53 protein-coding genes and 1 pseudogene (1 of these 54 running past the window's edge) are annotated in these 55,605 nt (G+C 67.1%); 20 read left to right on the plus strand and 34 right to left on the minus strand.

Annotated elements, in window-relative coordinates; translation table 11 throughout:
- The 7 genes from glnT to N825_RS38815 form a co-directional block, all read right to left on the minus strand.
- A protein-coding gene (gene glnT, locus N825_RS10505) for a type III glutamate--ammonia ligase (protein WP_037450762.1) crosses the window boundary here: on the minus strand, nt 1–115 show its 5' portion. 1,187 nt of this gene lie to the left of the window's left edge; the window shows 115 of its 1,302 coding nt (coding positions 1–115); the start codon lies at nt 113–115; the stop codon falls past the left edge of the window.
- Between the two features lie 109 nt (nt 116–224).
- Nucleotides 225–1,568, minus strand: a complete 1,344-nt coding sequence (locus N825_RS10510; protein WP_037450764.1) for an FMN-binding glutamate synthase family protein — start codon at nt 1,566–1,568, stop codon at nt 225–227.
- 15 nt (nt 1,569–1,583) lie between these two features.
- On the minus strand, nt 1,584–2,078 hold the full coding sequence (locus N825_RS10515) for a protein glxC (protein ID WP_342666020.1): 495 nt from the start codon (nt 2,076–2,078) through the stop codon (nt 1,584–1,586).
- 197 nt (nt 2,079–2,275) lie between these two features.
- Nucleotides 2,276–3,175 carry a class II glutamine amidotransferase gene (locus N825_RS10520; protein ID WP_037450770.1) on the minus strand — a complete coding sequence of 300 codons (900 nt, stop codon included), beginning with the start codon at nt 3,173–3,175 and terminating at the stop codon, nt 2,276–2,278.
- Nucleotides 3,176–3,283: 108 nt separating this feature from the next.
- Entirely contained in the window at nt 3,284–3,937 is a 654-nt protein-coding gene (locus N825_RS10525; RefSeq protein WP_037450774.1) for a helix-turn-helix domain-containing protein, read from the minus strand.
- 6 nt (nt 3,938–3,943) lie between these two features.
- Nucleotides 3,944–4,300 (minus strand): hypothetical protein, encoded by a 357-nt coding sequence (locus N825_RS10530; RefSeq protein ID WP_051511936.1) that lies wholly within the window; start codon nt 4,298–4,300, stop codon nt 3,944–3,946.
- The gene (locus N825_RS38815; RefSeq protein ID WP_157619098.1) at nt 4,297–4,794 is read right to left on the minus strand and encodes a P-loop NTPase family protein; all 498 of its coding nucleotides are present in this window, start codon (nt 4,792–4,794) and stop codon (nt 4,297–4,299) included. Before N825_RS38815 ends, N825_RS10530 begins: the two co-directional genes overlap by 4 nt.
- 192 nt (nt 4,795–4,986) lie before the next feature.
- Between N825_RS38815 and N825_RS10540 the strand changes: the two genes are divergently transcribed.
- From N825_RS10540 to N825_RS41005, 3 genes and pseudogenes are all read left to right on the plus strand, one after another.
- On the plus strand, nt 4,987–6,225 hold the full coding sequence (locus tag N825_RS10540; RefSeq protein WP_051511940.1) for a GNAT family N-acetyltransferase: 1,239 nt from the start codon (nt 4,987–4,989) through the stop codon (nt 6,223–6,225).
- Nucleotides 6,225–6,776: pseudogene (locus N825_RS41000) on the plus strand (transposase); the annotation flags it as partial. The gene N825_RS10540 and the pseudogene N825_RS41000, both read left to right, overlap by 1 nt.
- Before the next feature lie 76 nt (nt 6,777–6,852).
- Nucleotides 6,853–6,993 (plus strand): hypothetical protein, encoded by a 141-nt coding sequence (locus N825_RS41005; RefSeq protein ID WP_425423725.1) that lies wholly within the window; start codon nt 6,853–6,855, stop codon nt 6,991–6,993.
- 278 nt (nt 6,994–7,271) lie between these two features.
- Here N825_RS41005 and N825_RS10550 read toward each other — a convergent pair whose 3' ends face one another.
- Nucleotides 7,272–8,279 (minus strand): saccharopine dehydrogenase, encoded by a 1,008-nt coding sequence (locus tag N825_RS10550; RefSeq protein ID WP_037450777.1) that lies wholly within the window; start codon nt 8,277–8,279, stop codon nt 7,272–7,274.
- 96 nt (nt 8,280–8,375) lie between these two features.
- Between N825_RS10550 and N825_RS10555 the strand changes: the two genes are divergently transcribed.
- The 8 genes from N825_RS10555 (at nt 8,376) to N825_RS10590 (ending at nt 18,461) form a co-directional block, all read left to right on the plus strand.
- Nucleotides 8,376–8,972 (plus strand): TetR/AcrR family transcriptional regulator, encoded by a 597-nt coding sequence (locus tag N825_RS10555; protein ID WP_198038267.1) that lies wholly within the window; start codon nt 8,376–8,378, stop codon nt 8,970–8,972.
- 343 nt (nt 8,973–9,315) lie between these two features.
- Nucleotides 9,316–10,227 carry a helix-turn-helix transcriptional regulator gene (locus tag N825_RS10560; protein WP_037451065.1) on the plus strand — a complete coding sequence of 304 codons (912 nt, stop codon included), beginning with the start codon at nt 9,316–9,318 and terminating at the stop codon, nt 10,225–10,227.
- Nucleotides 10,228–10,309: 82 nt separating this feature from the next.
- A complete protein-coding gene (locus N825_RS10565; RefSeq protein WP_084164622.1) occupies nt 10,310–13,327 on the plus strand; it encodes a xanthine dehydrogenase family protein molybdopterin-binding subunit in 3,018 nt (1,005 codons plus the stop codon).
- Nucleotides 13,324–14,151: an FAD binding domain-containing protein gene (locus N825_RS10570; protein ID WP_037450780.1), complete on the plus strand. Its 828-nt coding sequence runs from the start codon at nt 13,324–13,326 to the stop codon at nt 14,149–14,151. The genes N825_RS10565 and N825_RS10570 overlap by 4 nt, the downstream gene beginning before the upstream one ends.
- Nucleotides 14,139–14,678 carry a (2Fe-2S)-binding protein gene (locus tag N825_RS10575; RefSeq protein ID WP_051511946.1) on the plus strand — a complete coding sequence of 180 codons (540 nt, stop codon included), beginning with the start codon at nt 14,139–14,141 and terminating at the stop codon, nt 14,676–14,678. The genes N825_RS10570 and N825_RS10575 overlap by 13 nt, the downstream gene beginning before the upstream one ends.
- Complete coding sequence (locus N825_RS10580; RefSeq protein WP_037450782.1) at nt 14,671–16,206, plus strand: AMP-binding protein; 1,536 nt, start codon at nt 14,671–14,673, stop codon at nt 16,204–16,206. Before N825_RS10575 ends, N825_RS10580 begins: the two co-directional genes overlap by 8 nt.
- A 55-nt stretch (nt 16,207–16,261) precedes the next feature.
- Nucleotides 16,262–17,065 (plus strand): enoyl-CoA hydratase/isomerase family protein, encoded by an 804-nt coding sequence (locus N825_RS10585; protein WP_037450785.1) that lies wholly within the window; start codon nt 16,262–16,264, stop codon nt 17,063–17,065.
- 106 nt (nt 17,066–17,171) lie between these two features.
- Nucleotides 17,172–18,461: a benzoate/H(+) symporter BenE family transporter gene (locus N825_RS10590; protein ID WP_051511948.1), complete on the plus strand. Its 1,290-nt coding sequence runs from the start codon at nt 17,172–17,174 to the stop codon at nt 18,459–18,461.
- Nucleotides 18,462–18,481: 20 nt separating this feature from the next.
- Here N825_RS10590 and N825_RS10595 read toward each other — a convergent pair whose 3' ends face one another.
- Genes N825_RS10595 through N825_RS10660 form a run of 14 tightly spaced genes read right to left on the minus strand, consistent with a single transcriptional unit; the run spans nt 18,482 to nt 32,510 of the window.
- Nucleotides 18,482–20,020, minus strand: a complete 1,539-nt coding sequence (locus N825_RS10595) for an amidohydrolase family protein (protein ID WP_037450788.1) — start codon at nt 20,018–20,020, stop codon at nt 18,482–18,484.
- Nucleotides 20,017–20,706 carry an aspartate/glutamate racemase family protein gene (locus N825_RS10600; RefSeq protein WP_037450791.1) on the minus strand — a complete coding sequence of 230 codons (690 nt, stop codon included), beginning with the start codon at nt 20,704–20,706 and terminating at the stop codon, nt 20,017–20,019. Before N825_RS10600 ends, N825_RS10595 begins: the two co-directional genes overlap by 4 nt.
- Entirely contained in the window at nt 20,706–21,608 is a 903-nt protein-coding gene (locus N825_RS10605; RefSeq protein ID WP_037451074.1) for a polysaccharide deacetylase family protein, read from the minus strand. The genes N825_RS10600 and N825_RS10605 overlap by 1 nt, the downstream gene beginning before the upstream one ends.
- Nucleotides 21,605–22,543: a polysaccharide deacetylase family protein gene (locus N825_RS10610; RefSeq protein ID WP_037450793.1), complete on the minus strand. Its 939-nt coding sequence runs from the start codon at nt 22,541–22,543 to the stop codon at nt 21,605–21,607. Before N825_RS10610 ends, N825_RS10605 begins: the two co-directional genes overlap by 4 nt.
- Nucleotides 22,540–23,331 carry a BtpA/SgcQ family protein gene (locus tag N825_RS10615; protein ID WP_198038268.1) on the minus strand — a complete coding sequence of 264 codons (792 nt, stop codon included), beginning with the start codon at nt 23,329–23,331 and terminating at the stop codon, nt 22,540–22,542. Before N825_RS10615 ends, N825_RS10610 begins: the two co-directional genes overlap by 4 nt.
- A complete protein-coding gene (locus N825_RS10620) occupies nt 23,328–24,389 on the minus strand; it encodes a carbohydrate kinase family protein (protein WP_051511949.1) in 1,062 nt (353 codons plus the stop codon). The genes N825_RS10615 and N825_RS10620 overlap by 4 nt, the downstream gene beginning before the upstream one ends.
- Before the next feature lie 5 nt (nt 24,390–24,394).
- Nucleotides 24,395–25,522: an SIS domain-containing protein gene (locus N825_RS10625; protein WP_037450795.1), complete on the minus strand. Its 1,128-nt coding sequence runs from the start codon at nt 25,520–25,522 to the stop codon at nt 24,395–24,397.
- A gap of 34 nt (nt 25,523–25,556) precedes the next feature.
- Nucleotides 25,557–26,390, minus strand: a complete 834-nt coding sequence (locus tag N825_RS10630; protein WP_037450797.1) for an ABC transporter permease — start codon at nt 26,388–26,390, stop codon at nt 25,557–25,559.
- Nucleotides 26,387–27,298 carry an ABC transporter permease gene (locus tag N825_RS10635; RefSeq protein WP_051511953.1) on the minus strand — a complete coding sequence of 304 codons (912 nt, stop codon included), beginning with the start codon at nt 27,296–27,298 and terminating at the stop codon, nt 26,387–26,389. The genes N825_RS10630 and N825_RS10635 overlap by 4 nt, the downstream gene beginning before the upstream one ends.
- Nucleotides 27,295–28,338: an ABC transporter ATP-binding protein gene (locus N825_RS10640; RefSeq protein WP_037450799.1), complete on the minus strand. Its 1,044-nt coding sequence runs from the start codon at nt 28,336–28,338 to the stop codon at nt 27,295–27,297. Before N825_RS10640 ends, N825_RS10635 begins: the two co-directional genes overlap by 4 nt.
- Nucleotides 28,339–28,340: 2 nt before the next feature.
- The gene (locus N825_RS36395; RefSeq protein ID WP_051511955.1) at nt 28,341–29,252 is read right to left on the minus strand and encodes a carbohydrate kinase family protein; all 912 of its coding nucleotides are present in this window, start codon (nt 29,250–29,252) and stop codon (nt 28,341–28,343) included.
- Between the two features lie 4 nt (nt 29,253–29,256).
- Nucleotides 29,257–30,342, minus strand: a complete 1,086-nt coding sequence (locus N825_RS10650; protein WP_157619099.1) for an SIS domain-containing protein — start codon at nt 30,340–30,342, stop codon at nt 29,257–29,259.
- A gap of 14 nt (nt 30,343–30,356) precedes the next feature.
- Nucleotides 30,357–31,406, minus strand: a complete 1,050-nt coding sequence (locus N825_RS10655; protein ID WP_037450805.1) for an ABC transporter substrate-binding protein — start codon at nt 31,404–31,406, stop codon at nt 30,357–30,359.
- Nucleotides 31,407–31,463: 57 nt separating this feature from the next.
- Entirely contained in the window at nt 31,464–32,510 is a 1,047-nt protein-coding gene (locus N825_RS10660; RefSeq protein ID WP_084164623.1) for an extracellular solute-binding protein, read from the minus strand.
- A gap of 362 nt (nt 32,511–32,872) precedes the next feature.
- Between N825_RS10660 and N825_RS38820 the strand changes: the two genes are divergently transcribed.
- Nucleotides 32,873–33,064 (plus strand): hypothetical protein, encoded by a 192-nt coding sequence (locus tag N825_RS38820; RefSeq protein WP_157619100.1) that lies wholly within the window; start codon nt 32,873–32,875, stop codon nt 33,062–33,064.
- On the opposite strand, the gene N825_RS10665 is transcribed toward N825_RS38820, so the two are convergent.
- Nucleotides 33,058–33,504, minus strand: a complete 447-nt coding sequence (locus N825_RS10665) for a DUF4112 domain-containing protein (RefSeq protein WP_063833723.1) — start codon at nt 33,502–33,504, stop codon at nt 33,058–33,060. The two genes, N825_RS38820 and N825_RS10665, sit on opposite strands and share 7 nt — an antisense overlap.
- 188 nt (nt 33,505–33,692) lie before the next feature.
- Here N825_RS10665 and N825_RS10670 point away from each other — a divergent pair, with 188 nt between their 5' ends.
- The 4 genes from N825_RS10670 to N825_RS10680 all read left to right on the plus strand — a co-directional run bounded on the left by N825_RS10670 (nt 33,693) and on the right by N825_RS10680 (nt 36,302).
- Nucleotides 33,693–33,941: a hypothetical protein gene (locus N825_RS10670; protein ID WP_037450810.1), complete on the plus strand. Its 249-nt coding sequence runs from the start codon at nt 33,693–33,695 to the stop codon at nt 33,939–33,941.
- Between the two features lie 254 nt (nt 33,942–34,195).
- On the plus strand, nt 34,196–34,363 hold the full coding sequence (locus N825_RS38825; RefSeq protein ID WP_157619101.1) for a hypothetical protein: 168 nt from the start codon (nt 34,196–34,198) through the stop codon (nt 34,361–34,363).
- 93 nt (nt 34,364–34,456) lie between these two features.
- A complete protein-coding gene (locus N825_RS10675; protein ID WP_037450813.1) occupies nt 34,457–35,539 on the plus strand; it encodes an enolase C-terminal domain-like protein in 1,083 nt (360 codons plus the stop codon).
- A gap of 109 nt (nt 35,540–35,648) precedes the next feature.
- On the plus strand, nt 35,649–36,302 hold the full coding sequence (locus N825_RS10680) for an RraA family protein (protein ID WP_051511957.1): 654 nt from the start codon (nt 35,649–35,651) through the stop codon (nt 36,300–36,302).
- A gap of 124 nt (nt 36,303–36,426) precedes the next feature.
- Here N825_RS10680 and bchJ read toward each other — a convergent pair whose 3' ends face one another.
- The 5 genes from bchJ to N825_RS10705 all read right to left on the minus strand — a co-directional run bounded on the left by bchJ (nt 36,427) and on the right by N825_RS10705 (nt 43,107).
- Nucleotides 36,427–37,017 carry a bacteriochlorophyll 4-vinyl reductase gene (gene bchJ / locus N825_RS10685; RefSeq protein ID WP_037450815.1) on the minus strand — a complete coding sequence of 197 codons (591 nt, stop codon included), beginning with the start codon at nt 37,015–37,017 and terminating at the stop codon, nt 36,427–36,429.
- Nucleotides 36,989–38,635 carry a magnesium-protoporphyrin IX monomethyl ester anaerobic oxidative cyclase gene (gene bchE, locus N825_RS10690; protein WP_037450818.1) on the minus strand — a complete coding sequence of 549 codons (1,647 nt, stop codon included), beginning with the start codon at nt 38,633–38,635 and terminating at the stop codon, nt 36,989–36,991. Before bchE ends, bchJ begins: the two co-directional genes overlap by 29 nt.
- Before the next feature lie 134 nt (nt 38,636–38,769).
- Nucleotides 38,770–39,438 carry a class I SAM-dependent methyltransferase gene (locus N825_RS10695; protein WP_084164624.1) on the minus strand — a complete coding sequence of 223 codons (669 nt, stop codon included), beginning with the start codon at nt 39,436–39,438 and terminating at the stop codon, nt 38,770–38,772.
- On the minus strand, nt 39,435–41,750 hold the full coding sequence (locus tag N825_RS10700; protein ID WP_051511959.1) for a xanthine dehydrogenase family protein molybdopterin-binding subunit: 2,316 nt from the start codon (nt 41,748–41,750) through the stop codon (nt 39,435–39,437). The genes N825_RS10695 and N825_RS10700 overlap by 4 nt, the downstream gene beginning before the upstream one ends.
- A gap of 409 nt (nt 41,751–42,159) precedes the next feature.
- Entirely contained in the window at nt 42,160–43,107 is a 948-nt protein-coding gene (locus N825_RS10705) for an AraC family transcriptional regulator (RefSeq protein WP_037450820.1), read from the minus strand.
- Nucleotides 43,108–43,326: 219 nt separating this feature from the next.
- Here N825_RS10705 and N825_RS10710 point away from each other — a divergent pair, with 219 nt between their 5' ends.
- Both N825_RS10710 and N825_RS10715 read left to right on the plus strand, forming a co-directional pair.
- Nucleotides 43,327–43,779 carry a (2Fe-2S)-binding protein gene (locus N825_RS10710; RefSeq protein WP_037451091.1) on the plus strand — a complete coding sequence of 151 codons (453 nt, stop codon included), beginning with the start codon at nt 43,327–43,329 and terminating at the stop codon, nt 43,777–43,779.
- 3 nt (nt 43,780–43,782) lie between these two features.
- Nucleotides 43,783–46,017 carry a xanthine dehydrogenase family protein molybdopterin-binding subunit gene (locus tag N825_RS10715; protein ID WP_037450823.1) on the plus strand — a complete coding sequence of 745 codons (2,235 nt, stop codon included), beginning with the start codon at nt 43,783–43,785 and terminating at the stop codon, nt 46,015–46,017.
- Nucleotides 46,018–46,149: 132 nt separating this feature from the next.
- Here N825_RS10715 and N825_RS10720 read toward each other — a convergent pair whose 3' ends face one another.
- Both N825_RS10720 and N825_RS10725 read right to left on the minus strand, forming a co-directional pair.
- Complete coding sequence (locus N825_RS10720) at nt 46,150–47,580, minus strand: ATP-binding protein (RefSeq protein WP_037450826.1); 1,431 nt, start codon at nt 47,578–47,580, stop codon at nt 46,150–46,152.
- The gene (locus N825_RS10725; RefSeq protein WP_037450829.1) at nt 47,577–48,302 is read right to left on the minus strand and encodes a response regulator; all 726 of its coding nucleotides are present in this window, start codon (nt 48,300–48,302) and stop codon (nt 47,577–47,579) included. The genes N825_RS10720 and N825_RS10725 overlap by 4 nt, the downstream gene beginning before the upstream one ends.
- A 475-nt stretch (nt 48,303–48,777) precedes the next feature.
- On the opposite strand from N825_RS10725, the gene N825_RS10730 reads away from it, so the two are divergent.
- Together N825_RS10730 and N825_RS10735 are read left to right on the plus strand one after the other, a co-directional pair.
- Complete coding sequence (locus N825_RS10730) at nt 48,778–49,551, plus strand: adenylate/guanylate cyclase domain-containing protein (protein WP_051511960.1); 774 nt, start codon at nt 48,778–48,780, stop codon at nt 49,549–49,551.
- Between the two features lie 100 nt (nt 49,552–49,651).
- A complete protein-coding gene (locus N825_RS10735; RefSeq protein WP_037450831.1) occupies nt 49,652–50,152 on the plus strand; it encodes a hypothetical protein in 501 nt (166 codons plus the stop codon).
- Between the two features lie 25 nt (nt 50,153–50,177).
- Here the strand turns inward: N825_RS10735 and N825_RS10740 are convergent, their stop codons facing one another.
- Genes N825_RS10740 through N825_RS36400 form a run of 4 tightly spaced genes read right to left on the minus strand, consistent with a single transcriptional unit; the run spans nt 50,178 to nt 55,472 of the window.
- Nucleotides 50,178–50,939 (minus strand): substrate-binding periplasmic protein, encoded by a 762-nt coding sequence (locus N825_RS10740; RefSeq protein WP_037450834.1) that lies wholly within the window; start codon nt 50,937–50,939, stop codon nt 50,178–50,180.
- 29 nt (nt 50,940–50,968) lie between these two features.
- The gene (locus N825_RS10745) at nt 50,969–52,516 is read right to left on the minus strand and encodes an ATP-binding cassette domain-containing protein (protein WP_037450837.1); all 1,548 of its coding nucleotides are present in this window, start codon (nt 52,514–52,516) and stop codon (nt 50,969–50,971) included.
- A 12-nt stretch (nt 52,517–52,528) separates the two neighbouring features.
- Nucleotides 52,529–54,181, minus strand: a complete 1,653-nt coding sequence (locus tag N825_RS10750) for a cyclic peptide export ABC transporter (RefSeq protein ID WP_037450841.1) — start codon at nt 54,179–54,181, stop codon at nt 52,529–52,531.
- 34 nt (nt 54,182–54,215) lie between these two features.
- The gene (locus tag N825_RS36400) at nt 54,216–55,472 is read right to left on the minus strand and encodes an SPFH domain-containing protein (protein WP_051511962.1); all 1,257 of its coding nucleotides are present in this window, start codon (nt 55,470–55,472) and stop codon (nt 54,216–54,218) included.
- Nucleotides 55,473–55,605 lie beyond the last annotated feature (133 nt).

Genomic DNA, 55,605 nt, shown 5'->3' on the forward strand with positions numbered 1-55,605 from the left:
CGATGGCGGCCGCTGGCACCAGCTTGGCCCGCTGCGCCCCGAACAGGTCCGTGTAGGACACCAGGAAGAACTTGATACCGCGCTCCTTGGCGGCCTCCGTGAGATCGATCGACATGAGGTTCCCCGTATCTGATGACGCCTGAACATTCGGCTTTCGGTGGCCCGCTCTGGTGGCGCTTTTCTTATCGTTGTCGTCTCGTCGTCCCCCGGTGCCGGGTCCCGTCTCAGAAGGGACCGCGTCCCGGTATCCAGTCCGTGCCGGCCAGCGGCACGCCCGCCATGGCGGCGGCCTCGATGCTCAAGGCCACCAGATCCTCCGGCTCCAAATTGTGGACGTGGCTCTTGCCGCAGGCCCGCGCGATGGTCTGGGCCTCCAGCGCCATCACCGACAGGTAGTTGGCCAGCCGGCGCCCTGCCCTCTCCGGGTCCAGGCGGGCAGCCAGTTCCGGCCGCTGCGTCGTGATGCCGGCGGGATCGTTGCCCTCGTGCCAGTCGTCGTAGGCGCCGGGGACGGTGCCCAACTCCGCGTAATCATCGGCGTAGGCCGGATCGTTGTCGCCCAACGCCACCAGCGCCGCCGTGCCGATCGCGACGGCGTCGGCGCCCAGGGCCAGGCATTTGGCGACGTCGGCGCCGTTGCGGATGCCGCCGGAGATGATCAGCTGGACCTTGCGGTGCATGCCGAGGTCCTGGAGCGCCTTGACCGCCGGGCGGATCGCCGCCAGCGTCGGGATGCCGACATTCTCGATGAAGACTTCCTGGGTCGCCGCCGTGCCACCCTGCATGCCGTCGAGCACCACCACGTCGGCACCCGCCTTGACCGCCAGGGCGATGTCGTAATACGGGCGGGCGGCGCCGACCTTGACGTAGATCGGCTTTTCCCAGTCGGTGATCTCGCGCAGCTCCAGGATCTTGATCTCCAGGTCGTCCGGTCCCGTCCAGTCCGGATGGCGGCAGGCGGAACGCTGGTCGATGCCTTCCGGCAGCGTCCGCATGGCGGCGACCCGGGGCGAGATCTTCTGGCCGAGCAGCATGCCGCCGCCGCCCGGCTTGGCCCCCTGCCCTATCACGATCTCGATCGCGTCGGCTTTGCGTAGATCGTCGGGGTTCATGCCGTAGCGCGACGGCAGGTACTGGTAGACCAGCTTGGTCGAGTGGCCGCGCTCCTCCGCCGTCATGCCGCCGTCGCCGGTGGTGGTCGACGTGCCCATGGCGGAGGCGCCGCGCCCCAGGGCCTCCTTGGCCTGCGCCGACAGCGACCCGAAGCTCATCCCCGCGATGGTGATCGGGATCTTGAGGTCGATCGGCTTGCTGGCGAAGCGCGAACCCAGCACGACATCGGTGCCGCACCGCTCGCGATAGCCTTCCAGCGGGTAGCGGCTGACCGAGGCGCCCAGAAACAGCAGGTCGTCGAAATGTGGCACCTTGCGCTTGGCGCCGCCGCCCCGGATGTCATAGATGCCGGTCGCGGCCGCGCGCCGGATTTCCGACAGGGTGTAATCGTCGAAGGTCGCCGACTTGCGGGGGACCGTATGGGGACTGGGGCGCGGGATCCGATCTTGGGTCATGACTGGCCGATCGCGTCAGTAAACGTTGTCGATGTGGAAGTTGTAGAGCTGGCGGGCGGAGCCGTAGCGGCGGAACTCCGCGACATCGACGGTCCCGGCGAGACCGGCGGCCTCCAGGCGGGCGCCCAGTTCCGCGCGGTGTTCGTCGCGCATCTCCTTCTCGACGCAGTCGGCCCCGAGGCTCGCCACGGAACCGCGCACGAACAGGCGCGCCTCGTAGAGGCTGTCGCCCAGCGCCTCGCCAGCGTCGCCCAGCACGGTCAGCGTCCCCGCCTGCCCCATGAAGGCCGACATGTGGCCGATCGAGCCTTTGACCACGATATCGATGCCCTTCATCGAGATGCCGCATCGGGCGGAGGCGTTGCCGTCGATCACCAGCATGCCGCCATGGGCGGTTGCACCCGCCGCCTGGCTGGCGTCGCCCCGGACATGGACGAGACCCGACATCATGTTCTCCGCGACGCCGACACCGGCGTTGCCGTTGACGATGACGGTCGCGAGCTTGTTCATGCCGGCACAGTAGTATCCTACATGACCATCTATTTCAACTTTAACGGGTGCATCCAGGCCTGCGGCCAAGGCGTGTCCGCCCCTTGGGTTCAGCACGCGCCAGTATCGCTGGTTGGTATCGGGAGCCAGCCGATGCAGCGCCTGATTCAGCTGGCGGAGCGTGGTGGACGCGAGATCTATCGTCAAATCCTGCGCTGTCACGCGGCGCGCTCCCATGAATAGACGGTGGCTGGTTCCGGTTCCCAGACACGGGCACGGGCGATCCCGGGCAGATCGGCCAGGGCGCGGTACTCGGATCCGAACGCGACATAATCGTCGGTTTCAGCCATGACGGCGGGTTTGCACGAGATCGGGTCGCGCAGGACCGCGAAACCGGACTCGGTACCGACCACGAAGGTGTAGAAGCCGTCGAGCGTGTCGAGCGACGATGTCAGGGCCCGCTTCAGGCTGTCGCCCTGCCGCAGCCGCCACGTCAGATAACCGGCGGCGACCTCGCTGTCATTGTCGGTGCCAAACGCGACGCCGTCGCGGCGCAAGGTCCGGCGCAGGCTGTTGTGGTTGGACAGTGACCCGTTATGGACCAGGCATTGGTCGCGTCCGGTCGAGAACGGATGGGCGCCCGCCGTCGTGATGGCGGACTCGGTCGCCATCCGGGTGTGGCCGACGCCGTGGGTGCCAGCCATGCTGGACAAGTCGAAACGGCGGGCGACATCCGCCGGCTGGCCGACCTCCTTGTAGATCTCCATCCGTGCGCCGGTGCCGACGACGGTGACCAGGGGGTAGCCCTGGCCGAGCGCGTCGCGCAGAGCGGTTTCCCGCTCGGCCGGAACCTCGAGGATGGCGTGGCTCGACCGGATCGTGACGCCGACCTTGGTTCCGACCTGCCCTTCCAGGGTGGCCGCGATGGCTTGGAAATCGGCGCCGCCAGGGGCGTGCAGCGACAGCTTGACCCTGTCGGAACGACCGTCGCCGTAAACCGCGAAGCCGGCGCTGTCCGGACCGCGGTCGCTCATGACCTCGAGCATCGTCGCCAGCAGGGCGCCGAGTTCAGGCTCGAGTTTCGGGGATTTGATGAATAGTCCGACGATGCCGCACATGCGGGGCTCCCGGCTCGAATGATTCGTGCGGATCATGTAAACCGGGCTAAAACCACCTGTCAACTAACAAGAACAAGATTTTCGTATCAGGAAAATCTTCGATAAGGCTCAATCGATGTCGCTGGGAAAGATGATAATCGACAGGTAAGTGGCCGGCAGGGAGGTCAGACCTTCCGGTCCATGGGCCGCTCCGCTATCGAACAGCAGCGAATCCCCCGGACTGAGCCTGAAACTGCGGTCGCCATGCCGGTAGACGATCTCACCCGACAGCATGTGGATGAACTCGACGCCGGCGTGGCGGAAAGCCGTGTAAGGTGTCGCATCCTCCTTCAGCGTGATCAGGTAGGGCTCAACCCCGACCTTGCCGCCCAGCGTGTGACCGAGAAGCTCGTACTTGTGGCCCACCTTGGTGCCGCGGCGTTCGATCATGACGCCCTGCCCCGCCCGGACGTAGGAACAGCCGCTCTTTTCCTCGAACGAGGCGAACAGTGCCGAGATCGGCACGTTGAGCGCCGCCGCGATCGATTGGAGAGTGCCAAGCGATGGGGAGATCTGGCCGTTCTCGATCTTGGACAGCATGCCCTTGGAGATCGCGGCGCTGGCCGCGAGTTCCGACGCGGTGAGGTCGAATTGCCGCCTCATCGACCGGATTTGCGAGCCGAGCGCCTGCTCCAGCGTGCGGACGGGAGCGTCCGGAGCGCTGGAGCCGGTCGTCAATCCGTCGGCGGCGTCGCCGCCCTGTTCGGTGGTCTCGTCGGTCATTGAAAGTCACCGCCTTCCCGATCGGGGTCCTTGCTCGTCGTCACCGGCGCCAAGCCTATCGCCATCTCCCTCCAGCAGGCGAATGCTGTTCTCGACCTTGATCAAGGCTTGACGCAGGCGCTCCCGTCGCGCCTCGAGGCGACGGAGATCCAGGTTGTCCTGGCACGGCTTCGATGCTCTGAGCGAACGCTTGAAATCGATGATGTTCTCGCACCCGATATCGGGACGTACGATGCCGGATTGCCGGGCCCGTTTCATCTCCTCGACCGTCAGGGTCGTCAACTGATAGGCCACCGAGTAGGAGGGGGGGATTTCCTCCTCGACCAGCTTGCGTTCCTCGACCGCCTTCGCGATGGCTATCATCGGCGGCCCTCCTTGAGCGACAACTTCTTGGCATCCCGGAACGCCACCGTACCACGCTTGACCCGGTTCATGACGAAGGCGGCCTCCTTGCCATAATGCTTCATGACGCCCATCCAGGGTATGGACGAGCGCCGGGCGTCGAAAGACATGCCGGTGGGCAGGAGCATGAAATCGGCCAAACCGATCGGTTGGATGACGGCGTCCCGGTGGGCCTGGACCGCGTTCGGTGTGTCGATCACCACCAGATCGCACCCGGTGAGCTTTTCGATCTCGTCGGGTGCGTCGTTGATGTCGATGGCGTGATAGTCGAGTTTGGCCAGACCCTCATGATTGGCTCCCTCCCTCAGGGTTACATCAAAAAAGAGGCGTTGAACAGGGATTGGACGGGCAGGAGGGCGACCAGTCTCACGACCCCGTTTACCTGGTAAACGACATCCGACAATGTCACCGCTCCGAACCGATGCTGAAGTGGGATCGTGAAGAGTGACGGTCATCAACGTCACTTTTCATTAATCGCAACCCTGCTTCCAGATATACCTCCAAATAATTTTAGTTGAATTGAATTGACTTTTGCGGATTTATTTCTTTAGCGTACGTGCCGGGTTCTTCCGTAGTCCATGCCTTTCAGAAGCTGGATTAAGCCATGATCGGAGAACCTGACGGATGGCATTTTCCGGGAGGAAACGGTGCGAGACGATATCGGACTTTTCTGCCCGCCATCCCTCGGAACGACCGATATCCGTGTCGAGGTCGTCGATGTGGACGAATTCGCGCAAGCCGGAGACGCGTGGCGCGACTTGGTTTCCCGCACGGCGGTGCCGAACGTCTTCATGGAGCCGGCGGTGGTACTGGCTCTGGATCGCTCCACCGGCATCGATATTCGGGTTCTCATGGCTTGGCATGTCACCGCCGGTGATATGGGCGGTGACAAACCGCCGCGTCTTCTGGGCGTCTGGGTCGTCACGGTGGGGCGTTCCCCATCTGGTCTTCCGATCCGCATCCTCAAATCGCCAATCAGCAAGTATGCCTATTTCGGCGCGCCTGTCGTTGATACCGAGTATGCCAGTGCGGTCTTCACCGCCCTGTTCGACAGGATCGCCCTCGATCCGAAGCTGCCAAAGCTCTTGTTGGCGGGCGACATGATGGATGAGGGACCATTGGCCGACGCGCTGCGGGGCGCGCTAGCCGCCCGTGGTTCCCGGGCGGTGGTCATCGAGCGCCGGAAGAGGGCCAAGCTGCAATCGGATCTCACCGGATCAAGCTACCTCGGTCGGTCACTTTCGGGGAACCGGCGCAGAAGGTACCAGCAATTGCGGAAGCGTCTGGCTTTGATGGGCGCGGTCACGACGACAAGTCATCGCTCCTCCAATGAGGTTCGCTCCGCGTTCGAGGACTTCCTGCTCCTCGAAGCGTCGGGCTGGAAGGGAAAACGTCGCAGCGCGATCCTCAACGATGCGAAATCGACCGCTTTCGCGCGCGCCATGATCGCGGATCTCGCGGAGGCTGATCTGGTCGCCATTCATGCCTTGCGCCTTGACGGACGCGCCATCGCCATGAGCGTGGAGTTGCGATCCGGCGCGGCCTGCTTCGCTTGGCGGATATCCTTCGACGAGAGCTTGCGCCAGTTCGCTCCGGGGATTCTCCTGCTCCACGAAGTTACCGTCGCTCTTCTCGATGATCGCTCGATCGTCGTCACCGACTCCTGTAATCATCGGGATGTCGGTTTTGTGGCGGACTGCTGGGCGGAACGGTTGAGCATAGTCGATCTCCTGATCGACACCAGGCCCGCGAGAGCGGCGATGATCGAGACCGTCGGAGGCGCCGAGCGGCTGCGTCGGCGTGCGAGGGAAAACGCGAAGTCCCTCTATAAGGCGGCCAAGCGATGGGGCGCGTCAGTGTACAAGGGGCACGCGCGAGGGAGTTGATGATCGCGGTGGGCAAGGGCGGCTTGCCTCCCCGGCTTTCCGGAGCCCCGCCGGATGGCGGAGAAGGCGCCGCGGCGGTGATCCGGGAGGCCTACATCCAGGGCGTCTCGACCCGTTCGGTCGATGATCTGGTCAAGGCCATGGGCATGTCCGGCATCTCCAAGAGCCAGGTCAGCCGGCTGTGCGAAGCGCGGCCCCGCGACCAAGGACGAGCGGGTCAACGCCTTCCTGACGCGTCCCATCGAAGGACCGCGCGGCCGTTAAAGCGTTGAGCGACAGCGAAGCTGTCGTAGCCGTGGCCCTATCTCTCGACCGACGCGACCCACATCAAGGTCCGCCAGAACAGGCTCATCGGCTCGGCCGCCGTGACCATCGCGGTGGCAGTGAACACCGATGGCCGGCGCGAGGTGCTGGGCATGGACATCGGCTGTTCCGAGGCGGAGACCTTCTGGCTCGACTTCCCGCGCAAGCTCAAGCGCCGGGGCCTTTCGGGTGTCAATCCCCGGATCAAGTCCAGGGACGTGATCTCCGATGCCCACGAGGGCATCAAGGCCGCCGTGTCGAAGGTCTTCCGGGCCCCATGGCGGAGATGTCGCGTCCAATTGGCTTCGCCGCGCCTATGTCGTCATGCGCGACATCCTCCCCCACGCCGGCAACGGTGGGCGCCGGGTCGTGGCCGCCTTGGTCGGAACCGCCTCCGCCCAGGATGACGAAGCCGCCGCCCTAGCCCAGTGGCGCCAGGTACCGCCCCTTCGGGACATCGCCTAAAGGCCCGCCGACCAGATCCGTCCGAAGCCGCCCAAGCTGGCGGCCCTGCTGGACGAGGCCGAAACGGATGTCCTAGCCTGCATGACATGAAAGAATCGGCCATCACCCGCCTCGTCGGCGCGGTCCTCCTCGAACAAAACGATGAATGGGTCGCCCAAAGAGCGCGTCACATGAAACTGGAAACGATCGCGCCACGGGAGAATCATCCGTTTCGCTCAGAACTCCAGCCATGCTCCGCGATGCTTGAGGTTCTCCCGCTCCGTCGATCGTCTGCCGCATCACCCGACCTCCAACTTCACAATCGACCCGGCGGTTCTTTTCAGCCGGTCGAGATAGGCGGCGGAATCGAGCAATTGGTACGGGAAGTAGAGACCGGGCGGGGTTGGCCGATCGCCGTCGAGCCCAAGGAGCCGTTCGAGTAGCATGGCGACGCCGAGCCCCGTCAGCGGTGCGGCCCCTTCCGAATGGATCACGGCATGACGGGTACGAAGCGGTCGTCCCTCTTGATCTGTCCCCGTAAGCTCGACAATGATCTCCGTCGACATGGGCTCGCCGCGGCGTCTGGTGGAACTGACCCCGCCACCAATATTGAACTGGACGTTCGGCGCGCCGGTCGCCGTCGCCAGACCGACGACATCGATGGACGAGAAACCGGAAGCCTTCACCTCGGTACCATCGACGGCGCGGAAGTTTGCTTTGGCATCGTCGCCGGCGCGCCAGATATAGCTTCCGTCGCGTCGAGTGAGCGCGGCGGGCATCATCCTGGCCAGATGCTCGAAGTCGGCGGCGACCGTGGGACCGCCGGTGTCCCGCTCGTCGACCAGCGCGCCGATGACGATGTCATCGATCCGGCCAAATGCCTTGGCGAACTCGAGCGTTGGGACCGTCGTGGCACCCACGAGCCATTCGTAGCCGAGGACGACCGGCGCGGCGTCCGGCTTGTGCATGTAGGCCGCGACTTCGGGGGCGATCTCAAAGACGCCCGACGAGATGCTCAGGTGCGGCACGCCACGCTTTTGAGCGAAACGAAGCCCGGCGACCGCATGGTCCATGTAGAAGACGGCAACGGCGCTGACCGGGCGCTCACCGAGACCAAGGTCGTCGGCGGTGGGGTCGAGCTCCACTCCCTCCGCCCCGCCTATCTCGGCCGCGGCTTTCCGGGCCTTGGCGAGATCGCGACCGCCGATCAGAAGCGGCGCGTCAGGGTGGGCGGCGCGCAACGACCGTGCGGTCTGACGCCCAATCGCGCCGGAGCCGCCCATGAGCAGTATGGAATCTGGTTGCATTGCCAAGTCTCCTCGAAGAACTTACTATCAGTAGCCAAGGTAGACTTGTTACCTTTGGTAGGTTTTTGCAAGGGGTGAGATGGAGTGGCTAGAAGCGTGCAAGACACGGGGCGGCCGACCCCGCGCAGGCTTTCCGCGGCGGAGCGGCGGCGTCAGCTGCTGGATACCGCCCTTTTGATCGTCCGCGAGGAGGGTGCGGATCGGCTGACCTTGGGTCATCTCGCCGCGCGCGCGGGTGTTTCGAAGCCGGTGGCCTACGATCACTTCGGCACGCGCTCGGGACTGCTTATCGAGCTTTATCGGTGGATTGACATCGAGCGGGTCAATGCTTTTCGCGAAGCAATGGCCACAAGCCAGCTGACCCTTGACGAAACAGCCAAAAGGCTCGCGGCCGCCTATATCGACTGTGCCGCCGACATGACGGACGAGTTTCACGCGGTCGGCGCCGCGATGGCTGGAAGCGAGGAGAAGGCCGCGGTCTTTCAGGAACTGCTCGATAACAGCGTCGCTATGTTCGTATCCGTCTTGAAGCCGCATAGCACCTTGTCGCCGCCCGAACTGTATCGATATTGCGTCGGCCTTGTTGGCGCGGGCGAAGCGCTCTCGGCCACCTTGGTGCGCGGGATGTGCAGCGCGGCGGAGGCTGCCGAGGCCTTCGCCTCACTGATCGAGGGAGCATTGCGCGCGGCTTGACATCTTAAAGATGTATACAGCCCTCTTTAACGTCCCCGCGGGGGTTTCGTGAGGTCTCGCGTGACGTTGATGCGCTGGCTGGCAAGCAGGGGTCCTTAGCTTGAAGCGATTCTCACGTAAAGGTAGATCTTTCCCATGCCAGTCCTCTGTATCCAAGCAATTGGCGAACAACGAAAGCCGCACATGCCGTCGGAAGATCGTAAGTCACCTTCCCAAGTTTCAGGGCTCTTTCCGCTCAAAAAGCATTTCATCCAGCGCGGATCCGCACGACACGACCATATGCGAACAGATACGAATTCGAAGATGGGCCGGCTGAACCGGCCCCAGCATGTGGAAAAGCCGAATGTCCAAGGCTCTCAGGATATTCCAGGGGAAGTTCGGGCGGGTGGCGCTCCTGGACATGGATGCGGTGCTGATCAACCACGCGCACCCGCACTGCCACGTCCTGATCAAGGCGTCCGGAGCCGACACCTTCTTCGCGGTCCGGGATCAACTCTGTCCCCTGCGTGACGATACCGCCGTGCTGATCAACGCCTGGGAACCGCATTCCTACGCGCACCAGCCGGGCGCGCCGCCGAGCATCATCCTGGCGCTCTACATCGAGCCGCGCTGGCTTGCCGACATGCAGAAGGAGTTCACGGCAAGCGCCAGGCCAGGGTTCTTTCCCCATTCGTCCGGCGAGCTGAGTCCCCCTATCCGAAGGCTGGCGGACCGGATGGCCGATGAGTTGCTCTTCAACGACGACGCCGGCCCGTCCCACGAGGAACTTCTGTTCAACCTGATGATCGCGGTGATCGAACGCTTCTCGGAATGGCGCTCGCTGATCGCCACCCAGCGCACCGCCCGCCTTCCAGCCAGCGATTACCGCATCCGCAAGGCGGTCGCCCATATGCGCGGGAGCCTGGGCCGCGAAAGCCTGGACCCCGAGGGTTCGGGCCGGGAGTTCAACGTCGACGAGGTGGCGCGATCCGCGGGCCTGTCGCGGGCGCACCTGTTCCGGCTTTTCCAAAGCACACTGGGCATCACCCCAGCGCTCTACTTCAATGTGCTCAGGATGGAGGCCGCCTTTGGCGACTTGGCCGACGCGGAGCACTCCATAGCCGATATCTCCGGTCGGCTCGGGTTCGCGGCACCCAGCCACTTCACCCGGTTCTTCCGCCACAACCAGGGTGTCACGCCGACGGAATACCGGCGCGTGGTCAACCTGATCGCCGAGGCGGGACCGGTTCCCGGGACCCGGAATGACGCAAAATGAGACCGTAGGGTAATTCCCGAGACTGTCCGATAACAGCCCATCGAGCCTCCCGCTGTAGCTTGCCGGCAACGGGAGGAAAACAATGACGGCTTTGACGAAGGCTCCAAGCGAGCTCGCGCCCGCCGCCGCCGCACCGGTTTCGGCGGCATTGATCGGGCAACCAATCCCACGGCTGGAAGACGCCGCGATCCTGACGGGACAGGCGCGGTACACCGACGACCTTCCGATCAAGCCGGGCACCCTGCACGCGGCCATTCTCCGCTCGCCCCACGCCCACGCGGAAATCCTGGGCATCGATGTCCAGGCGGCTCGCGCCATGAAGGGCGTCGCCGCCGTCGTGACCGGCGAGGACGCGAAGCGCTTCGCGGCACCGTTCCTGGTCGGCGTCCGCGCGCCGATGGAACACTGGTGCCTGGCGGTGGACCGCGTCCGCTATCCCGGCGAGCCCGTGGCCGTCGTGCTGGCCGACGACCGCTATTTGGCCGAAGACGCGCTCGACCGGATCGAGGTTCGCTACCGCCCGCTGCCGGTCGTCATGTCGATCGATCAGGCGCTGTCGGGCGACGGCGAACCGCTCCACCCCGCCGTCGGCTCCAACATCGTCAACACGCGCCCCTTCGGCTACGGCGACGTGAACGCGGCTTTCGAGGCCGCCGAGCACAGGATCTCCACCACCGTCCAGTATCCCCGCAACTCCTGCACCCCGATGGAGTGCTTCGTGGTCATGGCCGACTACGATCAGGCGGATGGGGCTTACGAGGTCCTGTCCAACTTCTCCGGGCCTTTCGCCATCCATCCCGTTATGGCGAAGGCGCTCAAGGTGCCGGGTTCGAAGCTCCGGCTCAAGCTGCCGCCCAACTCGGGCGGAAGCTTCGGCAACAAGCAGGCGGTGTTCCCCTACATCGTCATCATGGGCGTCTGCGCCAGGGTCGCCGGCCGTCCCGTCAAATGGGTCGAGGACCGGCTGGAACACCTGATGGCCGCGACCTCGGCCACCGCCCGCCGGACCGACCTGGAAGCGGCGGTTTCCGGCGATGGCCGGATCCTGGGCCTGCGGATGGAGCAGACCGACGATGTCGGAGCCTATCTGCGGGCGCCCGAGCCAGCATCCCTCTACCGCAACCATGGCAACCTGACGGGAGCCTACCGGATTCCGGCGCTGGACGTCGTCAACCGGCTCGCCGTGACAAACAAGACGCCGACCGGCCTCAACCGCGGCTTCGGCGGCGGGCAGCTCTACTTCGCGATCGAGCGCCTGATGCACCGGATCGCGGTGACGCTGGGCCTGGACCCGCTCGACGTGATCCGGCGCAACCTGGTGCCGGCCGCGGAGATGCCCTACACGACGGCATCGGGCGGCATCCTGGACTCAGGGGACTTCCTGGCGGCGGTCGAAGCGGCGACCACCGATGGTGGCCTCGACGAGTTGAAGGCGCGCCGCGACAAGGCGCGGGCGGAAGGCCGGCTCTACGGCATCGGCTACGCCGCCATCGTCGAGCCGTCGATCTCCAACATGGGCTACATCACCACGGTTCTGACGGCGGATGAGCGCCGTAAGGCTGGTCCGAAGAACGGGGCGCAGGCATCGGCCACCGTTTCCGTCGATCCGACCGGCGGCGTGACGGTGACTGTCGCTTCGGCTCCGCAGGGACAGGGACACCGCACCGTCCTGTCGCAGGTGGTCGCCGAGGTCTTCGGGTTGCGGCTCGGCGACATCGCGGTCAACACCGAGTTCGACACGGCGAAGGATGCCTGGTCGATCGCCGCCGGCAACTATTCCAGCCGGTTCGCCGGCGCCGTCGCGGGTACCGCCCATATCGCGGCCACCCGCCTGCGCGACAAACTGGCGAAGCTGGCGGCATCCCAGCTGAACGTGACGCCGGAGGATATCCGCTTCGCGGGCGGCAGGGTCTTCGCCGCCGGCAACCCGGACAACAGCCTGTCGTTCTCCCGCGTCGCCGCCGCCGGCCACTGGTCGCCCGGCACCCTCGCCGACGGCACGGAAGCGGCACTCCGCGAGACGGCGTTCTGGACCCCGCCGCCGCTCAAGGCGCCGACCGAGGCCGACATCATCAACAGCTCCGCCTGCTACGGCTTCGTCTTCGACATCTGCGCGGTGGAGATCGACCCGGTCACGGCGCAGGTGCGGATCGACAAATACGTGACTATGCACGACGCCGGCCGGATCCTGAACCCCCTGATGGTCGAGGGTCAGATCCTGGGCGCCTTCGCCCATGCCGTGGGAACGGCGCTGTATGAGGAATACGCCTACGGCTCGGACGGCAGGTTCCTGTCCGGCACCTTCGCCGACTATCTGGTCCCGACCGCTTGCGAAGTCCCGGTCCCCGTCATGCTCCACCGGGAATCGCCGTCACCCTTCACGCCCCTGGGCGCCAAAGGGGTCGGCGAGGGCAACTCCATGAGCACGCCGGTCTGCATCGCGAATGCGGTGGCCGATGCCCTGGGAATGGACATATCGACCCTGCCGCTGACCCCGGCGCGCATCGCGGCGCTGATCGAAAAGCCGGAGGTAGCAAGGCCCGCCAGCCTGGACGCGGCACCGCCGAAAGCGCCCGCGATCGCCGGCGGGCGCGGCCTCCAGGGAGAAGGCACCCGCACGGTTCCAGCCTCTCCCGAGCAGGTCTGGGCGATCCTGCTGGACCCGAAGGAGCTGGCGGCGCTGCTGCCCGGTTGCGACGCGCTCGACCTCGCCGGCCCCAACGCCTACCGGGCCGAGGTGGTGGTGGGTATCGGCCCGGTGCGGGCGCGTTACCTCGCGGAGGTCGAACTCACCGATCTCGACCCGCCCAGGGCGCTGACGCTGTCCGGCCGGGGATCGAGCGCGCTCGGTTTCGGCGAAGGCAGTGGGCACGTCACGCTGGAGGCCACCGCCGACGGCACGCGCGTCGTCTACCGCTACGACGCCGCCGTCGGCGGCAAGGTGGCCGCCGTCGGCGGGCGGATGCTGGACAGCGCCACCCGCATGCTGATCGGCCAGTTCTTCGACCGGCTGATCGCCCGGGCCGGCGGCCCGGCGGCGGTCGAGACCTCCCCTTCCCTTCTCACCCGTCTCCTGAGACTTCTGGGGCTCCGGCCATGAAACCCGCACCCTTCGACTACCTGCGCGCCGCCTCGGCGGAGGAGGCGCTGGCCGCCCTCGCCGAACATGGCGACGAGGCCCGCATCCTGGCTGGCGGACAATCGCTGATGCCGATGCTCAACATGCGCCTGCTTCAGCCACGGATCATCGTGGATGTCTCCGCCATCGCCGAGCTGGGGAAGATCGACGCGCGGGATGGTCATCTCGCCGTCGGCGCCTCGGTCACGCAGTCCGGCCTGATGGCGAGCTCCGACTTGGCGACCCGGTCCCCGCTGCTGGCCGGCGCCCTACCCTGGGTCGGACACTTCCAGACGCGCAACCGCGGCACCGTCTGCGGTTCCGTCGCCCATGCCGACCCCAGCGCCGAGATCCCGCTGTGCCTCGTGGCGCTGGAGGGCGAGGTCGTGCTGCGGTCCGCCCGCCGCCGGCGGACCGTGGTGGCCGAAACCTTCTTCATCGGTCCGCTCACCACGCTTCGAAAGCCCGACGAGATGATCGAGGCCGTCCGCTTTCGGTTGCCGAAACCCGGCGCCGGCCACGCGTTCCGCGAAGTCGCCATGCGTCACGGCGATTTCGCGATCACCGCCTGCGCCGCGGTGGTCGACGCCGACCGCATCCGTCTCGCCGTCGGCGGGGTCGGCGACCGGCCGGTCGCGAGGAACTGGCCGATCCTGAAAGGCGACGCGCTGGACGATGCGCTCAACGCCTTCGCCTGGGAACTTGGCGGCGACGACGACCAGCACGCCACCGCCCGTTACCGCCGCGATCTGGTCCGCCGTGTCGGACGCCTGGTCATAGAGGAAGCCCGGTCATGCCAAGCCTGAACGCGCAAACCAAACACCCTGTCACCATCACGCTGAACGACGGGACCCGGACGGGCCATGCCAGCCCCCGAATGCTCCTGAGCGACTTCCTGCGCCATGAACTCGGCGCCCACGGCACCAAGGTCGGCTGCGAGCACGGCGTCTGCGGCGCCTGCACGATCCGCCTGGACGGTGTCGCCGCCCGCGCCTGCCTGACGCTCGCCGTGCAGGCCGATGGACGGAGGGTCGATACCGTCGAGGGTCTTGCTCCCGACGGCAGGATGACGACGCTTCAGGACGCCTTCAACCGTCACCACGCGCTGCAATGCGGCTTCTGCACCGCTGGCATCCTGATGTCGCTTTCCGATTATCTGGAACGCGTGCCGAAACCGACCGAGACGGAACTCCGCGACATGCTCAGCGGCCATCTGTGCCGGTGCACCGGCTATGCCGGTATCGTCCGGGCGGTGATGGACGTGACCGGCCAAGCCTCCGGGAACGCCGACGCCAAAGACGCGTCCGGCCGAAAGGAGCCGGGCCATGTTTGACCTTGGCCGCAGCTTCCTCGCCAGCGCCGAACGCAGTCCCGACGCCGCCGCCCTCGTCGATGGCGATGTCCGCCTGACCTACGCCGGCTGGATGGACAAGGTTCTCCGGATCGTCGGCGCCTTCGACGATCTCGGCCTCAAGCGTGGCGACTGCGTCGCCACGGCGCTCCAGAACACCTGGGAAATGGCGACGATCCACTGGGCCTGCCAGATGGCCGGGATCATGGTGGCACCCTTGAACTGGCGCGTGAAGGCGGAGGAACTGGATTTCATCCTGCCCAACGCGTCCGCCCGCCTGATCGTCTTCCAGGATGTCTCGGCAGACGCGGTCGCCGGATCGGCCGCCGCCTCGGCACTGCCCCAGGTGACTGTCGGCGACGGACGTGCTGGATCCGCGACACATTTCTCCCGGCTGCTGGAGAACCGGCCGGCGGCGGCATCGCCGCGTGCCGGGGCGGACGACCTGTCGCTGCTGCTCTACACATCGGGCACCACGGGCAAGCCGAAGGGCGTGCCGCGCCGGCACCGGGCGGAACGCGCCGCGGCGGTCGCCCACGTCGCCCAGAACCGCTACGCCTTCGCCGAGCGCACGCTTGGGGTGATGCCGCTCTACCATACGATGGGCGTCCGCTCCCTGCTATCCATGGCGCTGATCGACGGCCGCTTCGCCTGCCTGCCCCGGTTCGACGCGGCGGAAGCCCTCCGCCTGATCGAGAGGGAAAAGCTCACCTGCCTCTATCTCGTGCCGACCCTGTATCACGACCTGCTTGCGCATCCCCGCTTCGCCGAGACCGACATCTCGTCGGTGCGGAAGCTGGGGTTCGCCGGCGCCCCGATGACCGACGGCTTGATCCGGCGTGTGGAGCGGGCGTTCCGTCCGGAGTTGTTCGTCAACCACTACGGCTCGTCGGAGGTCTACACCTTCACCATCAACCAGAAGGCCGCGTCGAAGCCCGGCGCCGCCGGCAAGGCGGCGCTCAACCAGCGCATCCGGGTGATCAAGCTCGGGTCCAGCGATCCGGAGGCCTTGGCCGCCCTCGGCGAGGAAGGTCAGATCGTCGCCGATCTGGCGGGCGACGAGGCGTTCGAGGGCTATCTCAACCGCCCGGACGCCGACGCCAAGTCGCTGCATGCCGGCTGGTATTTCACCGGCGACACCGGAAGCTTCGACGCGGACGGCGACCTGTTCGTCACCGGGCGGGTCGACGACATGATCATCACCGGCGGAGAGAACGTGTCGCCGGTCGAGGTCGAGAACGTGCTGTCCCTGTGCGACGGCGTGCTCGAAGTGGCCGTGGCCGGACTGCCGGACGAACGCTGGGGACAGAAGGTCGTGGCCTTCATCAGACGCGGTTCCGGCATTGACGCCGAGGCGCTGGATGCCCACTGCCGTACCTCCGGTCTCGCCAATTTCAAGCGTCCCCGGGAATACGTGTTCCTGGATGAGGTCCCGAAATCGCCGGTCGGCAAGATCCTCCGCCGGAAGCTCCAGGCCGGCGAATACCGGCTGGAGTCGGGATCCTCCTAAAATCCCCAAGACGCCACCCGAAGAAATCAATCCGTAAAGACAAGGGAAACGACAGATGTCCACCTATGCCTTCAAGAACCCGCGGCTCAACGAACTCGATGGTTTCCGCGTCGAGCTGAACGCCGACAAGGAACGCGCCGACATTATCTTCGACCGTCCGCCGATGAACATCGTCTCCATGCTTCAGCGCGACCAGCTCAACGCCGTCTTCGCGGCACTCGACGAGGATCCCCAGGTGCGGGTCATCGTGCTGCGAAGCGCCGGTGAAAACTTCTCCTCCGGCGGCAAGATCACCGGTTTCATGGAGGCGTCGCCGGAACACGTTTCCGAACTGGCGTGGAACATCGCGGCACCCGAGCGCTGCCACAAGCCGGTGATCGCACAGGTCCGGGGATACTGCTTCGGAGTCGGGTTCGAGCTGTCGCTGGCCTGTGACTTCCGCATCGCCTCCGAGACCGCGCAATTCGCCCTGCCGGAAATGCGGATCGGGATGATTCCGGGTTCCGGAGGTTCCGCCCGCCTGCTCCACATGATCGGCATCGCCCGCACCAAGGACATGGTGATGCGCGCCAAGCGGATCCCCGGACGTCAGGCTCTCGACTGGGGTTTCGTGACCGATTGCGTGGCCGATGCCGAACTGGAAGCGGCGGTCGCGGCGCTGGTGGATGAACTGCGCGGCTTCTCGCCGCTTGCCCAGCGCACGATCAAGACCGTCCTCAACAGGGGACAGCACACCTCCGTCCAGGGCGCCATCGAGATCGAAGGGCAGGCCTATGGCCGCCTGCGCGGGTCCGACGATTTCCGCGAGGGTGTCGCCTCCTTCACCGAAAAGCGGAAGCCCGTCTTCACCGGCACCTGACCGGCCGACGCGGGGAGGGAACAAGCAACCAAGAAACTGAAGCCGGACAAGCGGCTTCGGCGGAACCGGGCGGACCTTCGGTCCGCCCGCCCAAGGAGGTGCGACCATGACGACAAACGACGCCAACGCCACCACTCACGCCCGGGGAGGACGCTCCGCCATCATCGAACCCGGAGTTGGCTACCTGAAGGGTCTTCGCGAACTCCCCCGCCACCTAACGCTGAAATCGATCAGCGCCGGCACCGTGGCCGCCATCTTCGGCTGCTCCGGCCCCGCGCTGATCGTCATCGGCGCGGCGGAGGCGGGCGGGCTGACCGGCAGCCAGACCGTCTCCTGGCTGTTCGCCATCTACTTCCTCGGCGGTCTGATCAGTCTGGTCCTGGCCCCCTTCTACATGCAGCCGGTGGTCGGGGCCTACTCGATCCCCGGCGCCGCCATCCTGGTCGGGGCGCTGACGGCATTCGACTTCAACCAGGCGGTCGGAGCCTTCATCATGGCCGGCGTCCTGGTCCTGCTGCTGGGGCTCAGCGGCGTGATCGGCAGGGTCATGCGGTGGCTGCCGATGCCCATCGTCATGGCGATGATCGCGGGCGCCTTGATCCGGTTCGGCACCGGCGTGGTCACGGCGGTCGGCGCCGCTCCCCTGATCGTCGGGGCGGCCGTCATCGCCTTCTTCGTCGTGATGCGGTTCGTGAAGGCGTTCCCACCCGTGTTGGCCGCCCTGATCGTCGGCGTCGCGATGGCGGCCGTGACCGGGTCGATCGAGACGGCAAGCATCGACATCGCCTTCGCGGCACCCACCTTCACCGTTCCGACCTTCACGCTGGACGCTTTCCTCGCCATCAGCGTGCCGCTGGCGATCTTGGTGATCGGAGCGGAGAACGCCCAGGCGACCGGCGTCCTGATGGTCGAAGGCTACCGCCCACCGATCAACGCGATGACCGTCATCAGCGGCGTCGGCGGCATCCTGGCCGGTCTTCTGGGCGGGCACAACGCCAACATCGCCGGGCCGATGACCGCGATCTGCTCATCCGAACAGGCGGGCGAGGACAAGGGCGGACGCTACGCCGCTGCTGTCGTCAACGGCGTGCTGTTCGCCGCGTTCGGCATCGTCGCCGGCTACGCGGTTCCCATCATCCTGGCCTTGCCCCGGCCCCTGATCGGCGCCGTCGCCGGTCTCGCCATGATCGGCGTGCTGCTGACGGCGTTTCAGCAGGCGTTCTCGGCCGAACGCGGCCACCAGTTCGGCGCGTTCGTGGCCCTGATCGTGGCGATGTCGGACATGAAGCTGCTGAGCATCAGCGCACCGTTCTGGGCCCTGCTGCTGGGCGTCCTCGCCTCCTGGCTCGCCGACCGCGTGGAAATCCGCCGCGCGACGACGGTCGCCGGGACCTGACCCGTGACGGCGACCCGTCCTCAGAAGCGGGAGTTCAGCACAGTGTGTGGTTCGCGCGGCATGCCGTCGAGATAGCCGTCGTAGAAGCGCCTGACGAAGGGCATGACGTCGGTCGCCAACTGGCGGCGTGCCTGTTCGGCGGGCGTCAGCGGCTGGGCCATCCGGGCGTGGATCTCGGACAACACGGCGTCGCGGTCGATCCTGGTGAACCGGCCCTTCGCGTAGACGACCTCGCCGCCGATCATCACGGTATCGACCGCCTCTCGGCGGGCACGGCGGACCAGCACGTCGACCAGCGAGATGTCGGGATTCTGGTACGGCCAAGTCGTCTTCTTCCAGTCGATCAGGACGATATCGGCCGCCCGTCCCTCTTCGATCCGGCCGATCCGACCGGCGAAGGGCGTGGTCCCGGCGCCGTTCTCCGTCGCCATGCGCAGCACGCCGGCGGCCGTCGGGAACGGGCTGTCGATGCCGGGCTCGCGGTGGGCGTTCAGGACCAGCCGCATCTCCTGCAACATGTCGCGGTCGTCGTTGATGCCGGCCTCGTCGATCCCGATGGCGACCGAGATGCCCTTGGCCGTGAAACGGTTGACGGGAGCCAGGCCGCTCTTGAGCCGGAAGTTGGACGAGCAGTTATGGCAGATATGGGTGCCGGTCTGGGCGCACAGCTCGATATCCTCCTCGCTCATCCAGACACCGTGTCCGATGGTGAGGCTTGGGCCCGTCAGCCCGAACCGCTCCAGGCAGGCCATCGCGGAGCCGCCGGTGCGCTTCCGCGCGTAGGCCTTCTGGTACGGCGTTTCCAGCAGATGCATGTGGACCGGAGCACCCGTCTCGGCCGCCATCTCGGCGGCGCTGGCAAGGGCGGCGTCCGACAGCCAGTGCAGGTTCGACGGGGCGATCTGTACGGCGGTCGATGGGTCGTCGCGGTAGCGCCGGCGCAGCTCGTGGAAGACGCCGATCTGCTCGGCCAGCGGCATGGCGAAACGCTGGAAGTAGTCGGCCAGGGCCGGCCTGACCTCGGCTGGCACCCGTGCGAGGAACGCTTCGTCCGCCTCGTAGACCAGGCGGTTCTGGTCGCGCAGCGCGAAGGAATAGGATGCCCGCAGGCCGACCTCGCGGTAGGCGCCGATCACGCTTTCCGCCGTCGCCAGGACGGCCTCCGGTCCGCCGGGCGCCCGGCTGTGGAGGTGCTGGACGGTGGTGACGCCCGACGCGATCATCTCGAACGCCGAGTAGAGCGTGTCGAGGCGTGGATCGACGTCGCGCAGCGCCAGCCGGCTTGCGAACCACAGTTCGAGCGGATGGTCGGGCGAGCCGAGCTGGAGCGGTGTCAGGCCGACGTGATGATGGGCGTTGACCAAACCGGGGATTGCGACGAATCCGGCGCCACCAACGGTTTCGGCCTCGGGGTGGGCGGCGGCCAAGGTTTCCGCGTCGCCGATCTCCCGGATCGATCCGTCCTCGACGAGGATGGCGGCATCGTGGCGGAGGTCGGGCGAACCGTCGGGATGGAAGCCGCACAGGATGTTGTCGGCTCTGACGAGTTTCTGGCTCATGGGGACGTCTCCGGCAGATCGGTCGGTGGTTTCCGGTACCGCGCCGCGCGTTTCAGCGCGAGGCGCACCGCGCGGGGCACGGGTTCGATCAGCGGCACGCCGACCGCGTCTTTCAGGGTTCGCGCCGCGACGGCGAGGGGGCCGCCGCCGATGACGATCGCCGCCACATCGGCATCGCGGATGGCTTGCAGGCAGGCGTCGCGAAGTGCTTCGACCAGCCGTGCTGGATCCTTCATCAGGGCTGCGGGTTCGCCGGGGGTCAGCCAGACGCCGGCGAAGCTTTCGGCATGACCGTAGCGCCGCGCCGTGCGCTCGATGGCGTCCTTCAGGTCGGGCGTCGTCGTGACGACGCAGAAGCGCCGCCCGCCCTCCGCCGCTTCGGCCATTCCGGCTTCGGCGATGCCCGTCACGGGCATGGGCAGGACGGTGCGGAGCGCGTCCAGTCCGGGATCGCCGAAGGCGGCGACGATCACGCCATCGGGACCGTCGGCCAGGATCGCCGGACCGAGCGAGGCGACCACGCGGCCCGCCTCCTCCAGCGCCGCTTCGTCGGTGATCAGCGGAGCGCCGGACGGGGCGGTCAGGCCGTCGATGGTGGTGCCGCCCGCAGCCTCCCGCCGCGCGATTTCGACCATGGCCGCCGTCGTGGCAACGGATGTGTTCGGGTTGACCAGAAGGAGGCGCATCAGGGCGGCGCTACCCGCTCGCGGAACGCGCGGGCGATGTCGATACGGCGGGCGATCCACAGGCGGTCGCGGCGGCGCGCGAGTTCGGCGACGATCTCCCGGAACGCCTTGAAGCGGGCCGGGCGGCCGGCGATGCGCAGGTGGAAGCCGATGTTCAGCAGGCGCGCCCCGCCATCCGCCGCTTCGTCCTCCAGCACGTCGAGCGCGTCGGTGACGTAGTCCACCATCTCGCCGGCCCTGACGAAGCCGTTGGGATGGAAGAACTTCATGTCGTTGGTGTCGAGCGCGTAGGGCACGACCAGCAGCGGCGGCTGGCCTCCAGCCGCGTCCCAATACGGAAGATCGTCGTCGAAGCCGTTGGACGTGTAGAGATACCCGCGCTCCCGCAGCAGGTCTCGCGTCCAGGGGCTCTCGGCTCCACGGCAGAAGAAGCCCTGCGGGTGTTCTCCGGTCGCCGAGGCGATGGCGGCCGCCGCCCGGTCGAGGTCCCGCGCCTCCGCTTCGGCGCTTTCATAGTCGGCGTGCGGACGCCAGCGCCAGCCGTGGCAGGCCGCCTCATGGCCATCCTCCACCAGCATCCGCGCCAAGTCGGGCGCCCGTTCGACCGCGCGACCACAGAAGAAGATCGTCGCCGGAACCCGATGCTGCTTCAGGCATCCGGCCATGCGCCAGAGGCCGGCGCGGGTGCCGTAGGCGAAAATCTGCTCCTGTCCCGGATCGGGCCTGCCCGGCTCGACCACGCTGATCACCTCGCCCATCCGTTCCGAGCGGGGGTCGCCGTCGCCGACCTGCTCCTCGGCCCCTTCCTCGAAGTTGACGACCAGCGAGACGGCGAGGCGCTCGCCGTTGGGCCAGACGATGTCCGGCCACTGGCCGCCATAGCCGACGAGATCGCGGCTCATGACGGCGAGAACCCGGCCGGCGTGGGCCTCGGTTGCCATTCCGGCAGGCCGAGCCCGGCGCGCCAGCGATGGGCGATCTCGTCCCGCCGGGCGAACCAGACGCCGGGATGCTTCAGCGCGTGGTCCAGGAACCGCTCCAGCCCGCCGATCCGGGCCGGACGGCCGATGATGCGCAGGTGAAGGCCGACCGACATCATGCGCGGATGACCCCCACCCTCGGCGTAGAGCCGGTCGAAAGCGTCGATGCAGTAGCGCGCGAAGTCGTCGCCGAAGGTGAAGCCGCCCCGGTTGAAGAAGCGCATGTCGTTGGTGTCGAAGGCGTAAGGCAGGACGACATGTTCATGTCCCTCGACCGTTTCCAGGTAGGGCAGATCGTCGTTGTAGGCATTGGAATCGTACAGGAAACCGCCATGCTCGACCAGCAGCCCGCGCGTCCTGACCGAGGTGGCCGAGCGGGTGTGCCAGCCGACCGGAGCCACGCCAGCGGCGCGGGTGATCGCCTCGACCGAGCGCTGGATGGCGCGGCGTTCCGTCGGCTCGTCCATGTGGACGTGGCGTTCCCAGCGCCACCCGTGGGACGCCACCTCATGGCCGTCGGCGACGGCTTCCTCGGCGAGCCAGGGCGATTGCTCCAGCGCGCGGCCATTGGCGTTCAGCGTCGCGCGGACGCCGCGCTCCCGCAGCGACTGGCGGATGCGCGGCCAGCCGGCGCGGGTGCCGTACTCGAAATGGCTTTCCATGCACAGATCGCGCTCGCCCTCGACGGCTTCGACCGCCTCGTAGATCGCCTCGTTCCGCTCGTCGCCCATGCCGATCGAGAGTTCGGCCCCCTCCTCGACGTTGACGACCAGCGAGAGCGCCAGCCGGGCGTTGCCGGGCCAGCGGATGGCGGGCTCCCGGCCGCGATATCCCGCGAAATCGCGCGGCGCCGTCATGCGGCCATCACCCTGTCCATGAAGGCCCTCGACTTGTCGGCATCCCATAGCACGAGGTCGCCGGGAGCGGCATCCTTCCGCATCAGCGAGGTCGAGACGATCGCCCCGTCGCCCGCCGCCAGCGCCTCGGCCACGTTGTCGGCAGTGACGCCGCCGCCCAGGAGGATCGGCCGCTTGACGCCCGCGCGTTTCGCCTTGGCGATCCGGTCCAGGCTGTCGGCGAAGGAGGAGCCGGTCAGCACCAGCGCGTCGGCCCCCAGCTTGACGGCGGCGAGGGCGGCCTCCTCCGGCGGGACGTCGATCAGCGGGACGCTGGTCCGGTCGAACACGTCGGCCAGGATCGCGATGTCGTCGCGGCGGATCTGGTGGCGGTAGGTCCGCGCCTCGACGGCCAGGGCTTCGCGGCTGCCCTCCATCGTCATCGCGGCGCCGACGAACACCTTCAGCCGGACGAAGTCGGCACCCGAGGCGTGGGCGATGGCGATCGGCGCCACGGCGTCGTGCGCCTGCACGATGATGCCGAGCGTCAGATCGGGGAACTGGCGCTTCATGACCCGGCCGAGCGCGCTGGTGATGGCGATGGTCTGGGGCGTCGCGGGTCCCCGCTGGCGCGTCTGGTCCTGCAGCATGATCCTGCGGATGCCGGCCTTGACGAAGACCTCGGTATTGGCCAGCGCGTAGTCCTCAAGGAAGGCCATCGACGTGTCGGCTGCCGTCGAGAGATCGGGGAGATGCAGCGCCGCGATGATCATCGGGCCGCCTGCGTGGTCTGAGAACATCCTGTTCATTTTGGAAGTATCCGGTTCAGGATCGGGAGGAGATGGGAGCGGAGGTCGGGCTCGAGCGTCCCGAGCAACGACGAGAGGCGTTCGGCGGCGGCGTCACGGGTGACGCCGAGAAGATGGAAGGGGCCGAAATCCTCCACGGCGAAGGATGCCGACACCGTACCCAGGCAGACGGCGGCGCGGGGATCGCCGGTCAGCACCAGCCCGGCGAGGAAGCCGCCGCAGAAGGCGTCGCCGGCTCCGGTCGGATCGACGGCCGCCGTCCGGAAGGCGGGCAGCGCCAGGGCGTCGATATCCCGGGTGGAGAGCATCGCGCCGTCCGCCCCCAGTTTCACGACGACCGTCCCGGCGCCCTGCCGCCGCAGGAACGCCAGGCCCGCCGCCGGGTCGAGACCGGGCGCCAGCACCGCCAGCTCCTTCTCGCTCGGCAGGAAGGCGGTGACGGCGGCGAGGAACGACGCGAGACCGCCCTCGACGATCGCCTGGGCGTTCGGGCCGGGATCGGCGGTGACGAAGTACCCGCGCGAGAACAGCGTCTCGGCCATCGCGCGTTGGCTGGCCGGCCGGTTCGCCGCGAGATGGGCGCCCTTGGCGCTGGACCAGTGGCGCGGGATATCATCGATCCGCACGGGGTTGCGCCGCCGGAAGCTGGCGAAATCGGACCAGGTCACCGGCGCGGCCCGCAGGCGCGCCTCCAGGGCGCGGCATTCCTCCGGCGAAAGCCGGTCGCCCGCCGCCGGCAGCCCGGGAGCGTCGAAGGACGCGTGCAGATGGTCGGCTCGGCCACCATCGGCCCGGTAGAGGAACCACTCCGCCTCCCGGACCTCCTCGTCGACCGTGACGACGCCGGAGGTGTCGACGCCGTGGGACGCCAGCCGCCGCAGGAGTTCCGGCGGATATGTGGAGGGGATGCGCCCGACGACGCCGACCTCGTCCAGCCACAGCCGGGCTCCCGCCGCCGAATGGACGGCGTTGCCGCCCATGGCGTCGCGGCCGACGCGGCCATCCGCCGCGACGACGTTGTCGATGATGATCCCGCCCGCGGTGAAGACCTGGACCATGGCGGTCAGGCGCTGGGCGACGACTGGGGCGCGCCAAGCTGGAGCGCGGCACGCGCCTTGGCGAAATGATAGGCGAACAGGTGCAGCGGGACGACCGAGAGCAGCGCCGCCAGGGCCGGCGGCGTGGCGGGGACGCGGACGACCTCCTCGACCCGCGCCTCGATGTCGGGGGCGGCATGCGACAACACCGCGACGATCCGGCCGCCGACCGCCTCGCCGACCAGCGCCGTGTCCAGCGCGCGCTCGGCGCTGGCCGCGTCGGTGGCGATCAGGAACAGGGGATCGCCGGCCTTCTGGGAGCGGTAGTGATGATACTCCTCCAGCGGGATCGCGTAGGCGTGGATGGGGGAAAGCTCCCTCACCTTGGCGGCGCCGATCGCCGCCGCCGCGAGGTTCGGCCCCAGCCCGGCGAACAGCATCAGATTGGCCGCCGCGAACCGCTCCGCCACCGCCTTCATCTGGCCGTCCAGGTCGGCGCACAACTGGTCCATCATCCCGGGCAGGCGCGCCAGTTCGGACTTGATCGTGGCGCGCGCCGTCGCGTCGCCGGCGTCGGTGCGCAGCTCGGCGCCCAGCGCCACGAGCAGCGCCATCGTGGCGCTGGTGGACTGCGTCGGCCAGCCCTTGCGGGTCGCATGGACGATCAGCCCGCCATCGAACTGGTTCAGGATGGGGCTGTCCGGTGTGTTCGAGATTCCGACCGCGAAGGCGCCGCGTGCCGCGGCGGCCTGGAGCGCCCGCATCACGGCCGGCGTGTTGCCGCCCGAGCTGATGCCGATCGCCAGCGTCCGGGCGTTGGCGGCCGACGATCCATAGGCCGCGAAGTCGAGCGCCTGGGCCGCCTCGACCGGCAGCCCGGTCATCGTCTCCAGCGCGTGGCGGACGGCGGCTCCGGCGAACCAGCTATCGCCGCAGCCGGCGATGACGATGCGGTCGACGTGGCACCGGTTCGCCCGTTCGGCGATCTCCTGGATGGCGCCGGACGCCGCCGCCAGGGTGGCCCGGATGGCGGTCCCCTGCCCCGTCATCTCGGTCCCCGTCCGCTCGACGCGGGCGAGACGGTTCGGGTCGGTGGCGGTGTCCCGCGACGGCTCTGACGTGAGCGCCTTCAGGCGGCTCGCGAAGTCGGTCATTTCGGTTCCAATTCCAGAAATGTTGGCGGGGGGATCAGCGCCCGAGGCGCTCGAGCCCGACCGCCTTGGCGATGATCAGCATCACGACGAAGGACAGCCCGATCTCCAGCGACGAGATCGCGGCGATGATCGGCGAACTGTCGAATTGCACGAGGTAGTACAGCTCGACCGGCAGCGGCCTCGCCCGGACATCCGAGGTGAACAGCGATACCGTGACGTTGTCGAACGCCTCGATGAAGGTGAAGGCCGAGGCCGCGCAGAGGGCGGGCGCCAGCTGGGGCAGCGTCACCCGCGCGAAGGTCTCGAGCTTCCCGGCCCCCAGGTTGGCGCTGGCCTCGTCCAGCAGCGGGTCGAGATCGGCCAGCCGGGCCATGACGATCCGGACGACGAACGGCAGGCAGAACACCGACAGGCTGAGGATCAGCATCAGGTCCGAGGCGCGGAAAGCGATGTAGGCGCCGAAGAACAGCGAAGCGATGCCGATCACCATGCCCGGCATCATCTGCGGCGACAGCAGGAAGGCGTTCAGCGCCGCCCTGCCCCGGAATGTTCCCCGGATGCTGGCGAAGGCGGCGGGCACCCCGATCATCAGGCAGATCGCCATCACGGCCAGGGAGATCCGGACCGACACCAGGATGGAATCCAGGAGTTGCTGGTTCGCGAAGACCGCCTGGTACCAGCGGGTCGAGAAGCCCGACGGCGGGAACGCGATATAGGCGCGCGGCTCGAACGAGATCGCGATCACGATCAGGCTGGGACCGATCAGCAGCAGGATGGAGAACGCCGTCACGGCGATCAGCACCCAGCGCGCGATCCTGTCGATCGGCAGCATGACGTGCCCGGCGGACGCTTTGATTGGGCGTGTCATCGGCGCACCTCGCTCCAGCGTGTCAGCCTGCCGCCGACCGACACGATGGCCAGGACGAAGGCGAAGCAGGTGGTCAGCAGCAGGGTGGCCAGCGCCGCGCCGCGCGACCAGTCCAACACCACGATGGTCTGCTCGTAGACCTGCACCGCCAGGGTCGAATAATTGCCGCCGCCCAGCAGCTGGGGAATGATGAAGTTGGTGTAGGACACCGCGAACACCAGCGCGAAACCCGCGACGATGGCCGGCATGGTCATGGGGATCGTGACCCGGAAGAAGGTCTCGACCTGGCTGGCGCCCAGGTTCAGCGAGGCCTCCTCGAAGCGCCGGTCCCGTTCCGACAGCACCGCCAGCAGCGGCAGGATCATGAACGGCAGGTGGATCTGGGTCATGCCCATGACCACGGCGGTCGAGGTGTTGAGGATCTGGAGCGGCTGGTCGATCACGCCCAGCGACAGCAGCGTCTGGTTCAGCAAGCCGCGCCGCCCGCCCAGGATCACGATCCAGGCATATGTGCGGACCAGCGCGCTGGTCAGCAGCGGCGAGATGATCGCGACCAGCAGCAGGGTCCGCCAGACCCCCTTCAGGTGGCCATAGGCGTAGGCGATCGGATAGGCCAGGACCAGCGTCAGGCAGGTCGAGACGACCGCGATCCAGAAGCTCCGCCACATCAGGTTCCAGACCAGCGGATCGCCGAGCACGCCGGCGATATGCGTCAGGGTGAAACCGCCATCCGTGATGGCGCCCCGGTCGATCGTGACGAAGCCGAAGGTCAGCAGCGTGATGATCGGCAGGACCATGAACAGGACAAGGTAGACCAGCGCCGGGACGGCGGGCCACAGGCCGCCGCCGTCGATCACGCGCCGGGCGAATCCCAGCCGCCTTGGTTGGGTAAGCACCGCGTCGGTCATGGCCGGGGGCTCCCGGACAGCAGGATCGCGGCCGCTTCGTCCCGGATGCGGGCGGTGACGCGGGATCCGGGGGTGAGGGGGGCGACACCCGGCTGGCGCGGCAGGATGGCGCGCAGCGGCTCGCCGACGCCTCGGTCGATTTCGTATTCGATCGTGGCGCCAAGCGCGGTGGCGAAACCGACGCTGCCCTCCCACCCAGGCCCAGGACCTTCGGCGATGGTCAGGTTTTCCGGCCGCACGACCAGCGTCCCCGGCCCGTCGGGGACCGCCGCCGCGATCGGCTGGGGGCTGTCGGTCCGGCCGGAGCGGATCGCGACCGGGATCAGGTTCGCCCGGCCGATGAAATCGGCGACGAACGGCGTCTGGGGATGATCGTAGATTTCCAGCGGGGTGCCGAGTTGCTCGATCCGGCCGCCCCGCATGATCGCGATGCGGTCCGACAGCGTCATCGCCTCCTGCTGGTCGTGGGTGACGAAGATCGAGGTGATGCCGACGCGGTCGATCAGCTTCCGCAGCTCGATCTGCATCGACAGCCTGAGCTGGGCGTCGAGCGCGTTGAACGGCTCGTCCAGCAGCAGGACCTCGGGCTCCAGCACCAGCGACCGGGCGATGGCGACTCGCTGCTGCTGACCGCCCGACAGTTGCTTGGGATAGCGGTCGCCGAAATCGGTCAGCGCGATCAGGCCCAGGGCGTCCTCGACCTTCCCGCGGATCAGGGCCTTCGGCTTCCGCCTGATCTTGAGTCCATAGCCGATGTTCTCCCGGATCGTCAGATGCGGGAACAGCGCGTAGTTCTGGAAGACGTAGCCGACGTCGCGCCGGTTGGGCGGCAGGTGGGAGATGTCCTGGCCATTGACCAGGATGCGCCCGGCGTCGGGCACCAGGAAACCCGCGATCGACCGCAGCAACGTCGTCTTGCCGCAGCCGGACGGTCCCAGCAGGGTGACGACCGACCCCTTGTCAACGGCGAGGCCGCAGTCCCGCAGGACCTGCTGGGTGCCGAACGCCTTCGACACGTTTTCGATGACCAACTGGCTCATGGTCACTCCAATTCCAGTGCGGCACCCAGCGGTGCCGCGTTTGAGAACGTGATCCCGGGAAACCTGACCCCCAGCGCCGCCGGCCCCTCGCCGGACAGCGCCACCGCTCCGGTCGCCAGGGCGGCCCGCGCCGCGTCGGCGAGTTCCAGGCCCGCCAGCAAGCCGGATGCTAGCGCCCCCACGGTGGCGTCGCCGGCGCCGGTCGGGTCCACGACATCGGTGGCGACCGACGGCAGGTGGAGAACCCCGCGGCCACCAGGGCCGACGACGCGCAGCCCGTCGGCGCCCAGCTTCTGCACCACCGCCGGTCCCAGGCGGGCCAGGCGGCGGGCCGCCTCCCCATCCGCCAGGCCGGGGCATAGCAGGCGGGTCTCCTCCCGGCTGGGCGCGAAGACGCGCAGCGCCGGGACGAGTTGGAGGATGGCGCCGGGATCGGCGCCGGCGAAGGCCTCGCTGGTGTCGGCGACGACCGGAACCCCCCGCTCCCGCGCGTCCTCGACGAGACAGCCCAAGCTGCCGACCGGCATCGGGCAGGCGACGGCCATGCCGGCGCCAGCCAGGTCGGCGGGCCATTCCGGTGCCAGCTCGGCGCTCGACACCCACCAGTCCGGATCGTCGAAATGGGTCGAGACGCGGCGGCCATCGGCGAGATGCCGGATATCGGCCCGGCGCGACCGGACGCGCTTGCGGTCGAGATTGGACAGGTCCAGCCCGGCCAGCGCCATCGCCTCCAGCCAAGCCGCCGGGTAATCCTCCCCCACGGAGGCGGCGAGCGTCACCTCGGCCCCGGCGTGGCGCGCGCCAAGCCCGGTGTAGAGGCAAGCGCCTCCCGGCATGCGCCGGGATCGCCCGGCGGCATCCGTGATGGTGTCGATCGACAGGTAGCCGACGACCAGCAGTTTCCCCAGGCCCATCACCCTAGAGCCCCGTCCCCAGCAGCGAGCGCCGGGTCAGCAGGCGGCTGACGCGGAAGCGCGTCTCGTCGTCCTTGAGGTGCCGCCGCGTGTTCGGGTTCAGCCCCGAGGCCTCGGCGAGCCGATAGGCCAGCAGTTGCAGCGGCAGGGCCGTCACCAGCGGCGCCAGGGCCGGGTCGATCGGCGGCAGGGTGATCCTGTGGGTCGCGGTTTCCACCGGCGCCGCCGCCGTGTCGATGGCGAGCGTGGTGACGCCGAGGACCGACAGCGCCCGGCAGGATTCCACCGCGTAGCCCGCCAGGACCGGATGCGCCGAGATCACGACGACCAGATCGGTCGCCGGCATCGACCAGTACTGGCTGTGGGCGAACTCCTCCAGATCGGCCGACCAGGACGGCAGCCGCGTCAGCTCCACCAGCTTGGCGGCGCCATAGGCCGCCGTGCCGGCATCGGCACCGGCCGAGAGCAGCCGGACACCGGTGAACGGCGCGCCGGTCATGGCGGGCAGCACGGTGTCGGAAGCCGCCAGCGCCGCCCGCTGGGCCTCCGCCAGTTCGGCGGACACCGCCGGCGTTTCCGCATCGGCGATGCCGTCCACGACGTTCAGCAAAGCCGAAAGCGTGGCGGTGTAGCTGGCCGTTCCACACAGGAAGCCCGCGATGTCGGCGAGGTCGAGCGAGACCTTGGTTCCCGCCAGCTTGCCAAGCTTGCCGCCATCGCCGTTGACCAGCGCCAACAGCGGAATCCCCCTAGCCTGGACCAGGGTCGCCGCTTCCACCGTGCGGTCCACGTTGCCCGACATCGAGATCGCGATGACCCGGTCGGTCTCACGCAACGTGTCGGCGCCGACCAGAAGCTCCATCGGGCCGACGGCGCGCCAGTCCAGGCCGAGGCCGGCGGCGTGGGCCGAGGCCGCCTGGGCCGCGAACAGGCCGTCGCCGCACCCCGTCACCAGGACGCGCCGGAGGGGAAGCGCTCGTTCCGCCGCGAGGGCCCCGCCGGCCCGGCGGAACTCGCCGGAGCGTTCGATCATGCTGGCGAGCACTTCGGGCTGGCGGGCGACATCCTCCAGCATGGGAGCCGGATTCATGACCGAGCCGCCGGTCACGATGCGAACAAGCGGTCGAATTCCTCGACGATGGCGCCACGCTGCGGCGCGATCCTCGACCAGTCGACCGTTTGCAGTTTCGCCACTTCCCCGGCATCGGCCGGCGTGTAGTCCCGCGCCGCCTCGGGAACCTCGACGCCCGCGACGGTCGGGCCGAAGAAGTAGGGCGCGTTGGCCGCCATCGCCTGATACTCGGCGGACAGGATCTCGTTCATCCACTCGTCGACCAGATCGGGATGACGCGTCCCCTTGATCGCCGACATGAAGGATACGACGGCGATCGGACCCGGTTCCGGCTTGACGAAGCGGATCGGCAGGCCCTTGGCCGCGGCACCCGCCGCATCGTTGTTCCAGATCGGCGCCATCGCGATCTCCTCGCGTTCCAGCATCTGAAGCAGCTGCGTCGGGGAGCGCCCGACCCGCGGCTGAAGCTCCTTCAGCTTCGCCCAGCCGGGAGCGAGGTCGGTCTCCGATCCGCCGAAGGTCTTGGCCGCCGCCACCAGGAAGCCGAGGCCGAGGTTGGAGGATGCGCGCGGGATGCCGACCTGTCCCTTGTGCTCGCTGGCCCAGAGGTCCTTCCAGGATGTCGGCGGCGCCTTGACCAGATCCGTGTTGTAGGCGATCCCGATCAGCGAATAGCTGGCCGGCACGCCGTAGCCCTGGCTCTTCTCCATCAGGGAGGGGACGACGTTGGCCGCGTTGGGGACCTTGGCCGGGTCGAGACGCTCGATATACTTGTCGGCGATGGCGATCAGGTGCGGCGGCTCGCCGTTGGGCATCGCGTCGAACGGCGAATAGCCCTGCGCCGCCTTGATCTGCGCCACCACGTCCTGGCTCTCGCTGGGGACCAGCCGGATGGTCAGGCCCGGATGCTTCTGTTCCATCCGGCGGGCGAGCCATTGGTGAGGCTCCTGGAGGGAGCCGGCGAAGCTGACGATGACGAGTTCTCGGGCACCCTGCGCCCGGACGATGCCGGGCGCCGCGAGAAGGGCGCCCGCCGTCGCGGTGCCTTGCAGGAAACGGCGGCGATTGATGATCTGGGACATGGCGGAACTCCGGGAGGGGCTTGGGCTGGGCGCGGGAGCGGCTTGAAAGGCGCCGGTTCAGAAAGCGAAGGTACGGTCGAAGCGTTCGACGAGCTGGCCGCGCACGGGCACGATCCTCGACCAGTCCACGGTCTGGAGCGCCGTGACCTCTTCGGGTGTCGAGGGGGTATAGGCCGCGGCATCGGCCGGGATCGCGACGCCCCGCACCGTCGGCCCGAAGTAGAACGGTGCCGCGGCGGCCCGCGTCTGGTATTCGGGACTGAGGATGCCGTTCATCCACTCCGCGACGAGGTCCGGATGGCGGGATTTGGCGAAGCCCGAGAAGTACGAGATGATCGCCACCGGCCCCGGTGCTGGTTTGACGAAGGCGATCGGCAGGCCCTTCCCGGCGGCGGCCGCCGTGTTGTTGTTCCAAAGCGGCGCCATCGCGATCTCTTCCCGCTCCAGCATCTGGGTCAGTGCCGCTGGCGACCGGGCCGCCTTGGCCTCCAGTTCCTTGAGCTTGGTCCAACCCGGTTCCAGGTCACCCTCCGATCCGCCGAACGTCTTGGCCGCTATCGCCAGCGTCGCGAGGCCGAGATTGGAGGATGTCCGCGCGATCCCCACCTGCCCGCGATATTCGGGCTTCCACAGGTCAGCCCAACTGGCGGGCGGGGTCTTCACCAGATCGGTGTTGTAGGCGATGCCGACCAGGGAATACGTCGCCGGCACGCCGACGCCGCCGCTTTTCGCGACAAGCTCCGGATAGGCGTTGGCGAGGTTTGGGATCGCGGCGTCGTCGCGCTTGGACAGGTAGCCTTCCCCGATGCCGATCAGATGCGGCGGCTCGTCGTTCGGTCCGGCGTCGAAGGGCGAGTAGCCCTGCGCGGCCTTGATCTGCGCCACGATGTCCTGGCTGTCCGAGGGCACGAGCCGGATGGACAGCCCCGGATGCCGGGCTTCCATCTGGTCGGCGAGCCAGCGGTGCGGCGCCGACAGGGCACCAGGGTACGTCACGATAACCAATTCGCGCGCATCCTGTGCCGCCACCGGCCTCAGACCGCCGAAGGTGGCCGCGGCACCGGCACCGAGCAAGTAAAGAGCCTGCCTTCTACCAATATCCATGCGGGATTCTCCAAAAACGAAGTAAGCATGGGCCTTCACGCGCGGCGGCCGAGGCCGGGCGATGTGAGGCGGGGGCGAACCGGATCAACGGTCGGGAGATCGGTGCGCGGATGCCCGGATCGATGGGAAAAGTTGAGGTCCGGCCGGATCGGAAATCCGCCAAACCCTTGATATCAGGCTCTCGACGCCGCTATGGCGGAGAGCAGCACGACGAAAAGCCGGCTCGAACGTGACTGCCATCGGGCGCTGCGCCGCCGTTTGGACGAGCAGCCGGGAAGCCGCGCGGGGCGCGGCGGGCTGGTCATCTCAACAGGGGCGAGCGTCGGATTCATGGCAACGATGCTTGCATAGACTTGCAATCCATGCAAGAGAGTCTTGCGATTATTTTTGCCTGTTTAAGTGGCCTGTCCTGCCCGCGGATCGTGCAGGAATTCGCCGCCGTCGATGGCCGTTATGGACCTTTTGGGACGGGCGACGACCTGACGGTGATCGATCCGCGGGCGGGACATCCGCGAAATGATCTGGTCGGGCTTATCGGCCCGGTTCGTCATTGAATCCCGCGGCCTCCATGGCCGAAGGCGCGGTCGAACGGGCCGGATCTCGGCGTCCGCGTGGGGTCGAGATGGTCCGCCAGAATGGCCATGTTCTTCCGGTTGGCCTTCCAGAACACGTCGGCTAGGTTGCCGACGATGGGAATCGCGCTGATCAGGCTGTCCGCGGCCACATTGCCGATCATGCGGGCGATGGTCGCGCGCGGAACGCCCAGGCGCCAAGCTTCCCGGATCAGGTAACCGGAGATGGCGGTGGTCGCGAGATTGCCGATACCGGGCACGAGGCCGAGCATCGCGTCGGCGCCAATGGTGAAGTTGGTGCCCGGCACACGGATGGCCGAGTCCATGGCCCAGGCAAGCCGCTCCAGTCGTTCACGCGCTTCGCGCCTGTCCGATACGCTATTGAGGTCGTCCTGATCGGAAAATAAAAAGGTGGCGGTCATTTGAACCCTCCAGACGGGGATGGAGTAACCATCCGCTCAGGTGAAGGGCTCCGACATCGCGTTCAGCAAGAAAAGCCGATCGCCAGAGGGGCCCGGAGCCATTGACCGAGAGATGGCCATGGCCAATCTCTTGTACAAGGGTATGCACCGCGCTCACGTTGAAGATATTTACCTACCAAGGGGATTGAATGCTTTTCATCGTTCTCGATCTGTCGGCCATGGTCGCGGCACTTGCGGCATCATGGCTTTGGTTCATGTCCAGCCGGCAGCGGGTGCGCCGCATCAGCCGGGCCGAGACACTCGATGCCGCCGATCTGAACCGGATCATCGTGGCGATCAATCGGAGCCAGATCCTCAACAGCCAGGCGGCGATGGCGGCAACCCTGTCGGCTCTTTTCGCCGCCCTTCGTTTCGCTCTGGATGCACTTGTCCGCTGATCCGTTCGCGGACGTCGTTTACGGGATCCATCGGCGCTCCATGGCCGCTTACGACCGGCACACTCGACGAATCATCGTATTTTTGTTCTTTCTACTCACGTTTCGATGATGGACGGCCGGTTCGAAAAAAGGTCATTTTTCCGGCAATGCATCGATCCCGACCTATGTAGAGACCGAAACAGCCTCTTCCGAAGCTGTTAAGATCGGCGGTCGGCCAAGACCGCCGATGCCCCCATCACTGTGGGAGATAACCAATGACCACGAACTGGATCATCGATACGGTTCTCATCCTTGTGGCTCTCGGCTCGGTCTTCGTGCTGATGAAGGCTTCGCTTCAGAAGAACAACAAGATGGTCGGGGTTTGGGGGTCCGTGATGACGATGGCGGTCGCGGCGCTTCTCTGGCAGAGATTTGCCGAGTAGGAGAGGCTCGGCACGATCGGCGCTTGCGCGATCGCCCCGCATGGCTTTTGATTTCCCGAAGCCGGATTAATCAACGTCTCCAGGGAGCCAGCCATGACCACGCCGCCGACCATCAGATCGCTTCGCGCGCGGTCGGTGCTGGCCCCGATGCCGCGACCCTTGCGAACGGCCTCCGGTGCGATTCCGGCGGCGCCCCTGGTCCTGATCGACGTTCAAACCGATCAGGACGTTGTTGGACGCGCCTACGTCTTTTGCTACACCCCTCTGATGTTGAAGCCGGTTTCGGCGATCCTGAACGAGATCGAAGCCTTGATCGTCGGCAAACCGGTAGCGCCCGCCGACCGTTTCCACGATCTGTCCCGGACGTTCCGCCTGCTGGGACGGCAGGGCCTTGTCGGCATGGCGCTGTCTGGACTGGACATGGCATTGTGGGACGCGCTGGGCCGCGCCGCCGACCGGCCGGTTGTCGAGTTGCTGGGCGGAACCGCCACGCCCATACCGGCCTATGACAGCTTTGGCCTTGTCGATCCGGTCGCCGACCGCGCGATGCTGGAGCGGTCCATCGGTGCCGGCTTCATGGCCATCAAGATCAAGATCGGTGAACGCTGTGCCGCCGAGGACGCGGCCATGGTTCGCGCCGTCCGGGACATCATCGGGGCCGACATCCAACTCATGGTCGATCTCAACCAGTCGCAGAGCGCCACCGATGCGATCCGCCGCATCGACCGGCTGGCCGCCTGTGACCTGACCTGGGTGGAGGAACCGGTCGCCGCCGAGGACTTGGAAGGGCACGCGCGCGTCCGCGCCGCATCGCCGGTCCCCGTACAGACCGGCGAGAACTGGTGGTTCCCGGCGGACATGGCCCGCGCGATCGCGGCCGGTGCCTGCGACATGGCGATGCCCGATCTCATCAAGATCGGCGGCGTGACGGGATGGCTGCGCGCGATGGCCCTGGCCGAAGCGGCGAGCCTGCCGCTTTCCAGTCACCTGTTCGTGGAAGCGAGCGCCCACGTGCTGGCCGTCAGCCCCACCTGCCATTTCCTCGAACACCTCGATATGGCCGGAGCCGTCATGGCCGAACCGGTGCCTCTGGCCGGCGGCATGATCACGGCGCGCGGACCCGGACTGGGCATGGCATGGAACGAGGATGCCGTGGCACGCTTCCTGGTGGCTTGAAACCGTTCCCTCGGGCTCGTGAAGCCCTGGTTTCCCGCTATTTCCCAGGTAGAGTGATCTGACCATTCGCGAAACCAATATGGCTAAAAAAATGGGAGGAAACCGCCAAATGACCATGACCGTCCATCCAATCCAGCCGGTTCCGCTGGCGGAGGGCCTGCTTGCCCGTTGGCGGCGGATTCCCGTTTCCGTCATCGTCGACCTTGCCCCGGATCGCCAGATCGATCCGGGAGTGAGGCCGCTGCGTCCGGCGGATCTTCAGCCTGCCCTCTTCGGACGCGCCGTCACCGCCCTTTGCGATCCGCCGGACTTCGGCTCGGTGTTGCGGTCGTTGGAATTCGTCGAGCCGGGAAACGTCCTGATGATCGCGGCGGGAGGCCACGCGGGCCATGCGATGATCGGCGACGTGCTCGGAGGACATCTCCATCGCAAGGGTGCGGCGGGCGTTGTCTGCGACGGTGCCATCCGCGACACGGCGGGTCTGGCGGTCATGACCGGGCTTTCGGTCTACTCCCGCTCCGTGAATCCGCGCGGACCGACAGGTGCCGCCAAGGGTGAGGTCAACGTGGCCGTCGATATCGGCGGCTGCACCGTCAACCCCGGTGACCTGATCATCGGCGACGGCGACGGTCTGGCGGCGCTCACGCCGGCGAACTTGGAGAGCCTGATCGACAGGGCGGAAGCCAAGCTGACGCTCGAGGCCGAGTGGACGGCGCGCCTTGCGGCCGGCGACAAGGTCGGCGAGATATTCGGGCTGCCGTGATCGTTCCGCGGGTAACCTGCCCACTACCTCGCGGCGGAAGGCGTTTTTCCTGATCTCATCCATGATCATGGAGCCGCCGACGCCGGAAACGTGCTTCCGCTTGGACCGGCACCGATCCGACACCTCAGGACCAGTCGATCGAAAAACGGCAGGCATCGTCGCCGCGGGCCTCGCAGTCGATCTCATCGACCCGGACGTGACGCGTCACAAGCACCTCGAACAGCCTGCGGAACACCGCGGCGTGCCATGAGCAGACGGGCGCCGCGGCATGTTCGCTAGCGCAGAGCGGGTTGTTCGTTATCTGCAGGATCAGCGGCTTTCCGTCGCGTGCCGAAAAACGTCCCGAGCCGGCGAAGGTCCAGGCATGGGCCTTTATCGCACCGACCAGCAACGACGCGGAAAGGGATGCCGGCAGCCGCTTCATGATGGCTTGCGCCAAGCCAGGGATGCGGGCCGCCAGCAGATAGTCCGCCGTCAGGCGGCCGGCATCGGCCAGCACCAAGGATGCCTGTTCCGGCGGCAGCCAGGCGCGCAATGTCCGGTGCAGGGCTGCCACCTGCAGTTCGTCGACCATGACGGCGGGCGGGTCGGCGAGCCACCCGGCGACACCGGCCCCGGCGAAGACCCGCGGCACCATCCCATCGAACCCCTGCCGCGTCAGCGCCGGAACAAGCTGGGTGACCGCGTTAGGTCCGATAGCCGGCGCGGGTTTCATCCGCCTCCTCCATCTGTTCCACGCCGCCGCCGCAAGCCTTGGCGGCCGTCGTCATCGCGCCCTTCGCCGCCCTGGCCCTCTGGCTTCGCTCGGCGTTCGATTCCCAATCGGCCGCCTGGATCGGCGCGCCGGTGCGGGTCTTGTCGAAATGGAAGTCCACGCTCTTCTTCGACTGCGGTCCCCAATAGCCGACCTTGCCCAGATCGTAGAACTTGCGTTCGAAGCCGGATTTGAGGAATGCCTTGAGGCAGCCGAACAGGTACCGACGCCGCTGTCCGGTCCCCGACCAGGGGTACGAGAACAAAGCCTTCCGCATGTAGAAGCGCCGGTAATTGTTCATGACGCGGTCGAGAAGTTCCGTCCGGTCCATCGCCTCCGGCTTGATGATCGGCGTCACGAAATTGTACTTCTCGAAATCGAAGATCTCGACCTTGTCCCGCAGTTCCTGGAACAGCGACGTGAAGGGCCAGGGGGTGTACATCGCCCAGTTCGCCAGATCCGGCTTCCAGTCCAAGGCCATCCGGTAGGTTTCTTCGAGCGTTTCCGCCGTTTCGTTTTCAAGCCCGACGATGAACTGGGCTTCCACGACGATCCCGGCTTCCCGCAGAAGACGGATCGCCTTCTTGTTGTCGGCGACCTTGGTCTCCTTGTGGAACCGGTCGAGTTTCATCTGAGCCGCCGCTTCCGTGCCGAGCGACACGTGGATCAGGCCCGCCTCGCGATAGAGCGGCAGGAACTTCTCGTCGCGCAGGATGTCGGTGACGCGCGTGTTGATCCCCCACAGGACCTTGCTGGAGAGACCGCGCGCGATCAGTTCATGGCAGAACTCGACGAACTTCTTCCGGTTGATCGTCGGTTCCTCGTCGGCCAGGATGAAGAACCGGACATCGTGGCGCTGGTACAGCGTCTCGATCTCATCGACGACCTTCTTCGGATCGCGGACACGGTAGTCCCGCCAGAACTTCCACTGTGAACAGAAGGAACAGGTGAAGGGACAACCTCTCGCCATGTTGGGAATGGCGACACGGGCGTTGAGCGGGATGTATTTGTATTTCTCCCACTCCAGGATGCTCCAGTCGGGCGCGATGGCGTCGAGGTTCCTGATCGTGGGGGCCGCCGGGGTCGCGACGATCCGGGGCCCATCCGGACCCGCCTCCGTGAAGGCGACGCCCTTGATGGCTTGGCGATCCGCCGGCCACCGGCCCTCGTCGATCGTGCGGATGAGATCGATCAGGACCTCCTCGCCTTCGCCCCGGACGATCACGTCGATCCAGGGCGCTTCGCTCAGCACCTGCTGGTACATGAACGTGCCATGGATGCCGCCGAGGACGGTCACCGCGCCGGGATGCAGGTCTTTCACCAGCTTGAGCACGCTCTCCGCCTTGTAGATCGACGGGGTGATCGCGGTGACGCCGACCACGTCGGGCCGCTCGTCCGCCAGGATGGCGCGCAGATCCGCATCCGACAGATCGTTCGTCATGGTGTCGATGAAGCGGACATCGCGGAACCCGGCGGTCTTCAGCGCGCCGGTGAGGTAGGCCGCCCAGGCCGGCGGCCAGTTGCCGGCGATCTCGGCCCCGCCGGAATGGTAGTTCGGATGAATGAGAAGGATACGCAACGGTCATCTCCTCCATGTGTCATAAAAAAATGACATACACATGAGTAATTTGAAAATGACATGGATCAATCGCGGAGTGACGGGACGTTGATGCGGCGGTCGATGGCTCGACGACTTCGTTCTGGGCGGCCGGGTCATGGCGACGGGCTTCGCCATCCTGGCCGGTGCGGCCCGCGCCGGCTTATGCGGTAGACGGCCGCGGGCGGCAGATTGCTGACGGTGCCGCCGATTCGCCGCGCCTTCAATCCGAGCCGGTCGAGAATAGGCCGGGCGACCGGGCAGCGCGGACCATAGGTGAATTGGTAGAAGGCCCCGTGTGGCCGCAGGCAGGCGAAGGCGCTCGTGAGTATGGCGATGACTGTCCGTGGCGGCATCGAGAGGAGGCCGAGGCCGCTCACGACCGCTCCGGCCGCCGCTTCGGGAAACAGGTCGAGGGCCGAGAGCCGGGAGGCGTCCTGGTGCAGGATTCTGGCCCGAGGGAACCGCTCGCGCAGAACCGTCACGAACTCGACCCCAAACTCGACCAGCGTCAGGTCGGCCTGGTCGAGACCGCGGTCGAGCAGCGCCTTGGTGAAGACGCCGGTCCCGGGGCCGAGTTCCAGGACCGGCGACTGCGCGGCGCCGATTTCCGACGTGATGAGCCGGGCGAGCGATGCGCTGGAAGGCACCACGGCGGCGACGCGCGACGGCTCCGTGATCCATGATCGAATGAAGCGCGCGCGGTCCGACCATTGTTCTTGCCAAGGGGTCGCGTCGCCGCCACACCCACCGGCGACCGGCCTTGAAAGTTTCGGGAACGTCATGCCCGGCTCCCCGGCAGAACCGAGCGGGTACGCCCCTCATCGACGGTTTCGGTGACCGCGAGCGGCAGAGAGCGCGGACGCCGGCCGGTGGCGCTGAATATCGCGTTGGCGAGGGCGGGAGCGACCGGGACGACGCCCGGCTCTCCCGCACCGCCAGGGAGTTCGTCGCTGTCCATGATCTCGACGGTGACGTCTGGAGCGTCGTGCAGGCGGTGCATGGGAAAGTCGTGGAAATTCGACTCCACCACCGCGCCGTTCTCGATCGTGATCGCGCTCATCAAGGCGGTGGTGAGGCCGTAGGAGATGCTTCCCTCCATCTGCGCGATCACCGCGTCGGGATTCACCGCGATGCCGACGTCGATCACGCAGAAGACCCGTTCGACGGTGATCTCGCCATCCGCGCGCACGGTGACCTCGACGACCTGGGCCACGATGCTCATGAACGCTTCCTCGATGGCGATTCCGCGCCCGCCGCCCTGGGGCAGCGGTTCGCCCCAGCGGGCCAACGCGGCGACGCGCTCGAGCACGGCGAGATGGCGGGGGCTGTCACGAAGCAGGGCGCGGCGGTAATCCACGGGATCCGCCCCGGCCCTGTGCGCGCATTCGTCGATGAAGGACTCGGCGAAGAAGGTGTTGAACGAGTATCCGTTTGAACGCCAGTATCCGATCGGAACGTGGGAGGGGACGTGATGGGAAGCCACGCGCCGCCCCGCGATGCCGTAATAGGGCTTTGCCAGCCCTTCGACCGTGGTGAAATCGCCGTCAGGCGCGCCGCCGTCGCCGATTGGCATCAAGCGGCTCCGGAAGGATTGGATCAGGGACTGGGCCGCGACGACCGCCTCATAGGCGACGGGTAGGCCGTCCGATCCCAGGGCGGCGCGCAGGCGCCCGGCGGCATGGCTGCGGAAGACGCCGCGGCCGATATCCTCTTCGCGCGACCACATCAGTTTCACGGGCCGGTCCGGGAAGAGCGCCGCCAGATAGGCCACCTGCAGCGCGACGTCCAATTCGGTCCGGCGACCGAAGCCGCCCCCGTTCATCAGGATGTGGCAGGTGACGGACGACAGATCGACGCCGGCCCGGCCAGCACCCCTCGTCACACCCCAGCGCGGGACTATCGGTGATTGCGCCGGAATCCAGGCTTCGGCCGTTCCGTCGCTTCGGACGAGGACGGTCGCGTTCATCGGCTCCATGCAAGCGTGGGCGACGAACGGTGCCTCGTAGGCCGCTTCGAGGGTGACCGGCGAGCCGTCCGGAAAGCCAGAACCCTCCGCGAGGTTCTCATAGGCGTCGCCGCCGTCGAGCAGCGCCCGCATCCGTTCCGACAGAGTGGCGCTGGAGACGCCGACCGCGTCCGTCCCGCTCCATTCCACATCGAGCTGGCCGGCCGCCTGTTCGGCCAGCCACCAGGATCGGGCGACCACGGCCACGCTCCCGCCATCGATCACGACGACGTCGACAACACCCGGTCGCGTGCGAATCTCCGCCATGTTGGCCACCCGGACGACACCGCTTCCGAACACCGGCGCCTGGCGGATCGACGCGTGCAGCATGTCCGGCAGCACGACATCGGCACCGAAGAGCGGGGCTCCCCGGACTTTCGCCGGCAGGTCCAGCCGAGGCTGGGACGTGCCGATCAGCCGCCAGTCCGCTCGGGACTTGAGCGCCGGGTTCCGTGGTGGGGAGACGGCGGCCGCGTCGAGCGCGAGATCGGCATAGGGGATCGCCAGTCCCGAGCCCGCGTGCATGACGGCGCCATCCCGGGTCGCGAGTTCGGCCGCCGGCACGCCGAGCCGCGCGGCCGCCGCCGTGATCAGCATGTGCCTCGCCGCGGCGCCCGCGGAACGCATCGGCGTCCACAGACCGTACAACGAGGACGAACCGCCGGTCCCGGTCAAGCGCAGGGCGCCGAGGATCCGCCGGCCGATCCAGACGGCGGGCCCGCCCGCCTCCTCCGGACGGGTTCCGAGTGGCAGCGCCCAGTTGGCATACGCCGAGAGATCCTCCACTGGATGCTCGACGGTGACGCGCCCGTCGAACGGCAAGTCCAACTCCTCGGCGACGAGCATGGCGAGCCCGGTGTGGATGCCCTGTCCCATCTCGGCGCGCGGCACGTTGACAACCACCCGGCCATCCGGATGGATCACGACGAATGCGTTGAGGACGGCGCGGTCGCCGTCGATGTGGCCGGTGGATCCGTCCACGTCGATCGTGGACAGATAGCCGACGCTGGCGACGGCGGCGGTGGCGGCCGTGCCGACGATGACGGCGCCGGTGATGAGGAAGGCGCGTCGTGACGGAAGACTGGGCATGACTGTTTCCCTTATCCCTCGGCCAGCATGGCGGAGGCCCGGTGGATCGCGCGGCGGATGTCTCGCGAATCAGGGAGGATGTCCCAGTCCGTCGTCCCCGCCGCTTCGTGGATCAACCTAACCGCCGCCTGTCACGGCCCTGTGCCGGGATTGTAGGGCATTGTACCAGTTTGTATCCGAAACGCCGGTTGAAGCCCCGGCCGACGGGAACCTTGGCTTATTCTGATACAATTCCGCCCGGAAGGACGGGACGGGGGCGATCCGGCCGGAAGCGGATCGCGCATCCCGACGGGCGAGCCTGGACCGGTCACGGCGACTTCGGCCATGCGCGGAAGGCGCGCGTCATCGGCGAATGAACACGCCCACGCTCGTCACGGACACGGGGCGGCGCGGGACGCCGCCAGTCGGTTCAAGCGGGACCGGTGCCGTCGGGCGGATCGCGCGGCGGGGACGCGTCGCGGCCATACTGCCGGGGCGTGCAGCCCATGACCCTCTTGAAGGCTGTGCTGAAGGCGCTTTCTGACTCGTAGCCGAGCGACAGCGCGACGACGGACACCGGGTCGGCGGTGTTCTCGAACCTGTCACCGGCCAGCAGCATCCGCCAGCGCGCCAGATAGTCCATCGCGGTCTCCCCGACCGTTTCCTTGAACCTCAGGGCGAAGCTCGAGCGGGACATGCCGGCACGCTCGGCGAGTTCCCTCAGTGTCCAGCGGTACGCCGGGTCGGCGTGGATGGCGGAAATCGCCGCGCCGAGCCGCTTGTCCGCGAGGGCGGAGAACCATCCGACGACGCCGTCGGGCCCCTCGTCGAGATGCAGCCGCAGGGCCTGGACCAACATCATGTGCGCGAGGTGTTGCGCGATGAGCGAACTGCCTGGTCGCCGCTCGCGCAGCTCCTCCCGCATCCGCTCGACCGACCAGCGCAGCGCCGCCTGCTCCGACTCCCTGCGGATCCGCACGACGGGCGGCAACATCCCGAGGAGGCTGCCCGAGCTTCTGCCGCTGACGGCGAAGCGGCTGCCGACGAGATGGAAATCGCCACCGCCCTTGACCGTCACGACGCCCCCCGGCTGGGCTGGCGGAAAGAACTCGCCGGAGTCGACGGGCGTCAGGGCGGTATCGCTGGCGAGGCGGAAGTTCCGCCCGCTCGGCAGCACGAAACACTCCCCCGATCTCAGCCGCACCGGCTCGGCGACGTCATCGACGGACAACCAGCATTCGCCCGACACGACGGCGTAGCACTTCATGCGGTTCCGCTGGTCGGCGAACTGGATCGACCAGTCGCCACCCGCGTCGAACCCCGACGACACGTAGCTTCGCGGCTTCAGCAGCGACAACACATCCGACAGTGGGTCCATGAAATTCCTCCGGACGATCGCGAAGATATTTCGGACCCCTTAGCATAGACCGTATTTTCCCGGCTGCCTATCTTGGCGGCGTCCGGCAACGGTTTTCGATGGTCAGCAGCTCGCTCCGGGCTTCCCCGCACCGATGCCGCGGCCGCGCGGCGAGCCTCCATTCCGGCCGCGCCCGCGACATCGACCATCGCGCAAGCCACAGGCAGAGGAGAAGCGTTCATGACGGCGTTCAACATCAATGGGCGCGCGGTGGATATCGCCGCCGGCCCAGAAACCCCACTGCTTTGGGTCATCCGCGAACACCTCAAGCTCACCGGCACGAAGTACGGCTGCGGCATCGCGCGGTGCGGCGCCTGCACCGTCCATGTCGATGGAGAGCCCTTCCGCTCCTGCGTCACCTGGCTCGAGGATGTCGAGGGACGCGCGGTCACGACCATCGAAGGCCTTTCGCCCAATGCCGGCCATCCGCTGCAGAAGGCCTGGATCGCCGAGCAGGTGCCGCAGTGCGGCTATTGCCAGTCCGGTCAGATCATGCAGGCGGCGGCGCTCCTCGAACGCACTCCCGTCCCCACCCGCGAGCAGATCATCACCCATATGGACGGCAACATCTGCCGCTGTGGGACCTACGTCCGCATCATCGCCGCCATCGAGCGCGCGTCGCGGGAGGGATGAGCCATGGCCACGACTTTTCAACCTCGGATCCGCGCGCTGTCGCGGCGCGGCTTCCTCGTCACGGCCGGCGGCCTCGGGATCGCGGTCGCGTACGGAAGCCTGTCACAGCCCGCCGTCGGCGCTACGACCGTCCCCGGCGCCGAGGGCGGATTCCGTCCGAATGCGTGGGTCACGATCGCGGATGACGGAACGGTGACCATCATCTCGCCGGCGGTCGAGATGGGCCAGGGCATCATGACCACGCTGCCGCTGCTCGTCGCCGAGGAAATGGACGCCGATTGGGACCGGGTGCGCATCGTCCAGGCTCCCTCCGACGCAAAGACCTACGGCAATCCGGGCTTCTACGGGATTCAGCTGACCGGTGGCAGCGAGTCGACGCGCGGCTATCACGCGCTGCTTCGGCTGACCGGCGCCCAGACCCGCATGGTCCTGCTGGCGGCCGCGGCCGGCATGTTGCGCGTCCCGGTGAGCGAGCTCTCGACCGAGCCCGGCAGGGTCGTGCATCCCGCCTCGGGCCGCGCGCTCGATTACGGTGGGATCGCCGCGAACGGACCCTTGCCGGAACCGCTCCCCCAGGTGGGCGAGGCCGATCTGAAGCCGAGCGACAGGTGGCGTTATATTGGGAAACGGACGATCCGGCGTGTCGACGTGCCCTCGAAGGTCGATGGAACCGCGGTCTTCGGTATCGACGTCCAACTTCCGGGCATGCTCCACGGAGCGGTGCTGCGGGCGCCTGTCCAGGGCGAACGGCCCGACGCCATCGACGACACCAAAGCCAGGACGGTGCCGGGCGTGACCCATATCGTCCCGCTGTCCTATGGGGTCGGCATCATCGGCGAGACGGTCGAGGCGACCAAGCGGGCGAAGGAGCTGCTTGACGTCGAGTGGAGCACAGGTTCCCGGGTCCGCGACTACGACAGCCGGCACCTGCTCGAGGCGTATCGCGCCATCGGCCGCGATCCCGGGCGCCGGGGAGTTCCCGCGCATGTCACTGGCGACGCGCAGGCCGCCATCTTGGGGGCCGCGACCGTGATCGACGTGGACTATATGAGCGACCATGTCTCCCACGCGGCCATGGAACCGATGAACGCCACGGCGCTCGTCATCGGTGACCGGATCGAGATCTGGGCGCCGACCCAGGGACCGACGGGCACGCAGCGCTTCGCGGCCGAAGTGATCGGCACCACGCCCGACAAGGTCAAGGTGAACACGACCCTGCTCGGCGGCGGGTTCGGACGCAAGGCCGAAAAAGACTTCATCGTCGACGCGGTCTCCCTCGCCAAGGCGGCGGAGGGACGGCCGGTCAAGGTCGTCTGGAGCCGCGAGGACGACATCCGGCACGACAAGTTCCGGCCGCTGGAGGCCCAGCACATACAGGTCGGGCTCGATGCCGACGGGCGGATCCTCGGCTGGCGGCATCGCATCGTGGCGGATTCCGTGTTCGCCCGCACCATGCCGGAACTGTTCGATGGCAAGGGAGGTCACGACGACGTCGTGACCGAAGGCGCCCATTTCAACTACGCGGTGCCGGCTCATCACGTCGAGTATCTGCGTCAGGAAAGCGGACTGGACATCGGGTTCTGGTTCGCGGTCGGGGTCGGCTACACGAGGTTCGCGATCGAATGCGTCGTCGACGAGATCGCGGCCGCCAGGGGCGTCGATCCCATGGCGCTCAGGCTGGAGCTCCTGAGGGACCAGCCCCGCGCGCGCGCGGTGATCGAGACCGTCGCCCGGATGGCGGACTGGGATCGGGAGCGCGAGGACCGGGGATTGGGATTGGCCTACTCCGACGCCTTCGGCTCGCATTGCGCTCAGGTCGCCGAAGTGTCGCTCGACCGGGAAACCGGACGGATCCGGGTGCACAAGGTCTGGTGCGCCATCGATCCTGGCGTGGCTATACAGCCGCTCCATATCGAGGCCATGATGATCGTCGGCATAACGAACGGGACCGGCCACGCGCTGTTCGAGCGGATCAACGTCGTCGATGGCGAGGTGGAGGAGTCGAACTTCGACACCTACCGGGTGATCCGCATGTCCGAGGCGCCCGAGATCGAGGTTGCCGTGGTGCCGACGCCGGGGAGCCCGGTAGGCGGTATCGGCCAAGCCGGCCTCCCGCCCACTGGCCCGGCGATCGCCAACGCGATAGCCCGGCTGACCGGTGGCGTGAGGCTTCGGCACTTTCCGTTCCTGCCGGAACGCGTGTTGGCGGCGCTCGACGGCTGGACGGCACAGCCATGAACTCTGGCGCCGATCGATGGGAATCGAGATCCTCCAGGGACCACGGGGACATCGTCAAGGTGGCTCCCAGGCTCACCCACTCCCGGCTTCCGCCCAACAAGTTGACGATGCCGCCCCTGTTCGGCGCCGCGCTCAGGCCGGCAGGACGACGGCGGCCTTGAGACCGGGATGGCGCGGCGACAGGACCACGTCGCCGCCATGCTGGCGGGCTATGGCGCGGGCGATCGAAAGGCCGAGACCGATGCCGCCCGTCTCGCGCGAGCGCGAAGCTTCCAGACGGAAGAAGGGCGCGAAGACCTCCTCGATGCTGTCGAGCGGAATGCCCGGTCCCTCATCCTCGACCACGATCTCAACGGTCGAGCGCGTCGTGATCAGCCGCACCTCGGCTCGGCCGGCATAGCGCACGGCGTTCTCGATCAGGTTGCGGATAGTGCGCCGGAGCCCGTCCGGCCTGCAGCGGTAGTTCACCCGTTCGCCTCCGATGAAGACGACGGACTGGCCGATCTCGGCCAAGTCGTCGCAGACGCTCTCGACAAGGGCCGAGAGGTCTATCGTGCGGGTCGGCTCGGCATTGGTCTCCTGGCGAGCGAGCGACAGCGTCGCCTCGGTCATCGCCTGCATCTCGTCGATGGTGTCGAGCATCCGCTCCTGAAGGTCGGGATCCTCCACCAACTCGGCGCGCAGGCGCAGCGTGGTCAGAGGCGTCCTCAGGTCGTGGCCGATCGCCGCCAGCATGCGCGTCCGATCCTCCACGAACCGGTGCAGGCGCTCCTGCATGCGGTTGAATCCCTCGGCCGTGCGGCGGATGTCGTCGGGGCCGCATTCGCGCAGCGGCGTCACCGCCTCGCCACGCCCGAGCATCTCCGCGGCCCTGGTGAGCTGGCGCAGGGGCCGCACGATACGCCGCACGGTGAGGACGCCCACGAGGGAGACGAAGACCGCGGTCAGCGCGAGCGACAGCGGAAGGTGGGTGTCCCAGATGGACGGCATGAAATGCTTGTAGAAGGCGACGTTGAGCACCCGTCCGTCGTTGAGCGGGACGATCACCCCGGCGCCGTTGCGTTCGGCATAGTCGAGGTAGAGCGCCCGGGCCGGCAGGTCCGCGCGATCCGCGGGTGGCGCCGTCCAAGTCGCTCCCTTCAGCAGATGCGCGGTGGTTGCGTCCTCGGGCAGCGGCGTTCTCGTTGCCGGGCCGCCCAGGGTGTTGGTTTGGCTCGATCCGTTCAGAAGCGTCCGCAGGGGTACCTGGAAGCGCTCGAACGCCTCGCCGACCCACGGTCCGGGATGGGGCGCCGGGTCCTCGGAGATCCAGAAGCGGGTGTAGTCCGTGCTGTTGACGCGGGCGATATCGGACTGTAGCGCCGGCGGCAGGGTTTCGACCAGCCGAGCCACGGCCGCCGCGCGGCTGCTGAGCTCGGTGCGGGCGGCCGCGCGCAGGTCCGAGATGAACTGATCCCAGGAAATGCACATTCCGACCGTTTGGGAGGCGAAGAGGGCCACCAGCATGGAGGTGAGAAGTTGGACGGACAGGCGCTTGCGCCACCATGTGAGAAGACGCGTCACGAGGAGAAGACCTCCGGCATGAAGCTGTAGCCTCCGCCCCAATGGGTCTGGATGATGGTCGGGGACTTTGGGTCGGCCTCCACCTTGCGGCGCAGGCGGCTGACTTGGTTGTCGATGGAACGGTCGAAGGGATCGGCCTCGCGCCCCACGGTGAGGTCGAGGAGCTGGTCGCGGCTGAGGACCATTCCAGGATGCTCGACGAACACCTTGAGCAGCCGAAACTCCGCCGTGGAGAGCGGCACGCCCACCCCGTCCTCTCCCTGGAGTTCCCGGCGGCCGAGGTCGAGAACCCAGCGATCGAAGCGCATCATTCCGGCCCTGCGGGCGGTCCGCTGGTGCGGCAGGCTGTTGGCGCGGCGCAGCACCGCCTTGATGCGCGCCAGGAGTTCGCGCGAGGAGAACGGCTTGACGAGGTAGTCGTCCGCCCCGAGTTCCAGACCGATCACGCGATCGGTCTCGTCCGTCCGGGCGGTCAGGAAGATGATCGGCACCCCTCCGCCGGGGCCGGCCCGCAACTCGCGGCAAAGGGTGAGCCCGTCTTCACCCGGCATCATGATGTCGAGGACGATGAGGTCGGGTGCCTTTCGCTCCATGAGTCGGCGCAGCGCGGCGCCGTTCTCCACCGTGCTGACGCGGTAACCCTGCTGCTGAAGATATTTGCCAACAAGATCGCGGATGTCGCGATGGTCGTCGACGACGGCGATGTGGGGCACGGAGTCCATGATCGGTCCCGAACGCTGGAGCACAGTCGTCCTTATACCGCGTGCGCCGCGAGATGCCCGGACGGAATTGTATCAAGATGTTCCAGGAGCCTTGCCGGCCGGGGCTTTGGCCGCCGCGGCCGATACAATTCGGTACAAGGCCGGACGGTTCCGGCACAAGGGTGCGACAGGCGGCGGTTAGGATTGGTCCTGGACGCGGCGGAGGAGATGGCGCGAGACACCCTCCCGCTTTCGGATTCGGACCGTTCCAGGGGTTCGGGCCCTTCCGTTTCCCAGCACTCAACCGGAAACCAGCCACCATGACATGTCCCATGATAGTCTCCGCCGCTGCCGCCGAGGCCCTCCGTTCCGGCTCCAGCACGGTCCACGGGGTCCGCGGCCGGTGCCGCCCGGCCGTCCGCCGGCGGCGACCGATCGATGCGACCGTGTCGACCTTGTCCGGCTGCCTTGGGGAAGAATGGCCGGAGCTCCGAACATGAGGCGCAAGCTCGCGGCGATCATGGCGGGAGACGTCGTCGGTTTCAGTCGTATGATGGCAAGGGACGAGACCGCGACATATCGGGATCTCCGCTCGCTGTTCGACGATATCGTCGTCCCGGCGGTAGCGCGGAAGCGGGGCCGCATCTTCAAGCGGACCGGCGACGGGTTCCTCGCCTCCTTCGCCAGCGCCCACGAAGCCTTGGAGGCGGCCGAGGAAATCCAGCTCGCCTTGGCGTCCCGCCGTTTCGATCTGCGCATCGGCGTCAATGTCGGAGACGTCATCGAAGAGAATGACGACACCTATGGCAACAGCGTCAACGTCGCGGCGCGGCTGGAATCGATGGCCAAACCGGGATCGATCTTTGTCAGCGATGCCGTCCGCCGGAGCGCGGAGCCGTCGGCCAATTGGGCTTTTCGGTCCCTCGGACGCAAGGTGGCGAAGAACATCTCCGTGGGGATCGATGTCTACGAGGTCGTCGCGGCGGGCACGGCTGGTGACTGGACCCAATCACCATGGCAGCGCCCGCCGACCCATCGGTCCATCGGCATGACCGCGGCTGTGGCGGTCGTCCTTGCGGTTCTGTCCGCGGGCGCGATGGGAACCCTTGGTCGGGGGTCGCGCTGGATCGCCGATCCGCCCCTGCGAGGCGAGCGCACCGCGGACGGCATCCCTTCCGTCGCGGCGTCGCCCTTGGCGATGCTCGGCGGCCGGACTGGACAAGCCCATCTCGCGAAACGCCTGAGCGAAAACCTGATCACCGGACCGTAAAGGCGTTCCGTACCGGGTTCTGGCCGGAACAGATGCCGTGACAGCCCTCACACCGGGGGCCGACGCTCGGATAGTCGCTGGGTCCGAAGCTGGAGGCGCCATGTCGCCGTCGCTTCCCGATCCTCTCCTTCCCGAGCACCTGATCGACCGGCTGTCGGAGTTCTTCACCCGGGCCGAGCGGCACCTTGCTTGGCTACCGGCAGGGCCGGCCACCGTCGCCGCCTACATCGACGCGATGGGGCTATCCCGCAAGGCGGCCGCGATCCGGCGTTATCTCGCCAGTATCGCAGCTTGGCACGCAGCGGCCCGCATCCAGAAGAACACCGCCGGGCGAGCGGCCGACGACGTCGCAACCCGCCACACCCGCCTGCCCGCGGAATGGCGCGATCGCCGGGACGCCTGTGGCACCCTGGGCGACGCCATCGACCGCTTCCTCAAGATCACCGATAGCTACCGCCCCGGCTTGTTCCAGTATCCGCGGGGTCCCGGCCTGCCGGTTCGAGGATCCGTGCCACTGGCATGTCCACCTCGCGATCGAGCGTTCCGTCGGGAGCGAAACCCAGCGGTTTACCGCCTGCCTCACTGCGCCAACGTCGATTAACAGGATTGATCCTCCGATTTCGCCGTTATTTCTCGCCCAACCACACCTTCATTATGCGGTTGATCGTGCCGTCGGCGATCAGTTCCTCCAGCGCCTTCTCGAAACGCTCCGCCTTTTCGGTGCGCTGCTTCGGGAAGGCGATGTAGCGGGGGAAATCACCGACCTTCATGGTCAGCATCTGGACGCGGTCCAGCTTGCCATCCTCGTCGGCGGAATAGAGCAGGCTCTCGCGGTCGCCGATGATGATGTCGGTGCGCCCATAGAACAGGCGCCGGATGTTGGTCGTGGCGTTGGCGCCTTCCAGCTTCTGGATCTCGGCGTCGTTGTCGAACAGGGGAGTGTAGGTGAAGCCCCGGATGGTGCCGACGCGCAGCCCGCGCAGGTCGGCGATGTCCTTGACGTCGAAGCTCCGCCCCTTGCGTCCCAGCAGCACGGTCTGGCCGGTGCGGAACGGCCCGACCAGCCGGTATTTCTCGAACCTCTCCTTGGTGCCGAGGAATTGGAACGCGAGATCCACCTTATTGTCGTCGATCGCCTGGACCACCTCGACCCAGCTCATCGGACGATGGATCGCCGAGACGTTCAGCTTCCGTAGCACGGCTTCGACGATCTGGGTGTCGACGCCGGTGCGCTTGCCCTTCAGGGTGAAGTTGTAGGGCGGGAAGTTCTGGTCGGACGCGATCGTCCAGACCTCGCCCGCCCCAGCGGGACGGACGATGGCCATCAGTGCCACGGCGAGCACGGTGATCAGCGCGACGTGCCTCAGGAAGGGTAACAGCCGTCTCATGGTGGTCTTCTCTTGAATTTGGCGTGTGTTCAACATGCCGGACGGCCGTTCAGGGTCAGGCGGGTTTCGGCCAGTTGGGCCAGATCGGTGATCCTCGTCACCACGATCACCGTGCGGCCCTGGGCCTGGAGGGTGGGCACCGTCTCGGTCAGGAAACGCTGGCGCCACTCCTGGTCGGCGGCGTCCAACACGCCATCGAGCACGATGACCGGCCGCCCGGACTGGACGGCTCGGGCGACCGCCACATGGGCTACCTGACCGGAGGACAGGGCCGTCGGCTGGTGCAGGGCGGTTCTTTCCCGAGTGGACAGGGCCATTCCGGCGACGGTGGCGGTCACCGACGGGTCCTGGGAGACCACCCAATTGGCGGGATCGCGGTCGGCGCCGCCGTCGGCGAGGGTGAAGAGGTCGCGGAGAGCGCGGCGGTTCTCCGATGTCACGACGGTTCGGTCGATCCAGACCCTGCCCTCCGCCGGCTCGGCCAGTCCCATCAGGATGTCGGCCAGCATGGACTTGCCGGAACCGGCCGGTCCGCCGATGGCGACGAGGGCGCCCCGCCCGATCACCAGATCGAACGGCCCGGCCGCCTCGTTGGAACCTTCGGGCAAGGTGATCCGGAGACTGTCCAGGGTGAGCGTCTGGAAGTCGGCGAACGACGTGGCGGAATGCGGGGTTTCGTCGACGGCGCCGTTACCCAGCCGGTTCAGGTATCCGGCCGCGACTTCGGCGGCGTCGAACAGGGGCAGGCTGTTGAGGGCCGAGGACAGTGGCGCGAACAGGAAGATGGTGACGGCCACGGCGCCCAGCATGTCGGAACGGAAGCTGGGCTCCACCAAGGGGACGCCGAAGACCATGACGCCGATCAGTAGGAAATAGACGACCTGCTGCATCGCGTTGTCCTGGGCGAAACCCGGATGGTGGGCGCGCTGAAGGGCCGCGATGGCGCCGAAGCCGTCCCTCATCCGGCCTTCGATCCGGACGCGTGACGGGGTGTCGACAGCGAGACGCCTGCCCGCTCCCGCGAGCGCCTGGAGGCTGTCATACGTCGCGCACTGATGGTCCCGGATGGATTCGAACGGCTTGTCCATCCCGAAATGGCTGAGCACTTGGAGGGCGACGATCAGGAGCAGCGCCACCGTCGCGACGCCGCAGGCTGCCGCCGAGACGGTCGAGAGATAGACCAGGCCGCAGACGACCACGAGCACCGACTGGACCGCCAGCACCAGCGAGGACGCGAGGGCGGCCGGCACGCCGGGATCGGCCAGCAGGCTGACGGCGGCGGCATCCGCGTCGTCGCGGAGATGGCCGACGACACCCTCGCTGGCCCGCCTCAACGCGTCGGCGACGTGGTCCATGGTTTGGCGGAGAAGGCGTGTCTGGGCGAGGTAGAACAGCAGGCAGCCGACAAGCAGAAGCCCGACATCACGGCCTCGTGGGCCATCGGCGCCGGGCGCGTCGGCGGCGAGCGTGACCATCACGCCCAGCCCCAGTTGCAAGCCCGCCGTGAGGAGGAAGCTAAGCCCGAGCCAGCGGAGGGAGGCCGAGCCATGACGTCCGAGCAGCGTCAGGAAATTCATCGCCGCTCCTCCCTAACGCACGCTGTCGAGAGCTGGCATTGGCATGGCGGCGTCGCGCACGATTTGGAGGCGACCATCCTCCATGTGCAGGTGGATGTCGGCGGTGTCGAAGTACTTGTCGTCATGGGTGATCGCGATGACCGTGACCCCTTCCGCCCGCAGCATCGGCAGGATGGTCCGGTAGAACTTCTCGCGGAAATAAGGGTCCTGATCGGCCGCCCATTCGTCGAAGACGTAGATCGGCTTCCGCTCCAGCAACGCGGCGATCAGGGCCAGCCGCTTGCGCTGGCCACCGGAAAGATTGACATTGGTGAAACGGCGGTCCTCGATCCGGGACTTGTGGCCCATCTCCAGGATGTCGAACAGGCGGTCGGCGTAATCCTGGTCGATCGGTCCCATCCCGTACAACTCCTTGAATAGGTGGTTGTCGGCGAAGACGGTCGCGAAGAGGTCGCGGTAGGCCAGCAGGTTGGAGGCGTCGATCACGCCGCCATCCAGCCGCACCGCCCCGCGGTCGGGCCGGTACAATCCCGTCAGGAGGCGGATCATCGTCGTCTTGCCCGAACCGTTGCCGCCCGTGAGGAAGACGACTTGGCCGCGTTGCACCGTCAGGTTGATGGGGCCGACGACGAAGCCACCTTCGCCGGAAGCGTGGCGATGCTGGTAGAAGAGATGGTCCAGCCGCAGGGTCTCGAACCCGCCAAACGGCGCCGACTGGGGGAAACGCTCGCTCTCCAAGGCCAGCAGCCGGGTCTTGAGCGACAGGATCGACTTGGCCGAGGCGTTGGCGTTGGCGAAGTTCGGCAGGGCCGAGATGATCGACGACACCGGACCGATCAGGAACAGGGACGACGTCGTCGTCATGACGACGACCTTGATGAAGGTCGGGCTGAGCACCGGGACGATGAACACCATCAGGCCGGTCAGCAGGAAGAACGTGACCTGCGACAGGACGAAGGCGCGGGAATAGAGCATCATGATCGTGACGCGGTGACCCGACAGGCCATGGGCCAGCGAGCCGAAGGCTTCCGCCAGCTCGGCGCCGCGCGCCTGGCTCATCTTCACTTCCTTGATCCCGTCGATCAGGTCGTTGACGTGGGTCACCAGCTCGTTTTCCTTGACGTAGGCCTCCGCCAGCTGGAGCTGGATCGTCTTGGCGCAGGCGAAGTGGATCATCATGCCCACGACGGTGCAGGAGACCCACAGCAGGAAGGCCGTCATGGACAGCCAGGCCATGTAGATCAGGCTGCAAAAGACCAGCACGACCGCCTGCATGGCGACCACCAGCGGTGGCACCGAGTTGCCGACGATCCTCAGCTCGCGGCTGATGCAGGCGAACAGCTCGGAGCGGCTGACGCTCTCCACCTGGGCCAGTCCGACACCGCGGATGGTCTCGAACAGGCCGGTCCGATACTCGCGGATCGTCCGCTCGACATTGCTGGAGACCAGATACATCAGACGGTGCTGCACGATCACGAAGACCAGGATGGCGATCCCGAACAGCACCGCGAAGCGCAGCAACTCCTCGCGGTCGCCGACCACCTCGGTCGCTGCGTTGATGGTCGCCAGCACCAGCGTGTTGGACAATCCGGCCAGCAGCGCCAGCAGGGCCAAGCCGCGCCGGTTCTCCATCATGTGATGGCGGAGAAGCTGGAACAGGGGCATGGGGAGATCCTGGACGTTCCTCACCGCGGGCGTCCTACTTCGCTTTCTCGGGCTTTTGGTCGGGGGGCTTGCGGTCGGAGCCCACCTGCTCGGGCTTGTTCAGGGCCTCGGCCTTGTTCGGGGTTTCGGCCTTGCCGGCCTTCTCGCCGGCGTCGCCGGTGGGCGCCGGCTTGGGGGTGGCCAGGGCCGCGACCTTGGCCTTGGAGGCGGTATCCTCGGCGTTATGGGAGGTCAGCGCCGGGTCGCCCTTGGTGTCGGGTGTCGCGCGGGGATCCGCCACAGGCTCCACCGCTTGGCCCGCCGTGGAGCCCACCGCCGGAGCGGCGGTGTCGGCGCCGGTGTTGAGGATCAGCGGCATGCCGTTCTGGCCGGAACCGATGACGACCACCTTGGCGTTGGACGAGCGGGCCAGCTCCAGGGTGGCCTCGATGCCGCGCCAGCGCAGGTAGTTCTCGGTGATGCCGTTGTTGATGGTGTCCTGGAAACTCTTGATGCCTTGAGCCTCGACCTGCTTCCGCTGGCTTTCGAAGATCTCGCGCTGCAGGCGGAATTCGTATTCCTGGGCGAACTGGTCCTGCTGCACCTTGCGCTCGATCGATTGGACCAGCGCCTCGGGAAGTTCGACGTTCCGGATCAGGACGTCCTGAACGTAGACATAGCCGCGCAACGTCTCGTCCGAGCCGCCGACGGTGGCGTTGGCGCTGGAATCCCGAGCACCTATAACGCCTCGGTACATCAGGCGGTCGACCAACTGGTCGTAGATCTCCTCCTGGATCTTCTGGCGGCGTTGGGCGTAAAGCTCGTCGGCCTTGTAGCGCGAGATGATCTCGCGCACGACCGAGCCCACCTCGGGCACGATCAGGCTGTTGAGATAGTCGGCCCCGATCGTCTGGTGCAGCACGCCCAGATAGGTGTTGATCAGGCGGTAGCGGATGGTGATGTCGGTGGTGACCAGCAGTCCGTCATTGGCGATCGAGCCATAGGACCGCGAGTCCTCCTTCAGCCGCATGTCGTAGACTTCGATCCTGTCCCACGGAAAGATCAGGTTGAAGCCTTCCGGCAAGGCCGGGAGCAACTGGGTGCCGCCGTCGAAGCGTTTCCACAGCACGCCACCATGACCGGCCGGGATGAAGTAGACGATCGCCGGCAGGAAATAGATGAGGGCGAACAGCATGACCAGGAAACCGATCATCATGTTGCGGCGCTCACGGGCGAGCCAGGCCTTGAAGCTGGAGCGTGGCCTGGTTTGGGCGTTGCCGCCGCCGATGTCGGTTTCGGTGATGACTGTCATGCGACTAAACCTCCCAAGCGGAACCGGCGCGTGACCGCGGTTCCAGCTCTGGACTCAAGTGACGATTGGCGATCCGCCCGGGGATGCCCGGTGCGGAATCCGTGAGGATTGGGAAATGGTCGCCGCCGAAGGC

The sequence above is a fragment of the Skermanella stibiiresistens SB22 genome (assembly GCF_000576635.1).
Lineage (GTDB): Bacteria > Pseudomonadota > Alphaproteobacteria > Azospirillales > Azospirillaceae > Skermanella > Skermanella stibiiresistens.

What these genes read in the sequence shown, in the direction of transcription:
- N825_RS10510 (WP_037450764.1), bottom strand. Translation starts at nt 1,568, where the DNA reads ATGACCCAAGATCGGATCCCGCGCCCCAGTCCCCATACGGTCCCCCGC.
- N825_RS10660 (WP_084164623.1), bottom strand. Translation starts at nt 32,510, where the DNA reads ATGGATATTGGTAGAAGGCAGGCTCTTTACTTGCTCGGTGCCGGTGCC.
- N825_RS38820 (WP_157619100.1), top strand. Translation starts at nt 32,873, where the DNA reads ATGCAAGAGAGTCTTGCGATTATTTTTGCCTGTTTAAGTGGCCTGTCC.
- N825_RS10705 (WP_037450820.1), bottom strand. Translation starts at nt 43,107, where the DNA reads ATGGACCCACTGTCGGATGTGTTGTCGCTGCTGAAGCCGCGAAGCTAC.
- N825_RS10650 (WP_157619099.1), bottom strand. Translation starts at nt 30,342, where the DNA reads ATGAATCCGGCTCCCATGCTGGAGGATGTCGCCCGCCAGCCCGAAGTG.
- N825_RS10635 (WP_051511953.1), bottom strand. Translation starts at nt 27,298, where the DNA reads ATGACCGACGCGGTGCTTACCCAACCAAGGCGGCTGGGATTCGCCCGG.
- N825_RS10595 (WP_037450788.1), bottom strand. Translation starts at nt 20,020, where the DNA reads ATGAGCCAGAAACTCGTCAGAGCCGACAACATCCTGTGCGGCTTCCAT.
- N825_RS10640 (WP_037450799.1), bottom strand. Translation starts at nt 28,338, where the DNA reads ATGAGCCAGTTGGTCATCGAAAACGTGTCGAAGGCGTTCGGCACCCAG.
- N825_RS10585 (WP_037450785.1), top strand. Translation starts at nt 16,262, where the DNA reads ATGTCCACCTATGCCTTCAAGAACCCGCGGCTCAACGAACTCGATGGT.
- N825_RS10725 (WP_037450829.1), bottom strand. Translation starts at nt 48,302, where the DNA reads ATGGACTCCGTGCCCCACATCGCCGTCGTCGACGACCATCGCGACATC.
- N825_RS10675 (WP_037450813.1), top strand. Translation starts at nt 34,457, where the DNA reads ATGACCACGCCGCCGACCATCAGATCGCTTCGCGCGCGGTCGGTGCTG.
- N825_RS10560 (WP_037451065.1), top strand. Translation starts at nt 9,316, where the DNA reads ATGTCCAAGGCTCTCAGGATATTCCAGGGGAAGTTCGGGCGGGTGGCG.
- N825_RS38825 (WP_157619101.1), top strand. Translation starts at nt 34,196, where the DNA reads ATGACCACGAACTGGATCATCGATACGGTTCTCATCCTTGTGGCTCTC.
- N825_RS10600 (WP_037450791.1), bottom strand. Translation starts at nt 20,706, where the DNA reads ATGCGCCTCCTTCTGGTCAACCCGAACACATCCGTTGCCACGACGGCG.
- N825_RS10565 (WP_084164622.1), top strand. Translation starts at nt 10,310, where the DNA reads ATGACGGCTTTGACGAAGGCTCCAAGCGAGCTCGCGCCCGCCGCCGCC.
- N825_RS36400 (WP_051511962.1), bottom strand. Translation starts at nt 55,472, where the DNA reads ATGACAGTCATCACCGAAACCGACATCGGCGGCGGCAACGCCCAAACC.
- N825_RS10620 (WP_051511949.1), bottom strand. Translation starts at nt 24,389, where the DNA reads ATGGTCCAGGTCTTCACCGCGGGCGGGATCATCATCGACAACGTCGTC.
- N825_RS10710 (WP_037451091.1), top strand. Translation starts at nt 43,327, where the DNA reads ATGACGGCGTTCAACATCAATGGGCGCGCGGTGGATATCGCCGCCGGC.
- N825_RS10520 (WP_037450770.1), bottom strand. Translation starts at nt 3,175, where the DNA reads ATGTGCGGCATCGTCGGACTATTCATCAAATCCCCGAAACTCGAGCCT.
- N825_RS10630 (WP_037450797.1), bottom strand. Translation starts at nt 26,390, where the DNA reads ATGACACGCCCAATCAAAGCGTCCGCCGGGCACGTCATGCTGCCGATC.
- N825_RS10745 (WP_037450837.1), bottom strand. Translation starts at nt 52,516, where the DNA reads ATGAATTTCCTGACGCTGCTCGGACGTCATGGCTCGGCCTCCCTCCGC.
- N825_RS41005 (WP_425423725.1), top strand. Translation starts at nt 6,853, where the DNA reads ATGCGCGACATCCTCCCCCACGCCGGCAACGGTGGGCGCCGGGTCGTG.
- N825_RS10655 (WP_037450805.1), bottom strand. Translation starts at nt 31,406, where the DNA reads ATGTCCCAGATCATCAATCGCCGCCGTTTCCTGCAAGGCACCGCGACG.
- N825_RS10740 (WP_037450834.1), bottom strand. Translation starts at nt 50,939, where the DNA reads ATGAGACGGCTGTTACCCTTCCTGAGGCACGTCGCGCTGATCACCGTG.
- N825_RS10715 (WP_037450823.1), top strand. Translation starts at nt 43,783, where the DNA reads ATGGCCACGACTTTTCAACCTCGGATCCGCGCGCTGTCGCGGCGCGGC.
- N825_RS10735 (WP_037450831.1), top strand. Translation starts at nt 49,652, where the DNA reads ATGTCGCCGTCGCTTCCCGATCCTCTCCTTCCCGAGCACCTGATCGAC.
- N825_RS10700 (WP_051511959.1), bottom strand. Translation starts at nt 41,750, where the DNA reads ATGCCCAGTCTTCCGTCACGACGCGCCTTCCTCATCACCGGCGCCGTC.
- N825_RS38815 (WP_157619098.1), bottom strand. Translation starts at nt 4,794, where the DNA reads ATGACCGTCACTCTTCACGATCCCACTTCAGCATCGGTTCGGAGCGGT.
- N825_RS10525 (WP_037450774.1), bottom strand. Translation starts at nt 3,937, where the DNA reads ATGACCGACGAGACCACCGAACAGGGCGGCGACGCCGCCGACGGATTG.
- N825_RS10695 (WP_084164624.1), bottom strand. Translation starts at nt 39,438, where the DNA reads ATGACGTTCCCGAAACTTTCAAGGCCGGTCGCCGGTGGGTGTGGCGGC.
- N825_RS10580 (WP_037450782.1), top strand. Translation starts at nt 14,671, where the DNA reads ATGTTTGACCTTGGCCGCAGCTTCCTCGCCAGCGCCGAACGCAGTCCC.
- N825_RS10665 (WP_063833723.1), bottom strand. Translation starts at nt 33,504, where the DNA reads ATGACCGCCACCTTTTTATTTTCCGATCAGGACGACCTCAATAGCGTA.
- N825_RS10530 (WP_051511936.1), bottom strand. Translation starts at nt 4,300, where the DNA reads ATGATAGCCATCGCGAAGGCGGTCGAGGAACGCAAGCTGGTCGAGGAG.
- N825_RS10515 (WP_342666020.1), bottom strand. Translation starts at nt 2,078, where the DNA reads ATGAACAAGCTCGCGACCGTCATCGTCAACGGCAACGCCGGTGTCGGC.
- N825_RS10605 (WP_037451074.1), bottom strand. Translation starts at nt 21,608, where the DNA reads ATGAGCCGCGATCTCGTCGGCTATGGCGGCCAGTGGCCGGACATCGTC.
- N825_RS10625 (WP_037450795.1), bottom strand. Translation starts at nt 25,522, where the DNA reads ATGACCGACTTCGCGAGCCGCCTGAAGGCGCTCACGTCAGAGCCGTCG.
- N825_RS10610 (WP_037450793.1), bottom strand. Translation starts at nt 22,543, where the DNA reads ATGACGGCGCCGCGCGATTTCGCGGGATATCGCGGCCGGGAGCCCGCC.
- N825_RS10680 (WP_051511957.1), top strand. Translation starts at nt 35,649, where the DNA reads ATGACCATGACCGTCCATCCAATCCAGCCGGTTCCGCTGGCGGAGGGC.
- N825_RS10570 (WP_037450780.1), top strand. Translation starts at nt 13,324, where the DNA reads ATGAAACCCGCACCCTTCGACTACCTGCGCGCCGCCTCGGCGGAGGAG.
- N825_RS10575 (WP_051511946.1), top strand. Translation starts at nt 14,139, where the DNA reads ATGCCAAGCCTGAACGCGCAAACCAAACACCCTGTCACCATCACGCTG.
- N825_RS10590 (WP_051511948.1), top strand. Translation starts at nt 17,172, where the DNA reads ATGACGACAAACGACGCCAACGCCACCACTCACGCCCGGGGAGGACGC.
- N825_RS10730 (WP_051511960.1), top strand. Translation starts at nt 48,778, where the DNA reads ATGAGGCGCAAGCTCGCGGCGATCATGGCGGGAGACGTCGTCGGTTTC.
- N825_RS10615 (WP_198038268.1), bottom strand. Translation starts at nt 23,331, where the DNA reads ATGAACAGGATGTTCTCAGACCACGCAGGCGGCCCGATGATCATCGCG.
- N825_RS10670 (WP_037450810.1), top strand. Translation starts at nt 33,693, where the DNA reads ATGCTTTTCATCGTTCTCGATCTGTCGGCCATGGTCGCGGCACTTGCG.
- N825_RS10750 (WP_037450841.1), bottom strand. Translation starts at nt 54,181, where the DNA reads ATGCCCCTGTTCCAGCTTCTCCGCCATCACATGATGGAGAACCGGCGC.
- N825_RS36395 (WP_051511955.1), bottom strand. Translation starts at nt 29,252, where the DNA reads ATGGGCCTGGGGAAACTGCTGGTCGTCGGCTACCTGTCGATCGACACC.
- bchJ (WP_037450815.1), bottom strand. Translation starts at nt 37,017, where the DNA reads ATGAAACCCGCGCCGGCTATCGGACCTAACGCGGTCACCCAGCTTGTT.
- N825_RS10550 (WP_037450777.1), bottom strand. Translation starts at nt 8,279, where the DNA reads ATGCAACCAGATTCCATACTGCTCATGGGCGGCTCCGGCGCGATTGGG.